Raw genomic sequence first — 57,671 nt, 5'->3', positions numbered from 1 at the left:
ATAGTCCCATTCCGTGTCCCAGCGCGAGACGTAGCCGGAGACGGAACCGTAGCGGTAGGACGGCACCCAGTCGGCGCGCCCGCGCATGCAGGCCAGCAGCTCGTTCCACTTGCAGTCGTTGGCGGCTCCGGCCAGGTTGCGCCGCGCGATGTGGCCGCGCAGCTTGCGCTTGATGTCGTCGCCGCCGGCGTCGGCCTGCGGCAGGCTGGCAGCCGCCACCACGGCCATCAGCGCGCCACCGGCCGCACTTTCGACGCGGCCAGCACGGCGCGCTGGCGGGCCGTGTCGATATCGTCTGCCGTGGCCAGCGCCACGCCCATGCGCCGGCGGGCGAACGATTCCGGCTTGCCGAACAGGCGCAGGTCCGCGCCCGGCACGCTCAAGGCGTCCGCCACGCCTTCGAAGGCGATGCCTTTCGCTTCCAGCTGGCCATAGATGACGGCCGAGGCGGCGGGCGAGCGCAGCGCCACGTTGACGGGCAAGCCGAGGATGGCTTTCGCGTGCAGTTCGAATTCGCTCTGCACCTGGCTGGCCATGGTCACCATGCCCGTATCGTGCGGACGGGGGCTCACTTCCGAGAACCACACCATGTCCTCCTTGACGAACAGCTCCACGCCAAACAGGCCCAGGCCGCCCAGGTTGTCCGTCACCTTGCGGGCGATGTCGCGCGCGCGCTCCAGCGCCAGCGGCGCCATGCGCGCCGGCTGCCACGATTCCACGTAATCGCCCTGCACCTGCACATGGCCGATCGGCTCGCAGAACTGCGTTTCAATCTGTCCCGAGGCGCCCACGGCGCGCACCGTCAGCAGGGTGATTTCGTAATCGAAGTCGATGAAACCCTCGACGATGACGCGCCCCGTGTCGACCCTGCCGCCGCTGGCCGCGTAGGCCCATGCCGTTTCCACGTCGGCGGCGCCATCCAGTTTGGACTGGCCCTTGCCCGACGACGACATGACGGGTTTCACCACGCACGGAAAACCGATTTCCTGGCACGCCAGCTGCAGCTCCTGCAGGCTGCTGGCGAAGCGGTAGGGCGAGGTCGCCACGCCCAGGGTTTCGGCCGCCAGGGTGCGGATGCCTTCGCGGTTCATCGTCAGCACGGCCGCGCGCGCGTTCGGGATGCAGGTGATCTGCCCCGCCGCTTCCAGCGCGGCCAGCGTGTCGGTGGCGATGGCTTCGATTTCCGGCACGATCAGGTCCGGCTTTTCCAGCGCGATCAGGGCGGCCAGCGCCACGCCGTCGTTCATGTCGATCACGTGCGAGCGGTGCGCCACCGGGTGGCCCGGCGCGTTCGGATAGCGGTCGACGGCGATCACTTCCACGCCCAGGCGCTGCAGCGCAATGATGACTTCCTTGCCCAGTTCGCCCGAGCCCAGCAGCATGACCTTGACGGCGGTGGAAGACAGGGGCGTGCCGAAGGTGCGGGGCGCGATGGTGCTGCGGGGGATGGTGCTTGAGGTCATGGCAGAGTCTGTAGGCGGATGGAAAGATGGCTGGGACTATAACAAATGCCGGCCATCTTGGACAGGGCGCGCCGCTGGCGTGCGCCCGCCCCGCCAGCGGGCCGGCCTAGCCCGCGTAGGCCCGCTTGATGTCGTCGATGTTGATCTTTTTCATGCCCATCATGGCTTTCATCACCCGCTGGGCCTTGACGGGGTCGGGGTCGCCCAGCAGCTTGACCATGATGGTGGGCACGATTTGCCACGACACCCCGAACTGGTCCTTGAGCCAGCCGCACTGCTGCGCTTCCTTCGGCCCGCCTTCGGACAGCTGGGTCCAGTAATGGTCGACCTCGTCCTGCGTTTCGCAATTGACCTGGAACGAGATTGCCTCGGAAAACTGGAATAGCGGTCCGCCGTTCAAGCCCGTGAACGTCTGGCCGTCCAGTTCGAACGCCACCGTCAGGACGCTGCCCGGCTCCTGGCCGTGGATTTCCTGGCCCTCCTCGCCGTAGCGCAGGATCTGGCCGATCTTGGAGTTGGGGAAAATTCCCGTATAAAACAGGGCCGCCGCCTCGGCATGACCGTTGAACCATAAACACGGGGTAATCTTCTGGATGCTGTGCATGATGTCTCCCTTGGCAGGTGTGGATCAGACGCCTCACTATAGTCACTTTTGCGGCGCCGTGGCGCGCGGATTGCGCCTGTCATGCGCCGATTGGCGCCCCGCACCGCCCCGCGTCCCGGCAGGCATGGCAACAGTCCCGGCGGCCATGACGCGTGAGCACGGCGGCGCGCAGCGGGCGTTGGCCGGCGTCTTAAGCGTCGAGGCCGTAGAACACGGCGACGAGGATGGCGATGTTATTGCAGGCGCGCGAAAACGCCGTCGTCGTGTAGGCGGCGGCCACGCCCGGGCCGCGGTAGCGCAGGTAGACAAAGCTGAACATGGCGCCCGAACCCAGCGCGACGATGGCGTGCAGCAGGCCGCCGCTGATGCAATGCACGATGCCCCACAGGATGGCGCCGATAAAAATGCTCAGCTGGCGGCTGGCGCCCAGGCGCTTGAGGATTTCCAGCGGCAGCAGCTGGCCCAGGAAGGTTTCCAGGATGGGGGAATAGATGACCACCCAGAATACCAGCATGGGCAGCGACACTTCGCGCTTGAACTTGGCCAGGCCCGTGTGCGCGCCCCAGTATTCGGGCGGCAGCAGCCATTTGGTGATGAACAGGATGACAAAGCACAGCACGCAGGTGAGCAAGCCCCAGCCGAGGCCGGCCAAAGCCTGCTGCAGCACGGGCGGCGCCGGTTTGTCGGCACCGTCCGGACTGGACATATCGTGGCTGCTGCGCACTTGCATGGGGAGTCCTGGCGGTGATCCAGCGCTCATTGTAGCGCGGAACACGGCGCATGGCGCGCCGCGTGACGCTGGGCCCTCAGGCCGCCAGGCGCAGGGGGCCGGTGGCCGGCTGCGCCAGCTTGAAGATGCCCACTTCCTGTTCCAGCTGCGCCGCCTGCTGCTGCAATTCCTGCGCGGCGGCGGCGGCCTGTTCCACCAGGGCCGCGTTTTGCTGGGTCACGCGGTCCATGTCGACGATGGCGCGGTTGACCTGCTCGATGCCGGCGCCCTGCTCCTGCGTGGCGTGGCTGATTTCGGCCATGATGCCCGTGACCCGGCCGATGCCGGCCACCACGTCATGCATGGTGGCGCCCGCCTGCTCGACCAGCAGGGTGCCCGTGCCGACCTTGCTGACGGAATCGTCGATCAGCAGCTTGATTTCGCGCGCGGCGGCGCTGGAGCGCTGCGCCAGGTTGCGCACTTCGGTGGCGACGACGGCAAAGCCACGACCCTGTTCACCCGCGCGCGCCGCTTCCACGGCCGCGTTCAAGGCCAGGATGTTCGTCTGGAAGGCGATGCTGTCGATCACGCCGATGATGTCGACGATCTTGTTCGACGACGCATTGATCAGCCCCATGGTGTGCACCACCTCGGCGACGGCCTTGCCGCCCTGCTCGGAGACGCGCGAGGCTTCGCGCGCCAGGCGGTTGGCTTGCTGCGCGTTCTCGGCATTCTGGCGCACGGTGGAAATCAGCTCTTCCATGGACGAGGCCACTTCTTCCAGCGAACCGGCCTGCTGCTCCGTGCGCTGCGACAGGTCGCGGTTGCCCGAGGCGATTTCCGTCGAGGCCGTGGCGATGCTTTCCGTACCGTGGCGCACCTTGCCGACGATGGCGGCCAGGTTGTCGCGCATGGTCTTGATGGCATACAGCAAGCTGCTGTCGTCGCCCTCGCGCGTGTGCACGTCGATGGCCAGCTCGCCCTGGGCGATGCGCCCGGCGATGGACGCCGCATACGCCGGTTCGCCGCCCAGCTGGCGCAGCAGGCCGCGCGTGATGACGGTGGCGACCGCGATGCACGCCAGCACGCTCAGCGCGGCCAGCACACCGATCCAGCGCAGCGACTGCGCGTGGATGGCGCGCGCAGCCACGCTCGCCTGTTCCGACTCGCGCTGCACGGCTTTCAGTACCGCATCGATATCGGCGACGATCTGCCGCCGCAAGGGGCTGCACTCATCGACGAGGAAGGTGCCGTATTGCTCCATCTGGCCCGCCGCGCGGAACTGGCGTGGCCGCTGCAGCTCCTGCGCCATGGCGGTCAGCCCCTTGCTGACCTTGTCGAACTGCGCGTCGCCGGCGAACTTGGGCGCGAGTCTGGCCAGCGCTTCCAGGTACAGCGCTTTCTGGCTGTCGAGGATGGCCAGCTCTTTCTCGGCGGCCGCCTGGTCATGGAAGATATAGGCATTGCGCGCGGCCAGGCCCGTCTGGTCGAGCGCTTCGCGCGCCACGTACAGCGGTTCGAGTTTTTCCAGCTGGACTTTTTCCTGCGCTTCCATGGCGCCGGAGATGGCGCCGATGCGCAGCAGCGCAAAAGCGGCCAGTACCAGCATCAGCAGCACCAGCATGGCAAAGCCCGCGCTCAAGCGGGCGCCTATCGTCAGACGATTGAATGACTTCATTGTTTTTTTGTTGCCTATAATAAAGTTGAATGTTTGGCCGGTTTCATGGAAACCGGACAATCTGCCAGCCGTCGTCTCTCCGGTCCCGCCGCTAGTGGCGGGATGGGTATCTAACTTGCGTTTTTTGGGCAGTCAGCTTGTATTTCGGGCAATGTAGGCGCGCGCGGGAACCCGGCGCGGCACGTGAGCACACTGAATTATAAGCGAACAACGTTATTTATCATTCCACGCGTCCACTTTTAATGCCTTGATGCAGGTCAACAAGCATGAATTTCAGGCGGCGCCAGGCGCATCGATCACGGCCATGGTGATGCGGGAAATGCAGCACAGCTTGCCCTGCTCGTCGACGATGCGAATTTCCCAGACCTGGCTGGTGCGCCCACGGTGGACCGGCGTGGCGCGGCCCGTGACATGGCCGCCGCGCACGCCGCGCACGTGGTTGGCGTTGATTTCCTGCCCCACGCTCACCTGCTTGCGGCTGTCGAGGCAGGCATTCGCGGCCATGCTGCCCAGGGTTTCGGCCAGCAGCACGGAAGCGCCGCCATGCAGCAGCTTGAAAGGCTGCATGGTGCGGTGGTCAACGGGCATGGTCGCCTCGATCCAGTCCGGGCCGAAGGCCGTGAAGGCGATGCCCAGATGGCGCATCGCCGTGCCCTCGCTGGCGGCATTGAGCATGGCCAGGTCGAGCGGTGCGTGCCAGATATCCATCGTTACTCCTTGAAAGTGGTCAAATGCGGATATTGTAGGGCAGCTGCGCCGTGGATGCCGCTTCATGATTCCTTCACCCAGGTGCAGGATGGCGAGGCCATTAACTGGTTATAATTGCCCCATTCTTAAAAAACGAGGTTGTGTATGAAGTGGGCCTTGCTGGGCATTTTTGTGTTTTCTGTTTTACATATTCATTTCCGGGGCAAGGTGCGCCTGCCGTTCCGCCGCCAGATCTTCGATCATTCCTCGTTCATGGCGCCGCTGAACCTGTTCATGCACACCTTTTCCAAGGTGCCGGCCACGCCATATTTATCCGTCGAGCAATTCCCGGAACTGGCGCCGCTGCAGCAGAACTGGCAGATCATCCGCGATGAAGCGCTGCGCATGCAGGAAATGAAAAAGATCAAGGCGGCCGAAAAGAACAATGACGTGGGCTTCAATTCCTTCTTCAAGTATGGCTGGAAGCGTTTCTACCTGAAATGGTACGACGCCAACCACCCGTCGGCCCAGCAGATGTGCCCGCAAACCTATGCGCTGCTGCAATCGATTCCCTCGATCAAGGCCGCCATGTTTGCGGAATTGCCGCAAGGCGGCAAGCTCAACCCGCACCGCGACCCGTTCGCCGGCTCCCTGCGCTACCACCTGGGCCTGCAGACGCCGAACGATGACCGCTGCTTCATCGACGTCGATGGCGAGCGCCACAGCTGGCGCGATGGCCAGGCCGTGATGTTCGATGAAACGTATATCCACTGGGCACGCAACGATGCCGACAGCGACCGCATCATCCTGTTCTGCGACATCGAGCGCCCGATGCGCTACCGCTGGGCGCAAGGCTTGAACCGCTGGCTGGGCCGCACCCTGATGACGGCAGCCGCCTCGCCCAACGAACTGGGCGACCAGGTGGGCGGCGTGAGCAAGCTGTTCCAGATTTCCTGGACCATGGGCCAGTACCGCCGCCGCTTCAAGGCGTGGAACAAGACGGCGTACCAGATCACCCGCGTGGCGCTGGTGGTCGGCATCATCGCGCTGATCTACTTTATCTAAATCGGCGGCAGCGCCTTGACACCACCGCCTCCGGGCGGTTTTTTTTATCGCGCGATGCCACCGGCCGGGAGAATCTGAAAAAATGAGCGAACGCGACCGCCAGTACGCTATCCAGATCGGCGACGACGCCTGGATCGACTTCATCGATCTTGACGGCCGCTATGACCAGGCGATCGACATCGATGCCTTGCTGGGCGAGCTGTGGCCGCTGATCTGCCGCCTGGAAACGCATTGCGCGGCCGGCTGCTGCGGCATGGATGCCTTCGATTTCACGCAGGCTGGCATCGCCGCGGCGCTGCTGGAGCTTGACCGCGCGCAACTGCATGCGGCCTGCGCGCAGGCCCGCAGTGCCGTGGCAGCGGCCGCCAGCGATGTTTTCATGAGCAACACGATGAATCACATGGCCGACAAACGCGTGTTTCTGCAATTGCTCGCGCATATCGACCGCTGCATCGTCGGCCCTTGACCCGGCCTGCCGGCAAGCCGGCCGCGCCAACTTCGGCGATAATACGGGCTCACACCACTCTTTTCTTTTATTTATGCGCGACATCATTGCCGGATTTCTACGGTTCCAGAAGGAAGTCTTTCCTGAACGCCGGGAGCTGTTCAAGACGCTGGCCACGGGCCAGACGCCCAAGGCCTTGTTCATCTCGTGTTCCGACAGCCGCATGGTGCCGGAACTGGTGACGCAACGGGAACCTGGCGAACTGTTCGTGATTCGCAACGCAGGCAATATCGTGCCCTCGTTCGGTCCGGAACCGGGCGGCGTGAGCGCGTCCGTGGAATTTGCCGTGGCGGCCCTGCAGGTGACGGACATCGTCATTTGTGGCCATTCCGACTGCGGCGCCATGAAAGCCATTGCCACCTGCACCTGCCTCGAGCACATGCCCGCCGTCAAGAGCTGGCTGCGGCACGCGGACGCGGCGCGCATGATCAACGAATCCGTCGAGCACGCCACGGAGCAGGATCGCATCGACGGCATGGTGCGCGCCAACGTCGTCGCGCAACTGAATAACCTCCGCACCCACCCTTCGGTGGCCCTGGCCATCACGCAAAAGCGGCTGACCCTGCATGGCTGGGTGTACGACATCGAAAACGGCTCGCTCGACGCGCTGGACGAAGCGACCGGAGGTTTTGTGCCGCTCGCGGACCATCCGGCATCGAAGCTGTAGGCGCGGCAAGTGCCGGGTCAGGCGCACACTGCGCTTGACCTTGTCCAGGCGGGAAGGTCCAAGGTGGCGGTATTCAAAACCAACCACGGAGTCTCCCGCATGCCCACCATCACCGTACTGCCCCATCCCGAGCTGGCGCCCGACGGCGCCATCATTGACGCGCCGGATAGCATGAGCATCTGCGATGCCTTGCTGGCCAATCGGATTGACATGGAACACGCCTGCGGCCAGGTGGGCGCCTGCTCCACCTGCCACGTCGTCGTGGTGCGCGGGTTCGATTCGCTCAACGCGCTGGGCGACAATGAGGAAGACATGCTCGACCAGGCCTGGGGCTTGCAGCCCCATTCGCGCCTGTCATGCCAGGCCCGCGTGGGCACGCAAGACGTGACGGTGGAACTTCCCCGCTACACCTTGAATCATGCCAAGGAGAACAGCTGATCGCCTGTTTTTACGCCGCCGTGGCGCGCCGCGGTTCCGGCCCCAGCATCGCGAACAGATCCTGGGCCGGGGACACGCCCTGCTGCCGCGCCATGCTGGCCAGCGACCCTGGCGTTGGCGCGGCATCGCCGGGGGCGTGGTTGAAATAATTGAAATCGAGCTTGATTTTATCTTCCAGGCCGCTGGCATATTGCTCGGGATATTGCGCCTGCTCCAGCTTGGGCAAGTCATTGAAATGCGCCAGCACCGACTTGAAGAAATCGGTCATCTTGCCGGTGGTATTGTATTCATGCATGGCTTGCGCCACCACTTGCTGGCGCCACGCCTGTTCGTCATCGCCAGCCTGGTAATACGCGGCGCGTCGTTCATTGACCGTAAACGTGCCGCTCTCATCGTAGGCGATGGTGGCCAATTGATCGCGCGACAGGCCCGCGAACGGATTCTTGCCCCGCCCGTCGATATAGGCCGTCGCCGCGGCGGCGGACTTGGCCGATGCCGCATCATTCGGTTGCGGCTCCTGCTGGGCGGCCGCTGCCTTGTGTGCCGCATCGAGCGGATACAGAATGCGGCTGATGCTGTCATTGACGCGGCTTGCCAGGGCGTCGTGGCCGAGTCCCTGCAGGCTGGCGCTGGTGGCCGTCTCGGCCTTCGACAGGCGCCCGGCCAGCGTGGAAATCACCACATTATCGGACACGGCGCCGGCGCCGGCGGGCGCCTCGATCGCGCTGGCTTTCGCCGCGACGGCCTGCTGTGTTTCAACGACGGACGCCGCTGCGGACAGGCTGTCCCGTCCAGACTGGATTCCTGCTGCGCTAATATTGACCATGGCATGTCCCGGCTGATGAATATTACTATAATACAACTATTTCCCCTGCCTTGCCACGCCGGGACGAGGCGACGCCGCGCCATCGCACGACGACGCCATCCGTCCCGCGGATGTCAATGCAGGAGCAGGCGGCTTATTTCACCGGCTCGAATGTCACCGTCAAGCCATTGCCGGTGGTCTGGATGCGCGTCGGCACGAATTGCACGCCGGCATAGCGCAATTCATCGGGCTTGAAGGTGTAGATCGGCGTTTCATGCATCAGCTGGTCGGCCACCAGGCTGGCCACCTTGGCGAACTGGCGCTGCTGCGACTCGTCCATGCCGTCGATGCCCACCTTGTCCACGCTCGCTTCGCTCAGGTACACGGCGTTGCGCTGCGGATCGAGCACGAGGCGGCCGGACATGGCCAGGCTGCCGCGCCAGGTCTGGCGGATGAACGGCGGCAGGACGCTGGCGTCCACGCTGAGGGCCACTCGTTCACGCTCGGGCTGCAGCGACAGTTGCGGATGCGTCAGCTTGACGTCCAGCACGGACAGCACGCGCTTGTCGATGGGGAAACGGCGCTCCAGGCCTTGCTGCATCTTGGCGAGCGACACATTCACATCGCGCGGGCCGATCAGGGTGGAACACGACGCCAAGGCGGCGCAAGCGATGGCGGCGATGACGGTGCTTTTCAGCAAGGGGCGGATGGCGGTCAAATTCATGGCGGGACTCAAGGAAAAGATGCGCTATCTTACACACGCGCCTGCTTTCACACAAAAAAAACCGGCGCCCACCTTGCAGCGGACGCCGGTTTTCACTGTCGCCTGCTTAACGTACGAACAGGGCGATCAGGATTACGATGGGCAATGGAATACCCAGCAGCAGCAAGAGGATGGAACGCATGGCAGACTCCTTGTCTAGTGGTTATATGGCGGGGATTCAGATGGTGACGTGACGCAGCACGCGCTCATGGTCGCGCTGGCGGCCGCCAAAGGTTGCCGCCAGGCTAGCAACGAAGGCGCCGAGCAGCAAGGCGACGAACATCCACAGGGCCGTGTGGGCGCCGGCCTTGCGCGCCGTTTCGGCCGCTTGCTGCGCGGCAGCCTTGGCGTCGGCGGCGGCCTTGGCGGCGCGGCCATAGACGGCATCGACGCGCGCTTCCGCTTCCGCCTGGGTCAAGCCCGTGCGCTTGGCAACGATCTGGCCCAGGTAGGCGCGGTCATCGGCGGCCAGGCTGCCCGTGGACAGGCTGGTGGCGAAGATCTTGCCGATTTCCATGCGCTGGTCGGCGACCGTCACGCCTGGGTCCGTTACCGCTGGCGCTGGCATGCCGGTGGCGGCAGCGGGCGCTGGCGCCGCGCGCAGCAGCATGTCGGAGAAATAGTCGAGCGGATTGGCGCCGCCGCCCTCGCCTGCCTTGGCGCCCGCCGAATTGCCTGCAACTGCCGCACCGGCCGCCGCGGCCGGGGCAACCGCTGCCGCCACGCCGCTGCCCGCGTCGATGGCGCCGCTCAGCACGGCGCGCGTGCCGCCGGCCAGGATGGCGACCGTGACCAGGGTGGCCACGGCCCAGGCCAGCAAGCCGTGCGCCGTATCGCGGAAATGCACTTCATCCGTATGGATGGAGCTCCATTTCACGCGCAGGCGGCCGGCCATGTAGCCGCCGATGCCGGATGCGGCCAGCTGCATGAAAGCCAGCCAGGCGATGGTCGACACGCCGATGGCCGTGGCGTTGAACGACCACGGCGAGACGGACGACAGGCCCAGGCCCACGCCGAGGATCAGCAGGATGAAGGACAAGGCGGCCGCAGCCGCAGCGCCCGCCAGCACGGCGCCCCAGGAAACGCCCGGATTGTTCAGGTCCGAAACGGACAATTGTGTAGCTTGCATGGAAAACTCCCTTGGTTGGTAATTGGTTTTATACAGTGCTCAGGCGGGCACGCCCGTCAGCTGTTCCTTGCGCGCCGCCATTTCCTGGCCCAGCGCATCGAGGTCGACGGCCGTGTGGCGCACCTTGGGGAACATGTCGTTTTCTTCTTCCTTGACGTGGTGCTCGATCTGCTCGGACAGCACCTTGACCTTGGCGTCGTACAGGTCGTCGGCCGGGTCCATCGCCTCGATCTGCGCGATGAGCTCTTTCGCGCTCGCGTGTTCAACGACGGCCTCATCCATCAAGTCGCCGTCATGGATGGGACGGCGCACGGCCGGATAGAAGATTTCCTCTTCCAGCTGCGTGTGCACGGTGAGTTCCTGGCAGATCTGGTCGGCCAGTTTTTTCTTGGTGGCAAAGGAGCGGTCGCTCAAGCCTTCGTATTGGGCAAACAGGGCCTTGACGGCCTTGTGGTCCTTCATCAATAAACTGATCGCGTTCATGGCGCCTCCTTGTTGTGGATGAGGCTAGGATGCACCGAGGCCACGCCAGCGTATGTGCGACGCCATACACAATCTTGATATTTAGTTATTTGCCTATTTGATGCCGTGATGTCCCATCAAGTCGTACAGGGTGGGCCGGCTCACGCCCAGCAGCTCGGCCGCCCTGGCGATGTTGCCGTCGGCCCGCGCCAGCGCGCGCACCATGACCCGGTATTCGGCCGCGTCGCGCGCCTGGCGCAGGTTCAGCGGTTCATCCGCAGGGGCCGCCTGGGCGCTGGCGGGCAAGCCCAGGTCGTCCGGCAGGATCTGCGGGCCGTCGCTCATGATGACGGCCCGCTTGATGCAGTTTTCCACCTCGCGCACATTGCCCGGCCAGCCATATGCTTCGATCAGCTGCAACGCGCCGGGGCTGAAATGCAGGGCGCCGCGCCCTTCGCTGGCGCAGAATTTATTCTTGAAATGGTGGGCCAGCAAGGCCGCATCGCCGGCCCGTTCGCGCAGCGGCGGGATGCGCAGGACGATTTCGCTGAGGCGGTAAAACAGGTCTTCGCGGAAACGTCCCTGTTCCGCCAGCACTTTCAGATCCTGGTGCGTGGCGCACACGATGCGCACGTCGACGGCGATCTCGCCCCGTCCGCCCACGCGCTCGATGACCCGCTCCTGCAGGAAACGCAGCAGTTTCGCCTGCAGCGCCATCGGCATGTCGCCGATTTCATCGAGGAAGAAGGTGCCGCCGTGGGCCAGTTCGATCTTGCCCAGGGTTTGCCGCGCCGCGCCCGTAAACGCGCCCCGCTCGTAGCCGAACAGCTCGCTTTCCAGCAGGTTTTCCGGGATCGCCGCGCAATTGATGGCGACAAAACGCTGCGCGTGGCGGCTGGACAGCGCGTGCAGGCCGCGCGCAATCAGTTCCTTGCCGCTGCCCGAATCGCCCAGCAGCATCACGCTGGCCGACGACGGCGCCACCTTTTCCACGCTGCGGCACAGCTTCAGCATGCCGGCGTCGCGGCTGACGATGCCGGCCAGCGGCGAGTCCGCCTGCGTCTGCAGCATGCGGCGGTTTTCCTGCTGCATGGCGTGCAAATAAAAGGCGCGCGCGATGACCAGGCCCAGCATGTCGGCGTCGAACGGCTTCTGGTGAAAGTCATACGCGCCCAGGGCGATCGCCTTCAGGGCATGCGCGCGGTCCTGGTTGCCCGAGAGGATGATGATTTTCGTGTCCGGCGCCAGCGCGAGGATTTGCTGCAAGGTGGCCAGGCCTTCGGTGGCGCCATCCGGGTCGGGCGGCAAGCCCAGGTCCATGGTCACGACGGCCGGCTGGTGGCGCCGCACCAGCGCCAGCGCCGCTTCGCGCTCGCCCGCCAGCAAGACTTCATAGGCGTCAAAGCTCCAGTGCAACTGCTTTTGCAGGCCGGGATCGTCTTCGATGACGAGCAGTTTTTGCTTGCCCATGCGTGTCAGCTCCTGTCAGTGAATAGGGCAACGGGGGTGTAGGGTCCGACCTTAGGGAGCGGAATTGGCCTCATTGAGGCGCAGTCCCGCCGACGGGCCTGCCTCCACCGGCACATGCAGCGGCAGGATCACGCGAAACGTCGTGCCCACCTGCGGCGCGCTGCGCACTTCCAGGCTGCCGCCCACTTCGCGGATATATTCGCGGCTTTCGAACACGCCGATGCCCATGCCTGCCGTCTTGGTGCTGTCGAACGGCTTGAACAGCCGTTCGCGGATGAATTGCTCGCTCATGCCCTGCCCCGTGTCGTCGAGTTCGACCACGGCGCTCTGCCGCTCGCGCAACAGGCGCACGGCAACGCTGCCATCGCTGGCGGTGGCCTCGATGGCGTTCTGGATCAAGTGGCCCAGCACCCGCTCCAGCCGCGCGCGGTGGGCCAGCACCGTCAGTTCGGCATCGACGATTTCCAGCCGCGGCGCGGGCGCCAGGCTGGCCTTGGCCGCCACGGCCTGGCGCAGCAAGCCGTCGAGCCGCAGCGGCGCCGGCGTATCGAGCGCCTCGCCCAGCGCGAGCTTTTGCAGCAGGGTCTTCATTTTCTGCACGGAATGGTCCAGGGTGCCCAGCATGTCTTCCTGGAACGCGGGATTGGCGCGGTGCTTTTCCGCATTACTGAGCAACAGTGACAGCTGGAACACGAGGTTTTTCAAATCGTGCACGATGAAGGTGGACATGCGGTTGAACGATTCGAACTGGCGCGACACCATCAGCGAATCGAGCGATTCGCGATGCGCCAGGTAGCTGGCGGCCTGGCTGCCGGCAATTTTCAGCACGTCGCGGATTTCCCAGTTCAGGCCGATAGGCGTGCGCGGCCGTGCCAGCGCCACGAAAGCGAACAGCTGGCCGTGCAGCATCAGGGGCACCAGCAGCCACACGTCCGGCAGCGCCAGCAGCGCGGGCGGCAAGGCCAGGCCGCCGTACTGGCGCGGATGCTGTTCACAGTCGGGCACGTCGATGACCCATAGCCGGGCTTCCAGAAACTGGCACAGGGGGCCGGATGCCGGCGCGCTCCACGCGGGCGGCGGCCAGTTCCAGCTGGCGGCCGGCGCGAATTGCCCCTCGCGCAAGATCCACAGCGCGCCGGCGCGGCTTTCCACCAGTTGCGCCAGGGCCTGTATCGTGCGCTCGCCCAGGGCCGGCCCATCCTCGGACAGGGCGCGGGTAAAGCGCAGCCATTCCTCGCGGTAATCAAAGATGGCGTTATAAAAGTTTTTATTGATATAGACCTTGAGCTTGGCGCGCAGGCTGCCGGAAAACAGCACGCCCGCCAGCAGCAGCGCCGCGCCGCCCAGGTACGCCATCTGCATCAATGCCCCCCAGGTACCGCCGAAATAGCGCAAATAATAGGCGCTGGCCGCCATGGCCAGCAGGTAGATGGCCGAACCCAGCAAGGCGGCCGAGCGGTACAGCATCTGGCGCGACACGGACAGGCCCAGCGCCCAGGCCGGATTGCGCGCCGCCGAGATGGCCAGCAGGGGCGCGCACAGGGCATCGACGATGCCGCGCGCGGCCCAGATGTCATCGTTAATCGTGCGAAACAACAAGGCGTCGCTGTACAGGTAGAAATCGTAGGCGAACAGGCCGCCCACGCCCAGGCAGGCAAACTTGATGCCCCAGCGCTTCAAGGGCGGCGTGTTGCGGTACCACTGTTCCACCAGCAGCATGCCCAGCACGGCCAGCAACAGGCGGCATACACTGGCCGAGGCGCGCCCCGGCGCGGCAGGCAAGCCCAGCTGGTTAGCCACGACAAGCAGCCACTGCGCCAGCACGACCACGGCAATGCCGGCCAGCACGGCGCGCAGGCGCGTGCGCGAGGGATCGATCAGTAGCAGCAAGAACACCAGCCAGGCCACGGTGCGCAGCATTTCCAGCGCATCGCCGGCCAGCGAAATGCGTAGACCCAGCAGCGCCAGCACCACCGTGCCCGTCGCCCAGATGCCCGTCGCCAGGCAGGCGACGAGCAAGGCGCGCGCGTTCTGCCGCGCACGCCAGTTGCTGATCAGTAGCAACGCCAGCACGAAAAAGGCCAGCGAGGCCAGGCCGTGGCTGAGCGCCGCGGCGTCCGCCGCCGCCAGCCAGGCCGACTGCGCCCGCATCATCGGCTGCCCTTGCCAAACAGCACCACCTGCACCGTGTCGAGCAGGATCAGCAAGTCCAGGAACAAGCTGTTATTTTTCACATAATATAAATCGTATTGCAGTTTTTTGACGGCATCGTCGACGGAGGCGCCATATTGATAGCGCACCTGCGCCAGCCCCGTGATGCCAGGTTTGATGCTGTGACGAATGTTGTAGTACGGCACCTGTTCCTTCAGCTGCTCGACAAAATACGCGCGCTCGGGGCGCGGCCCCACGAAACTCATCTCGCCGCGAAACACATTGAGCATTTGCGGCAGCTCGTCGATGCGCAGCTTGCGGATGAGATTGCCCACGCGCGTGATGCGCGCATCGTTGGCCTGGGCCCAGATGGGCGTGCCGTCGCGTTCGGCGTCGCTGCGCATGCTGCGAAATTTCAGCACCTTGAAGGGCACGCCGTCGCGCCCCACCCGCTCTTGCTGGTAAAACACGGGGCCGCCGTCTTCCAGGCGGATGCACAGGGCCGTCACCAGCATCACGGGCAAGGCGGCCAGGCAGATGATGCCGCTGGCGGCCAGGTCGAACAGCCGCTTCGAGGCGGCACGCACAAAGCTCTGGTCGAAGCCGCCGCCATAGATCAGATAGCTGGGCTGTAACGAGTCGATGCGGATCTGGCACGCTTCGCGTTCGAAAAAGGTGGCCGCGTCGATGACTTTCACGCCACCGAGCGCGCATTCGAGCAGTTGCTTGGCGGGAAATGCCCCATTGCGCCGGTCGCTGACGGAGACGACGATTTCATGCGCATCGTGGCGCTGGGCCATGGCCAGCAGCGAGGGGCCGGCCGGCAGCAAGGCCGAAGCCGGCACGCAGCATTGCTCGCCCGCCACGTCGATGCAACCGACCACCGTGAACTGGTGGAAACCGATCTTGCTGGCCGCCAGCTCCATGCATTCGCGCGCCAGGGCCCCGCCGCCCACCAGGATCAGCCGCCCTTCCATCAGCGCCGATTGCGCGGATTTGAAGACGACCAGGCGCGCCAGCAGCACGCCGATGGCGCCCAGTCCGAAGATCAGCACGCTGCCGCGCCCGAACTGCAGCGAGGGAATGAAGCGGATCATCACGCTGAGCACGGCAAAGCCCAGCGCGAACGACGGCAGGATGCGCAGCAAGGTGTTGCGGATGTCTTCGCGCGAGCGGTGCTGGTACATGCCCAGCGCGCTCATGCTGAAGACGATGACGAGGGCGAAGATCGTCGAGGACAGGTACACCTCGCTGTAGCGCACCAGGCGGCTGCCGTCCGCCAGCCACAGCAGGGACGTCAGGGCGGCCGCCAGCAGCAGGATCAGTATTTCCAGCAACAGCAGGATGAATGCTGTTTTCGACACGTAGTGGCTGAAGATGCGGATCATGGTTCCCCCGGCGCAAGAAGCAATGCGTACCAGCGCACCGCGTACAAAGCGGCCTGATACTGGTCTTGCCATCATGGCGGACTGTTCCACGCTGACCTTGATGCGCCACAAGCTACTGCACAGCCTATCTTTCATCGGCAGAATTTATCTCAACACATTACCGATTGATGTGAAATGGACTATAGTATGCTTCCCCTAAACGAGATAAATGTCATGAAATTTGATGTAGCGATTGTCGGCAGTGGCCTGGCGGGTTTATCGGTTGCACTGCATTTAGCTGAGACGCGCACCGTCGCGATCATTTCCAAACGCGAACTGCTCGACGGCGCCAGCAACTGGGCCCAGGGGGGCATCGCGGCCGTGCTCGATTCGGGCGACAGCCACCAGCAGCATATCGAAGACACCCTGATCGCCGGCGGCGGCCTGTGCGACGAGAGCGCCACGCGCTACATCGTCGAGCATGGCCGCGAAGCGATCGAATGGCTGATCGAGCAAGGCGTGCCGTTTACGCGCGATGCCTCGGCCGAGCTGGGTTTTCATTTGACCCGCGAAGGCGGCCACAGCCAGCGCCGCATCATCCACGCGGCCGACGCCACGGGCCATGCCGTGCAAGTGACCCTGGAAGAAAAGGTGCGCGCCCACCCGAACATCACCCTGTTCGAACACCATTGCGCCATTGACCTGATCACCTCGGACAAGCTGGGCATGAAACCGGCGCAGCGCAACGCGCAACCGCATTGCCACGGCCTGTATGTGCAGGATGAGCAAACTGGCAAGGTGCTGACCTTTGCCGCCGAGCACACCGTGCTGGCCACGGGCGGCGCCGGCAAGGTGTATTTGTATACCACCAATCCCGACACGGCCAGCGGCGACGGCATCGCCATGGCCTGGCGCGCCGGCTGCCGCGTGTCAAACATGGAATTCATCCAGTTCCACCCCACCTGTTTATACCACCCGTATGCGAAATCGTTCCTGATCACCGAAGCCATCCGTGGCGAAGGGGGCTTGCTGAAACTGCCGCCTGAAGCGGGCGCGGCTGCCGGCCAGCGCTTCATGCTGGCCCACGACGAGCGGGCCGAGCTGGCGCCGCGCGACGTGGTGGCGCGCGCCATCGACTTCGAGATCAAGAAACGGGGCCTCGACTACGTGCACCTCGATATCAGCCACAAGCCGGCCGAGTTCCTCATCGAACACTTCCCGACGATTTACGCGCGCTGCCTGGAACTGGGCATCGACATCACCAAGCAGCCGATTCCCATCGTGCCCGCCGCCCACTACACGTGCGGCGGCGTGGTGACGGATTTGTCCGGCCGCGCCGACCTGCCGGGCCTGTACGCCGTGGGTGAAACGGCGTGCACGGGCTTGCATGGCGCGAACCGCCTGGCGAGCAATTCCTTGCTCGAATGCATCGTCATCGGCCGCGCCTGCGCGCAGGATATCGAAAGCAAGGAAAAGCTGGGCACGCCGTATCTGCCCGACTGGGATGAAAGCCGCGTCACGGATGCGGACGAGGAAGTGGTGATTTCCCACAACTGGGACGAGCTGCGCCGCTTCATGTGGAATTACGTGGGCATCGTGCGCACGACCAAGCGCCTGGAGCGGGCCCAGCACCGCATCGCCCTGCTGAAGGAAGAAATCGACGAGTACTACCGCAACTTCCGCATCACGCACGACTTACTGGAATTGCGCAACCTCGTCGACGTGGCCTCGATGATCGTCAACAGCGCCCTGTCCCGCCGCGAAAGCCGTGGCCTGCACTTCAGCCGCGATTATCCGGAAACCTTGCCGAAGGCCATCGCCAGCGTGCTGACGCCGCCGCACCGCTAAGCCAGCAGGCCCTTCCACCATGGAACCCCTGCAAGGTCCGGGGTCGTACCCTGAGGGTACGACCCCAGTCTGTGTCTTGGGGGAACGCCATTTGCCGGAGGCGGCCCCGGCGCACGCATCGCGCAATCAGCGAAACGTCATGCACATGTTGAATAAGAGACTTTTTGATGCCATTGCCTGCGCGGTGGACCTGGATGACCCTGCAGAACAACCTTTGGCGCAGCGCTTCATGATTGAGGCTATCGGCGGAGTGACTGCCCAATTGCCAGCGGCTGCCAAGTCAGCGGCAGCGGTGGCGTATCGATACATGACCGGTGCGGCGACGGCTGAGGAAGTCATCGCTGAGCGTGTACGCCTCTGGCGCGCAATCGAAGGGCGGGATCAATCGCACGCGCCGGACGTCTTGAAAATAAGAACGGCCATATGCGTCTTGCATCCCATGGATAGCGGCGCTACTGCCGAAACATTGGAGTATTTTTTTGAATTCTGGCGGCAAGCAGGCTTGCCGCAGTCTGAGCTTGAAGCCGCTGCCCGGAACAGGTATGGAATTTGAGGTGGCTTCAAGCGGACAGAAGCGGCCAGTCAAAAAGTGGATTTCAATGAAGTATAAATTAATACGCTCGATGGCCCACAACTGGTCACACTCGTTCATGAGTGGCATGAACTATTTGGATGGCGGCTTTGTCTTCGAGGATGTGTATCAGATGGCGCGAGAGCGGCGCGGTGAACAAGTAACCATTAATTGGATTCCTGCAACAAGCGAGGAATTGTTCGGATTTCCTCCAAGAGTTAGAAATTGCGTGCTCGCCTATCGGACCGGATTGGCAGAGTATCTAAGGCGTCATAGCATTGATGTTGCAGCACTTATTGAATTCCGTACAGAAGTGTATGTGGCAGAAAATTTCCGAATGTATGTTCGCGCGTATGTTCTCGATAACAGGAAGAAAGAGCACATCGCGTATGTTTGGAATTAGGCGATGCAGTTTGCTCTTCGGCATCAGGCTTCAAAGCATCGGGCCGGTCGGTGATGTGAACGAGCGCAATCGGCCAAAAGCTGACAACGAAAGGCAAGAACATGGCGCGGGTCCGACTGATTGTCTTCGACTTAGATGAAACCTTGGTGCATGCGACTGAGGTTGCCTTACCTTGTGCTCACTCCTTTCGCATTGGCCCATATTTTGTATATGTACGACCGTTTGCATCTGACCTGATCAGGTTCTGTGCGTCGCACTTTGATATGGCAGTCTGGTCTTCATCGAGCGAACGCTATGTCGAGATAGTCACCGAGGAGCTGTTTGGAACTTCCTATCCCGTAGCATTTTCATGGGCGGTATCAAAGTGTGTTCAGAAGGTTGATCCGAAAAGTAACGGTTATGTGTACATAAAAGATCTGCGCAAGGCGTTGAAGCACGGGTATGCCGCAGACGAGATCATCATGATCGATGACAGTCCCGAAAAGCTCCAGCGACAACCCACGCGGCATCTTTGCCTAACTGAGTTCACAGGTGATCCGTGTGATACGGAACTTCTTGGCGTTATCGAACGCGTTAAGGCGATGGCGGAAATGCAGTCAACGACGGCCTGAAGCGAATGTCTGCAATGGGGCGTAAGCAGCCGACCACAAAAGGCCAGTCCGGCACAAACGTCCATGCGCCAAGGTCCCGTCCAGGCTGGCAGCGGTGTTTGACGCCAACAGCACAGTGCTGCGACCGGACGAACCGTGGACGCCAACCAGTGTCATCCCCGTACCTGTACCTGTCTCGCAAAAAAGGCAGGCCACGCATCAGTGATCGAACGGCAACGACGTTCCCTGTTCACGATTCCGGCATCTCAACCTCAATCCCATCCTCCGTGTACGACATCTGGGCCGACGCGCCCGTGCACCCATCCTGCGGCTCGTCCGCCACATAGCGGCATTCGCTTTCCAGGCTGCCATCCGCTTGCCAGTGGCGGGTCCAGCCCTGGCGCTCGCCGTTCACGTATTCGATCAGCTGGCGCGGCTTGCCATCGGCATACCACGAGCGCAAGGCGCCCTCCTCGCGCCCGCCCGCGTTCCACCGTTTGTCCACGAGCAACACGCCGGCGCGGCTGAAGCGCTGTTCGCTGCGCAATACGTAGTGGCCGCTGTGCGTGCGCCTGCTGGCGACCTTGCCGTCCGGATAATATTCGACGCTGTCGCCGGCGGGTTTGCCGTCCACATAGCTTGCCGTGCTGCGTACCTTGCCATCCGGGAAATAGCCGGTGCTGGGGCCCGTCATGATGCCATTCACATACTGGCTGCGGCTTTCCACGGTGCCGTCGGGATAGAACAGCAGCAGCTCGCCGTCCGTCTCGCCCTTGACCCGCGTCATGCGCGTGCGCAGCTTGCCGTTTTCATCGAACGTTTCCACCACACCATCGGCGCGGGCGCCGTTGCGGTAGGTGCGCGACTCGATCAGCTTGCCACTCTGGTGATAAGTCTGCTCTTCGCCCTCCTGCACGCCATTGCGCCAGCTGCCGCGCATGGAAACCTGGCCGTCCGGGTAATAGCGGGTCTGCACGCCTTCCTGCACGCCGCGCCCGTCCTGCTCCACCTGCATTTCCAGCTGACCATGCGGGTAATACATGCTGTAGTTGCCCACCAGCTTGCCGCGCAGGTAATCGGCGGCGTCGACCTGGCCCGTCAGCCGCTTCGGCTCGCCTTCGCGCACGTGATAGATCTCGACTTGCCAGGTGCCCGGCGTCTTGCCTGGCGGCAGCGGAACGACCAGCGCATAGCGCGCATGTTCCTTCACTTCGCCGCGCGACAGATGGTGATTCAAATACAGGCGCGCCTTGCCGTCCGCACACGCTTGCGGCTCGCAGCCGCCCAGCTTGCTGACTTCGGGCATGGCGAGCGCTGCACCGGGTGCCGGACACGATCTGATGCGCATCAGCAAGGGCGTCGCCTCGCGTATCAACGGCGCCAGCTGCTGCTTCATGGCCGCGTATTGCGCTGCGTCCAGGTGCACGGACAAGGCATCCATGCGCACCTGGCGCCCGCCGCAACCGTTGTCACTGGCCAGTGTCAGTACATCGCCGCCGCCCTTGCCGGCCTCGGCCTTGATCGCGCTGACCACTTGCCGCTGTTCGATCTCGGCGTGGACCAGCGCCGGCCACAGCAGCGTTGCAAGCAGCACATGCTTCACAAGGCGCGCCATGCCTGCTCCTTGCGCTGCAGTTCCGGTGCCGGCGGCGCCTCGCCGCAGTCGCCCCGGGTCTTGCCGGCCACATAACGGCATTCGCTTTTCAGGCTGCCATCTTCGCGCCAGCTGCGGCTCCAGCCGTCGCGCCGGTCATTCACATACTCGATCGATTGCTCGGGCTTGCCGCTTTCGTACCACGAGCGCGACGTGCCCTGCTCGCGCCATTGCGCATCCCAGCGCCGTTCCAGCACCAGCACGCCCTGCGGACTGTAGCGCTGCAGGCTCAGCAGCCCGCCCTTGTCGCCGTACCGCTGGCGGCTTTGCACCTTGCCGTCGGGATAGAACTCCAGCGCTTCCCCGACCGGCAAATCGTCGACCTGCGTCATCCTGGCGCGCACGGCGCCATCGGGATAGTAATTCGTGCTCACGCCATTGTACTTGCCGTCCTTCATTTCTGAACGGCTGGAGACTTTTCCATCCGGGAAATACGTGAGCATCTCGCCTTCCATCTTGCCGCCACGCAAAGTGTAGCTGGTGCCGGGCTTGCCATTTTCATCGAAGGTTTGCACGGGCCCGTCCAGGCGCTGGCCGTCGCGGTAGCGGCTCGTCTCGCTCAGCTTGCCCGTCGCGTGATAGCGCTGGTGTTCGCCCTCTGGCATGCCATGGCGCCACTCGCCGCGCAGCTCCAGGGTGCCGTCCGGATAATACTTGCTGCCGACGCCATGCTGCCGCCCTTCCCCATCCTGCGCCACCTGTTTCTCGATCTTGCCATTCGGGTAATACGTGACATAGCCGCCCACCAGTTCGCCGGAAACATAATCGGCGCGGTTGACCTGGCCCGACAGGCGCAGCTTGTGGCCGGCGACGCTATATATTTCGACCTTCCACGTGCCAGGCTGCTTGCCTTTCAGCAAGGGCAACAGCAGCACGTTGGCCGCCTTGTCCTGCTCGATGGGGAAGAAACGTTCATGCAGGTACAGCCGCGCCCGGCCATCGGCGCAATCGGCTGGCGTGCAGGCGGCGATCCGGCGCACGATGGGCACGCTTGCATCCTCGGGGCAGCTTTTCAGGGTGACGCGCATGGGCGTCTTGCTGCGGATGTGCCGGGACAGTTCAGCCTTCAGCGCCTCGTACGGCGCCTCGTCCAGATTGACCGAGCGGGCATCCATGCGGATCTGCTTGCCGCCGCAAGCCGTCGTGCCGGCAATCGTGAACACATCGCCGCCCTCGCTATCGGGTTCGACTGCCATGCTGGCCAGCACCTGGCGCTGCACGATGTCCGCCTGCGCCATGCCCGGGGTCAGCAAGCAAGCGCCAAGCAGCGCGCATAGGGTCTTGATTTTCATATTATTCCTTTAATTTTCCGTCGTGGCGGCCACGCCGGCCGGCACGAAGCTGACCCGGCCGTTGCGGTAGCGCACCAGCACCACCACCTTGGCATCGCGCAATTGACCGTGCTGCACGGCCGGCAAGTAGGTCCAGCGCTTCACGCTGTCGAGCAGCACCTTGTTGAGCATCGGCTCCATCGGCGACTCGGCCGCCGCATGGCTGAGCGTGCCGTCGGCCGCGATAGTCAGGGTCAGGCGGTTTTCACCCGTTGCATGCTGTTCGTCCAGCACGCCGTAAGTCACGGTCGTCATCGTCTCGCGCTGCACGCCGCCGACCTGGTCGCGCAGCGGTGGCATGGCCTTGAGCCTGGCCGCCAGCAGCGCGCCATCGGCCAGCGCCTTGTCCCAGCGCTTCTGGTAATCCCAGCCCTGAACCAGGCGCAGCATCCTGGCGTTCAGGTCCATGCGCTGCATCGTGCGAGCGACGCCATTGTCGGCCGGTTCGCCCGGCTCCGCCGGCACGGCGTTCTCCACCGCATAACGGTAGGCCGTCAGCTGCGCCAGCGCCACCATGTTGACGGCATCGCGCTCGTCGCCGCCGCGCAGCAGGGCCGTCGCCGCGATGCCCAGCCAGGCCGTGCCATCGGTCGGGCGTGCCCACAAGGCTTGCTCGAAGTACTGGCGCGCCGCCTGCGGTTCGTTCAGGCTCAGGTGCATGCGGCCCATGGCCGCCGCCACCAGATGGTCGCGCGGGTTCGCTTGCAGCAAGTCAAGGTAGTTAGCCACCAGCGCCGGCTCATAGCCAGGCACCCAGCCCAGGCCTTCCAGCAACGAGGCGCGCAGCTGCGCCCGGACGGGGTCGCCGCCGTAGACAGGCGATTTTTGCTCTCCGGCACGGTACAACAGTTGCAAGCCCCGCGTGACGGCGTCATCGTCGCCCTTGCTGACCGCTTGCGACAGGCTGCGCACGGCCTTGCGCGCATCGGACGGCTGGAAACCGGCCGCCTTGCGGGGGCGCCAGTTGAATACTTCCAGGCCGGCCGCCTGCTCGGCTTGCGCCTGCGCGGCCTTGGCCTTGTCCTTGGCTTCATCGGGCGACGAGGTCCAGGCCGTAAAGCCGATCAGGAACAATACGATCAGCAGCACCACCACAGCCCAGCCCTTGCCCGTGATGCCGCCGCTGCCCGCCACGGGGATGAAGACGGGCGCCTGCCCCGGTACCGTATGGTGCGCGCCGCGCCCGCTGCGCTGCGGCGGCAACGATGGTTGTTGCCGTTGCATCTGCTGCGCCTGCATCGACGCTTGCGCGGCCGAGGCGATGACCTTGTCGCGCGCGCAGGCCGCGCAACCGTGGCCCGCAAAATGCTGGTGCTCGGGATTCACTGCGCACACTGTCAACTTGCCGCCGCTGCGCTGCGCATAGCCGCGCAGCAGCTGCGCCCAGTCGGCCGCCGAGGGCCGCTGTGGTGCGGGCGACGGGGAAAACGCGCGGTCGAACATGGCGCGCAGTTCGGGCGGCATCAGCGCATGCCCGCTGGTGGCGTTCGGCGCCATGTTCTTGTGGCGCTTGACGCCATACGCGTAATAGCCGTCGCGGATGCGCCCGGGAATCTCGGTGGGCGCCTGCGCATTGCCGGGCCGCCCGCTGTACGGGTGGATGCCAAAGTTCAGCAACTGGAAGATGACGACAGCCAGGGCGAAGCGGTCTTGCGCCAGCTCCGTGCCAGCCGGCATGCCCTTGCGCTGGAATTCCGGCGCCAGGTAGTCGGCCGTGAATTGCTCCGCAGGAAAACGCTCCGCATGGCCCTGGATGCTGAAACCGTCGCAATCGAGCATGGCGATGTACAGCGAATCGCGGTAAAAGCGCAGGTTTACGGGTTTTAAGTCGACCACGTAATGCTGCTGCTGGTGCAAGGCATCGATGACGGCGGCCAGGTTGGCGGCCAGGGTCAGCTTGGGACCGAGTCCCGTGGGCAAGCCCGCCGCGCGCGCTTGCCGCTCCTGCAGGATCTGTTCCAGCTCGGCCGTCTGCGCCATGTCCAGCAGAGGCATGACGAAACCGGCAAAACCGCCCTGGCCGTCGAACACGGCCGCCTGCGGCCAGGCGATCTGCACGTAGCGCTTGCCGTTTTCCAATTGGTCGGGCAACTCGGGCGTGAGCTCCAGCATGGCTTCCAGCTTGCGCCGGTTGGCGGCCCGGTCCAGGTGCGGGTGATACAGCTTGGCGACCTGCGCGGGCGCGCCGGGCAGCAGATACACGCTGCCCGCGCCGCCGCTCTTGATCAGCTTGCCCAAGATCAAACTGCGGACCTTGTCCAGCCAGATCTTGCCGCCCGGACTCAGACCGGGCGTGACTCCCTGCTTCCGGCTCATGCGCGCATGGCCAGCAGCAGGGTCTTGTCGTCGCCCGTGATCTGGTGCGTGCGCGGGTCGGCCAGGGTGGACGCCAGCGCTTCATTGCCCAGCTCGCTGCTCTCGACCGTGCGCAGATAGCCTTGCACGGCATCCATGAATGGCGCATACAGGGCTGCATTGTTCTTGCTCATGGCAAAGGGCATGCAGCCGTCCGACATCAGCACGACGCCGCGCACGGCTGGCGGAATCGCCAGCAGGCGCAGCTGTTCGCGCCAGCGTGCACCGCTGAGGAAATAGGTTTCGTTGGCGTATTCGCCGTTGGCGGGCAGCGAGATCAGTTCGCCGCCCTCAAGCAGCTGCGCCACGCCCAGGCCATCGCCCAGGTGGAAGAAGAATCCCCCGTCCGGCCCCAGGACCACGCCCACTACGGTGCTGGCGTAGTCGTCCAGGGTGGCGTTGGCGGCGCGCGCGATGTCGTCGAGCGCGGCGCGGATCTGCGCCAGGGTAGCCGCCAGCGCGCCGTCGTGCAGATCCTGCACGACGGCGCCCTGCTCCAGCCGTCCGGCCAGCGCTTGCACGGTTTGCGCTGCGATAAACTGCGCGCCCTGCTCGCTGAAGCGGGCCGAACCGGCGCCGTCGCAGACGATGGCCACCAAAACGTCGTTCACGACGGCGTGCGCGTGCGCATCCTGGCAAGCGATATCTTTATCCAGGTGCGCCTTGCCCGTGACGGAGGCGCCGAACACGCGCCATGGATGCTGTACGGCAGTCATGGATCAGCGCGCTTTCACGTATTCACAACGGACCAGCCGTCCGTCGACGCCAGCTGCGCCTGCGCGCCTGGGCGCGATTGCGACACCACTTGCATGCTGGCGCTCAGCCACAGGAACAGTTCGCGGAACTGCAAGCCTTTCAGCTGCTTCACGCCCCGTTCGCCCCGGCTGGAAAACTGCCCCAGGGTAGCGATATTCGCGTGGTCGCCCACGCCGATGGGGAAGATCGCCACTTTATTGGCCTGTTCGGCCGCGCGCGCCTGCTCGGCGCCGTGCTGCCAGCGGTCCGTCGGCTCGCCGTCCGACATCAGGAACAGCCACGGCCGCGTGTAGGCCACGCCCGCCTGGCGGAAGCGCTGCTTTTCCTGCTCGATCTCGGCCAGGGCCAGCTCGACGGCGGCGCCGGTCGGCGTGGTGCCGTTCGCTTCCAACCGGGGCGCCGTGAAATCCATGGCGTCGCACCAGTTGCTGGCGACCACGGCTTCATCGTGCGCCCCATATTGAATCACCAGGATGCGCACGCGCTTGGCGGCGATCACGTCGGACTTGAGTTCCTGTTCCAGCAAGGCCAGGCCTTCGTTCAGCAAGGAAATGGGTTCGCCATCCATGCTGCCGGAGCAATCGAGCACGAGCACCAGCGGCGTGCGTTGTTCGGTATTGTCGACCAGGGCGACGTCGGGAATCATTATTGAACTCATGGGCAATCGGTAAATGTGAAATCGGACATAGTGCGAATCTTACATCATGGGCCGGCATTGCTCGCGCGAGATTGCGTTGCGGCAATATTCTTGAACGCAGCGTTGCTGCGGTCGACTTTGCCTGAGGCAGGAATCTGTCCTAACTTGGTCTACGCACGGAAGGCCGTGGCGCCATTCCACGCACCAGCTCCCTGCAAATATCCATCCCCGTCTCATTCGGATGAATGATGCGCCGCGCCGCGCCCTTGCCTAGACTGGCTCCAGCCTCACGCCCCGCCCGACCGGGCCGCGCGCCAGGGGCACGCAACCATCGAGGGAGAACATCATGAGAACCATCATCCTGGGCACGCTGCTGGGCCTGGCCGCCACCGGCATGGCGGCGCACGCGCAAACCCTGCCGCCAGACAGCACCGTGGAAGTGCCGGGCCACGCGCTGCGCATCGAGGTGCCGGCGCAGCCGCGCCACATGCTGCGTGAAGACTTCCAGCAATTCGCGGGCGCCTACGACCTGTCGAATGGCGACACCCTGCAGCTGCGCCGCGCCGGCAGCATCATGTATGCGCGCATCGGCAAGCAGCCCGAGCACCGCATCGTCGCCACCGGCCGCAATGCCTTTGTCGCGCTGGACCGCCAGCTGAAAGTGCGCATCGACCATCACGCCGATGGCAGCGTGGGCGGCGAACTGGTGATGGTGGTGCCGGCGCGCCGGCTGGCGGACGGCGGCACGCAGGGCGAGCACCTGGCCACGCTGGCGTTTCCGGGCCGCTGATGGCAGAGATCAGGGGCAAGCTGGCACCATGGGCAATCCGCTGACAGCGCGGCAGGAGGCATTGATCGCCCGCCTGTATGACGCGGCGCTCGACGATGCGCTGTGGCCGCGGCTGTGCCGCGACCTGGCCGATGCGTTCGGCGGCGCCAGCGACGCCATCGTGATCCTGGAAAACGACAGCGGCGCGCAGTTGCTGAGTCCCACGCGCAACTTCGACCACGCCGCCGTCGACGCCTATGAGGCATATTACTGGCAGCACGACGTCTGGGCCGAATGGGCATTTCGGCTGGGCATGGACCAGATCCACGCCAGCGACCAGCATATCCCGCCCGGCACATTGGAACGCACGGAATTCTATGCCGATTTCTGCCGTCCGCATGACTTGTACCACGTGATCGGCACGGCCTTTTCCGTCGCGCCCGGCGAAGTGGCGCTGCTGGGCGTGCACCGCCAGCGCGCGCAGGGGCCGTTTGCGGACAGCCCGCTGGTGCAGGCGCAATTGCAGGCCCTGCTGCCGCATTTGCAGCGCGCCCTGCGCATCCGCGCCCGCCTGGCCCGCAGCGGCATGCAGGAGCGCACCACGCGCGCGGCGCTCGATTCGCTCGACACGGCCGTGCTGCTGGTGGACGGCCGGCTCGACGTGGTCTACGCCAACGCCAGCGCGCTGGCCCTGTTCGGTGCGGGCCTGGAGCGCAGCCTGCATGGTCCCGCTGGCGGCAGTCCCCGCTGGTGCGCGCTGCCGCAACTGGCGCAAGCCGTGCGGCAAGCCATCGGCGCTGGCCACGGCAAACGGATCGCCGCGCCCGTGGCCAGCGCCCTGCGCCTGCCGCGCCCGGGCGCGCCCGACCTGTGCCTGACGGTGGCGCCCTTCCGTCCGCCGCAAGGCCAGTCCGGCCAGCGCCCGTGCGCCCTGGTGCTGGCGCGCGACCCGCAGGCGCCAGCCGTCGCCATCCCCGCGCTGCAACAGCTGTTTGACCTGACGCAAGCCGAAGCGCTGGTCGCCCAGGCGCTGGCGCAAGGCGCCGCCATCGACCGCATCGCCGCCGATACGGGCGTCTCCATCAACACCGTCAGGACGCATCTGCACCACATCTACGACAAGACCGGCACGGCGCGCCAGGGCGAACTGATCGCCAAGATCCACCAGGGTGCCAGCCCATGCACCCGGAAGGAGAGTCCGCCATGAAAAACGCCGCACGCCGTTCGGCGCCTTCGAGCGCAAGCCCGAGGTCCGAGCTGGCCAGCATGCGGCCGGAACAGATGGCGGCACGGCCGATCGCGGCGCGCAGTCGTGCTGCGTGGAAAAATGTCTGCATGCTATGATCGCCGCCTTCGCCGCGATGACGCCGCAGCCACTCCATGGAGCAGCATGACTCAGACTAAAAAGATGCCCATCCGCCTGGCGCAGTACCTGGGGCGCGGCTTGCGCCTGCTGGCCTGGCCCCTGCTGGCCCTGGTCAGCGCCGCCTGCACCAGCACCACGCGCCATCCGGCCAGCGAGCCCACGCAAGTCATCCTGCGCTTTACCTATGACGATGGCAAGCCGATGCGGCACGACAATTACCTGGCCCAGGCGCGCCAAGAAACGTATATCAAGTACTGCAGCAAGATAGGCAGCACCACTGTCTGCGACGTCGGCTCGGATGCCCTGTTCATGGGCGGCGACGCCCCGCTGGACGCCAACGGCGAAGTGCGCGTCACCCTGCACTCGACCGGTCCCATCGGCAACCATCCGACCAGTCTTTGCATCAAGGGCAAAGGCTACGTCTTTGATTCCGGCGACTGGAAACGCGGTCCCTTCAGCCCAGGCCAGGTGATCGAGATCCGCTACAGGATCAGCGAAGTGGACATGGCGTGCCCCTGGTCGTCAAGCACGCCGCCGTGGTGGGACAAGAGTTAAGCCAGCCGGGGCCGGCTGGCCCGGTTTTACTGCAGCTCGAACTCCGTCGGGGTCAAGCCCAGCTCGCGCGCGATCTTGCTGGCCACGCGCTGCTCGTTGGCGTCGAAATTGCCGTCCGATGAAGCGACGGCGATAATCATGCGCACCAGCAGGCGCGACGCCTCCACATTCGACTTCATCCTGCCCAGCGCCTGGTAGGCCTTGGCTTCGCCGATATCCTTGTCGAATTCCAGCTGACCGACATATTCCTGGAAAGCCTTGATCACGTCCGTGGTGGTAAATACGGACAGCGCGTCATTGCTTTCAATAAACTTCACCATCTTCTGCTTCTCTTCCGCACTGACGCTGCCGTCGGCCATGGCGATCAGGGCCGAGCCCGCCATCGCGGCGTTCAGGAAATCCTTGTTCTTGTACTTCAAGGCCTCGGTTTTCAGTTCGCTGGCTTTGGTCTTCAGTTTGGACAGAAAAGAATCGAAACTCATGGTGTACCTCCGGGTTGGTGTGGGTGCGGCAGCGCTACGCTGCCACTCCTACCCAACTGAGGGCGCATGCCTGAATTGCAAGCGGCGGGAACAAGCCTTGCCTCTGATGAAAGCATGGCAAAACCCAGAGCAAGGGCCGGGGTCAGACCCTAAGGGTCTGACCCCAGTTTCTGCCTTGGGGCGAAAGACAGCCGACTGCCTACAAACACACAAAACACCACGAAACCCAATTAACACGAAAATTAACTTCTTTGCAGTTGAAAAATAAGTAACTTCATGGCAGCATGGAATTACATTTTCTTTAATGCAAGGTTGTGATGGACAAGCAATTGTTGTTGATTTGCGCACTGACGTTCATCATCCACCTCATCGGCACCCTCGCCTACTCCGTGCGCATCGCCGGCATCCGCACGCGGCGCATCGCCGTATCGCTGGCCCTATTCAGCATTCTGATGCTGCTGTCGCGCACGTCGAATTCCTTCCTCGGCCCCTTCCTCGCCAAGCGCGTGGAAACGGGCATCGACCAGCATGTCGCCGCCAGCACGCTATTGATAGACTTCCGCTGGCTGCTGTTCTCCGCCAGCCTGGCGACGATATTGGGCGCCATCCTGATCCCCACCTTCCAGCGCGCCTTCTGCCGCGCCGTCGAGCACTTCCAGGTTCACAGGTCGGTACCGAAACTGCTGCTGCACGCCGTCTTCAAGGGCGGCTTGTCCTACCTCAAGACTTCCGCCAGCCTGCCCAAGCCCGCCAACGTCATGGGCCTGCGCGAAAAATCCGGCGTATCTATTTCAATGACGGCCATGAACGTCATCGCCACGGCCCTGTGGACGGTGGGCGTCTTTGCGGCGTTGTACGCGGGCGTGCTCGACCCCAGCGTGCGCGTGACCTCCAGCACGCTGTCATCAATCATCAACGGCGGCGCCACCATCATGATGGCCGTCTTCATCGACCCGCACATGTCGGGCATGACGGATGACGTCATCGAAGGCAAGATCGAAGAATCGCAGTTCAGGCGAGCGGTGGTGTGGCTGGTGGGAAGCAGATTGGTGGGCACGCTGATTGCGCAGTTTTTGCTGGTGCCGTCGGCGGTGGTGATTGTGGGGGTGGCGAAGTATCTTTAAAACTGAAACGTATAAATTCTCGTAGTTCAATAAGATATATAAAGAGAGAGAGTCATGGCAGAAGATAAAAACCGGTCTAAACTAACAAGAATGGAAGTTCGAAATATTGGGTGCATCAACAATGAAGGTATCGAAATAGCACTTGATAAAGTCGTTTGCCTGGTAGGAAAAAACAATGCCGGAAAATCAACAATTTTGCGATCCTACGAGTTAGCCAAAGGGACTATTAACTTTGATGAAAAAAGAGACAGAAATTTACTATCCAGCGAAGAACAAATTTCAGAAATAATTTTAGATGTCCATATTCCAGATGGAATTGCAAATATAGATGCAGCGTGGAAAATCGACGTTGATGGCCTTAGAATTGTAAGAAGTCGATGGCAGTGGCTAGCACCCAACTATGACAAAATAAGGACAACATGGAACCCAAAAGGTGGGGATAATGAAGAAGGCGATTGGGATTCAGAAAAAAAGGCTGCTGGACTAGATAATGTTTTTTCAGCTCGCCTGCCTCGCCCTCTACGTATAGGCTCACTAGATGACGCAGAAAAAACAGAAGAAATGCTTTTAACCTTAGCACTCACCCCTCTCATTGCTAGTTTGGAAGCGGAGCGCATGAATTCACAATCAGAACTTTCAAAGGCGATAACTAGCGTCACTGAAAAAATAAATGGCTTAAGTTCCAATCACGAAAAAACATTTAATTCTATTGCTGAACAAGTTACGCACGGATTCAAAGGCGTATTCCCTTCACTTGGCGTTCATTTAAACATAGGCGCAGCGCCATTTACACCAAAGATTGAAGATCTAGTAAAAAAAGGGTCTGGATTACTCATTGAAGACGGGGAAATTTCAACCTCGTTAAATCAACAAGGTACTGGTGCACGACGGGCCCTATTTTGGTCAATGCTACAAGTACACAACGAAATGACTCGACTTAAAGAAATTCGTGATGAATTCAAAAAGAAGTTGGAGAAAGATTTAGCGGAAAAGAAAAAGAAACCCAAAAAAGAGACCGTTGAAATTTTGGCGGAATATGCTGAAAAACTGGGTGCAGCAGAAGCGCTACTTGCAGCGCACAACGCAGGGGCTCCTATTCCCGAAAATCCAGAGGACCCATCCCTTCCTGGTTATCTCCTCTTAATTGACGAACCTGAAAACGCGCTTCATCCAATGGCAGCTAGAGCCGCACAAAGACACCTATATAAGCTAGGTGCGAGTCCGGACTGGCAAGTAATGATGACAACCCATTCTCCATATTTCATAAATCCATTTGAAGATCACACAACAGTTGTTCGATTGGAACGTGCCGGAGAAGATGGGAAGCCAATAAGCCCGAAAACCTATCGATCAGATCACATCGAATTTAAAGAAGATGAAAAACAGCGACTGCAAGCACTTCAACATATTGATCCAAGTTTTGCGGAAATATTTTTTGGTTCTTATCCGGTTTTAGTCGAAGGCGATACAGAACACGCGGCATTCATGTCATCAATAATTGAGAAAAATCATGATTTAATGGACAAAATAACAATCATAAGGGCGCGAGGAAAGGCAATTTTAATTCCCTTAATAAAAGTACTTAAACACTTTAAAATCGGCTTTGGGATAGTACATGACTGTGATCCACCATATAGAAAAGATGGTGCAAAAAATGGAATGTGGACAGAAAACAAAAAAATTAGTGACGCAGTTACAGGTGCTCGAGAATCTGGGATTGCAGTTAGGCATAGGGTAAGCATTCCAGACTTTGAGCGTTACCTTGGCGGCGATGAAGAGTCAAAAGATAAACCACTTAACGCTTACAACTTCACAAAAAACGATGCAAATGCCGGTTCAAAAGTTGAAAAACTCTTATATGATTTAATTAGTAGCGAACAACATAATCCTTTTGACAAGGATAAAATACAAGAAGATGAAGACTATCTTATGACACTACATAGGGAAGTTTTGAGGTGGGCGAAAGAGAATGGCATGGACAAGAACACTAGATTCTGTGGAGTGGATCTCTAGATTTCATAAAGTATAAAAAAAGCCGCTGTCTCCCGACAGCGGCTTTCTCATTCCTACCCCAGCAGCAGCGCCTTGAACCAAGACGCCGAGCCGCAAGTAACGCAACTAATTACCCCACAAACTTCCGTGCATTCCTGAACATGCGCATCCACGGCGAATCCTCGCCCCATGCTTCAGGGTGGTACGACTGCTGGACTGACCGGAACACGCGCTCCGCGTGCGGCATTAACACTGTAAAGCGGCCGTCCGGCGTGGTGACGGAGGTGATGCCTTCCGGCGAGCCGTTCGGGTTGTATGGATACGCTTCGGTGGCGGAGCCCTTGTTGTCCACAAAACGCATGGCTTTGGTGACCTGGGTGATGTCGCCCGTTTGCGAGAAGTCGGCGTAGCCTTCGCCGTGGGCGATGGCGATGCCGGCTTGGGTGCCGGCCATGCCGTTGAAGAAGATCGATGGGGAGTCCATCACTTCGACCATGGCAAAGCGGCCTTCGAATTTCTCCGACTTGTTGCGCGTGAACTTCGGCCAGGCGTGGGCGCCGGGGATGATGGATTTCAAATTGCTCATCATCTGGCAGCCGTTGCAGATACCGAGGCCGAAGCTGTCCGTGCGGTTGAAGAAGCGCGCGAACTGTTCCGCCAGGCTGGCGTTGAACAGGATCGTCTTCGCCCAGCCTTCGCCCGCGCCCAGCACGTCGCCGTACGAGAAGCCGCCCACGGCGATGACGCCCTGGAAGTCGTCCAGCTTGACTCTGCCGGCGATCAGGTCGCTCATGTGCACATCGACGGCTGCAAAGCCTGCCTGGTGCATCACGTAGGCCGTCTCGATGTGCGAGTTGACGCCCTGCTCGCGCAGGATGGCGACGCGCGGACGCACGCCGGTGGCGATGAATGGCGCGGCGATGTTCTCGTTCTGGTCGAAGGTGACGATTGGCGACATGCCCGGGTCCTGCACGTCCAGCAGGCGGTCGTATTCGGCGTCCGCGCAGGCAGGATTGTCGCGCAGGCGGGCGATGCGCCAGCTCGTTTCGCTCCACAGGCGGTGCAGGTCCGCGCGCGGCTGGGTGTAAATGAGCTTGGCGTCGCGCGTGAATTCGATCACGTCACGGTCGTTCAATTTGCCGATGATATGGCTGCAGGCGCCCAGATTAAACGTGCGCAGCACGTCCATGACGAGCGATTTTTCTTCCGCGCGCACCTGGATCACGGCGCCCAGCTCTTCGCTGAACAGGGCGCGCAGGGTCAGTTCGTTGCGGCGTTCCGCCACCTGACCGGCCCAGTTCTTGGCGTCGCCCCAGTCGCTGGAATGCTCGCCTTCCATGGTCAGCATGTCGAGGTTGACGGACATGCCCGTGTGGCCGGCGAAGGCCATTTCCGTCAGGGTGGCGTACAGGCCGCCGTCCGAACGGTCATGGTAGGCCAGCAGCTTGTCGTCGCTGTTCAGTTTTTGGATGGCGGCGAAGAAGCCTTTCAGGTCTTCCGCGCTGTCGACGTCCGGCGTTTCATTGCCCAACTGCTGCAACACTTGCGCCAGCGCCGAGGCGCCCAGGCGGTTCTTGCCGCGACCGAGGTCGATCAGGATCAGGGACGTGTCGCCCTGGTCCGTTTTCAGCTGCGGCGTGAGCGACTTGCGCACGTCCGTCACTGGCGCGAACGAGGAGACGATCAGCGACACTGGCGACGTGACGGATTTCGCCGCGCCTGTGCCCTCGTCTTTCCACGTCGTGCGCATCGACAGCGAATCCTTGCCGACGGGGATGCTGATGCCCAGCGCCGGGCACAGCTCCATGCCCACGGCTTTCACCGTGTCGTACAGGGCGGCGTCCTGGCCAGGCTGGCCGCAAGCGGCCATCCAGTTGGCGGACAGTTTGATATCGCTGATATCGCTGATGGCGGCGGCGGCGATGTTGGTGACGGCTTCGCCCACGGCCATGCGGCCCGAGGCTGCCGCGTCGATGACGGCCAGCGGCGTGCGTTCGCCCATGGCCATCGCTTCGCCCAGATACCCCTCGAAGCTCATGGTGGTGACGGCGCAATCGGCCACTGGCACTTGCCATGGTCCCACCATCTGGTCGCGCACGGTCATGCCGCCCACGCTGCGGTCGCCGATGGTGATCAGGAACGATTTGTCGGCCACGGTCGGCAGCAGCAGCACTTTTTGCGCCACGTCCACCAGGTCCATGCCGGTGAGATCAATGGCAGGGAAATCGTTGGCCACGTGGACCACGTCGCGCTGCATCTTCGGCGGCTTGCCCAGCAAGACGTCCATCGGCATGTCGACCGGCTCGTTGCCCAGTTCCGGATCGATCAATTTCAGTTGACGCTCTTCGGTGGCCACGCCCACGGCGGCGAACAGGCAGCGTTCGCGTTCGCACATGGCTTTGAACAAGGGCAGGCTTTCCGGCGCGATGGCCAGGACGTAGCGTTCCTGCGACTCATTGCTCCAGATTTCCTTCGGCGCCATGCCCGATTCTTCCAGCGGGATCTTGCGCAGGTCGAAAATCGCGCCGCGCTTGGCGTCGTTGGTGATTTCCGGGAAGGCGTTCGACAAGCCGCCCGCACCCACGTCGTGGATGGAGATGATCGGATTGTCCGCGCCCATTTGCCAGCAGGCGTTGATGACTTCCTGGGCGCGGCGTTCCATTTCCGGATTGCCGCGCTGGACGGAGTCGAAGTCCAGGTCGGCCGTGTTGCTGCCGGTCGTCATCGACGAAGCGGCGCTGCCGCCCATGCCGATGCGCATGCCCGGGCCACCCAGCTGCACCAGCAGGCTGCCGACGGGGATGTCGTTCTTGTGCGTGTGCTGCGCCGAGATATTGCCGATGCCGCCCGCGATCATGATGGGCTTGTGGTAGCCGAAGACGGCATCTTTGTCGGTGCCCACGTTCTGTTCATACGTGCGGAAGTAGCCGCCCAATACGGGACGGCCGAATTCGTTCGAGAACGCGGCACCGCCCAACGGGCCTTCGATCATGATCTGCAACGGCGAAGCGATGCGCTCCGGCTTGCCGTATTGATCCGCGTCAGTACGCGACGCCAATGGCGCCGTCACGGAAGCGGCCGTTTCCCAGCTGCGCACGGCGTCCGGCAGCGACAAATTCGATACCGTGAAACCCGTCAAGCCGGCCTTCGGCTTGGCGCCGCGGCCCGTCGCGCCTTCGTCGCGGATCTCGCCGCCCGCGCCCGTGGAGGCGCCGGGGAATGGAGAGATGGCCGTCGGGTGGTTATGCGTTTCCACCTTCATCAGGGTGTGCGTCAGTTCGGTCGATGCCGCGTATTCGTGGTTCGCACCGCGCGGGTAGAAGCGCGACACGGTGGCGCCTTCCATGATGGACGAATTGTCGCTGTAGGCGACGACGGTGCCCTTCGGCTGCAGTTCATGCGTATTCTTGATCATGCCGAACAGCGATTTGGGCTGCGCCACGCCGTCGATGGTCCAGTCCGCGTTGAAGATCTTGTGGCGGCAATGCTCGCTGTTCGCCTGCGCGAACATCATCAGTTCCACGTCCGTCGGGTTGCGGCCGGCCTTGGTGAAGGCGGCGTCCAGGTAGTCGATTTCGTCTTCCGACATGGCCAGGCCCAGCTCGACGTTCGCCGTTTCCAGCGCGCGCTTGCCCTGCCCCAGCAAGTCGATCGATTCCAGCGGACGCGCTTCCAGCGTGCGGAACAGGTCCTTGGCGTCGTCGGCGCTGCGCAGCACGGATTCCGTCATGCGGTCGTGCAGCAGGTCGGCCACGGCCTGTACCTGCTCGTCCGTCAGTTTGCCGGCGCCGATGGCGCTGCCCAGGATGCCCGATTTCAGGTTGATGCGGAAGGCGATGCCGCGTTCGACGCGCTTGATGTGCGCCATGCCGCAGTTGTGCGCGATGTCGGTGGCTTTGGAGGCCCACGGCGAAATCGTGCCGAAACGGGGGATGACGAAGAATTCTTCGGCAGCGCCTTCCGTATTGTCCGCCTGGGCCGGCTCGCCGTACGTCAGCAAGGCGCCCAGGCGCGTACTGTCGTCGGCCGTGAGGGGCGCGCTGGCATCGATGAAATGGACATAGCGTGCTTGTACGGCAACGATCGCAGGCGAGACGGCTTGCAGTTGGCTTAACAGACGGTGGCTACGGAAATGGGACAGGGCATTGGAACCCGGCAGTATCAACATGATTGGAAGGTGGTTGATGCAGCGTGGCTGCGGGTTAAAGGTAGGTATGACAATATCTTTCGTACGGCAAATTTCCTTTGCGCGCATTATACCCGTTTTACCCCTGCTTTATTACCGGAACTTATGGCTTGACGGGCATTTTGCCCCGTCAAGCGGCAGTTTTTTGCCAACTTGCAACAACACGCGCCAGGCACACACCAGATCGGCGTCAGGCGACCACGTAGCGGTTCTTGCCCTGGCGCTTGGCCAGGTACAGCGCTTCGTCGGCCAGGCGGTAGCTGTGGCCCAGCTCCTTGCCCCGGTCCAGTTCCGCCACGCCCACGCTGATCGAGACGAACTGCACGGCCAAAAAGGCCTGGCTGACGGCGTCGACCAGGGCGCCGGCAAACGCGCGCGCGTCTTCGCGGCTGCCCGCGTAGACGATGCCGAATTCCTCGCCGCCCAGGCGGCCGCACAAATGGCCTTGCGCCTTGTCGGCGATGATGGCGGCCGTGCGCACCAGTACCTCGTCACCGGCATCGTGGCCCTGCTGGTCGTTGATGATCTTGAAATCGTCGATATCGATCATGAGGAAGTGCAGCATGCCGCCATGCGGCGCGCCATGCATCTGCTGCGCGCGCTGCGTGAACATGCGGCGGTTGTTCAGGCCCGTCAGGCTGTCCTGGAAGGCCAGGCGCATCAATTCCTGCTTGGCGTGGTAGTTGCGCAGACGCAATAAGCTGAAGCTGACATTCAGCGCCAGCCCGAACAGCACGCTGACGGCGATCATCAGCGGCGCCCACGATGCGTCGGGCAAGCCCGCGTTGACGGGATACAGGCCGTGGCCCACGTTCCACCACACGCCCGCCACCACGGCCAGGTAGCTGAGGCCGCCATTGAAGATGGAGGCAATCGCCAGGGTCATGAAGACGCCCACCGGCAAGACCCAGAAGCTGGCGTGGCCAATCGCATCGGCCATGGTGCGCAAGCCGAAGGTCAGGGTCAGGACGGCGCAGGCGCCCGTGATGGTGAGCACCGGCAAGGTGGTGCAGCGGTAGCGCACGACCAGGCTGGCCAGCATGCCCAGCAGCGCCAGCACGGCAGGCGTGAGGTCGGGGTGAAACGGCGCCGGCATCAGCAGCCAGGTCAGGCTGTAGGCGACGATGCCCAGCAGCTGCGTGACCATGCCGACGCGGTGCAGTTCCGCGAAATACGTGTGCTGCTGCTCGCTGTTGCCGCCGAACGCGAGGGGCACGGCGACGCGACGCAGGGAAGAGAAATCAGGAAAACGCATGACGGGATTCGACGCCAGAGTGAGATAAAGCGCCCGGTACAGCCTTGCGCAAGCCTGGCCGCCAGCTAGCGCGGCAATCAACATTAGTTGTAATTAGGATACTATCATGCAAGTGAACTATCTGCTTGGAAATGCACGTGCGGCGGCGGATGTGCCGGGCTACGCCGCCGTGAAATACAACGCCGCCGTGCCCCGCGCTCGATAGCTTGCATTTTGCTGGCAGTGTCGGGCGGCTTTGCAGTATGCTGATAAAAAACAATTTTTTCAGGCGCGCACTGCCTTGCCGCCACAAATAAGAAGAGTTCCCGCAAATGACCCGAACAGATGAACGAGAGCTGAACAATGCCAGAACATAGCGACTTATCTGTCCTGATCGTCGACCCGAACCCCAGCATGCGGGGCAATCTGCACAATATGCTGAACCAGGCGGCCATCACCAAGGTGGAATATGCCGTCAATTCCGGCACGGCCATCCGCCTGCTGACGAAAAAACCGTTCGACATCATCCTGTGCGAATACGATCTTGGTAGTGGCACGGACGGCCAGGATGGCCAGCAGCTGCTGGAAGACCTGCGCCACCATAAGCTGATCGGCCTGTGGACCATCTTCATCATGCTGACCTCCGAAGCCATCCACAGCAAGGTGATCAGCGCGGCCGAGCTGACCCCGTCCGACTACATACTAAAACCGTTCACCGTCGATGTGCTGAGCGGGCGCATCGAGCGCGCCATCGAGCGCCGCGCCCTCTTCCTGCCCACCTACCAGCTGATCGACAAGGGCGACCTGCGCGAAGCCGTGAAAAGCTGCCGCGCGGCCGAACTGCAGCATCCGCGGCTGGCGGCCGACTTCGCCCGCCTGCGCGCCGAACTGCACATCACGCTGGGCGAATGGCGCGAGGCGGAGCAGATCTATGCCGATACCCTGGCCACGCGGCCCATGGCCTGGGCCCACCTGGGGCTGGCGCGCACCCTGTTCGAGCAGCAGCGCCACGAAGAGGCGCAGGACGCGCTGATGGAACTGGTGGAAAGCTATCCCCGCTTCATGGCCGCCTACGACCTGCTGGCGCAGAACCATGAAGCGATGGGCCAGCAACTGCAGGCGAAGAAGATTCTCGAAGACGCGGTGGCCATTTCGCCGCACATGGTGCGCCGCCTGCGCCACCTGGGCGGCATCGCGTTTGACACGGGCGACATCGGCGCGGCCGAACGGGCCTACAAGCAGGTCGTGACGAAAGCGAAGTACTCTGAATTCCGCGACCCGGAAGACCACGTCAACCTGGTGAAAACGCTGGTAAAAAAAGGCGACGCGCCGCAAGCGAGCGGCGTGCTGCGCGACATGGAGCGCTCGCTGCGCGGCGGCGCCAACGTGGAGGCGTGCCGCGCCATCTCGGCCGCCATGCTGCATGAATTGTCGGGCAACGACGTCGCCGCCGCCAGCGAACTGCAGCTGGCCGCCGCCGCCCTCGACAACGCGCGCGGCTTGTCGACGCAACTGAAGGTGGGCCTGGTGCAGAGCTGCCTGAAAAACAACCTGGAGCAGGCCGCGTCCGACGTCATGCTGAAACTCGTCAACGAGGCGGACAGCGACGTGACGATGGAAGAAGCCGTGGACGTGTTTGAAAAAGCCGGGCGCCACGACCTGGCGCAGGGCATGGGCCAGCAGATCAGCAACCAGGTGCAGGAACTGATGCAGGATGCGGCCAGCAAGTCGGAAAGCGGAGAGCTCAAGGGAGCCGTCTTCGTGCTGCGCCAGGCCCTGCGCAAGACGCCGGGCAACCTGCCCGTGCTGTTCGCCTCCGTCGACGCCATCCTGCGCCAGCTCAACATGCTGGGCTGGGAAGCGCCGCTGGCCGAACAGGCGCAGCATCAGATGCAGGTGATCCGCAAGATCGACCCCAAGCATCCGAAGCTGGAGTCGCTCAAGCAGCAGTATGCGGCCACGCAGCACAAGTATGGTATTGCGACCTGAACGGCAACCTCGCTCAGACTGCTCCGGAACCAAGCCAGGCCCTTGCATCCGGCTCGGGCTTCGACGGCATAGCGCTCTTTTTCGAGGGCGACGGGACTGCGCCGGCATCGATTGACCACGCAGGCGCACGCTGCGCCGCAACAGCAACTTGCCGCCCGCCGCCGGACAACTCTGCAAGCCGTGGCGTGCGCGGCGACAGTCACCGTGCCGATGGATGTGCACCAGCTGTTGACAGACTGCGAGCAGGTACGGATTGCGAAAGAAGCGGGCGAGGCGCCTGGCACGCGCGCCTTGCCATGCGCACCCGATCCGGCGTCGGATTGCCGCCATCCCAGGCCGGGCGGCTGCGTATTCAACCGGCCGTTGCTTCATTATTGATGGAGAACATGTATGCATGATGAACAAGGAACGCCAGGCATCGGCGCATCGGCCGCGCGCGGTTTGCCGCCATCCGGCACGTCGCTGATCTATGCGCTTGGCAGGATCGGCTATGATTTCGGCACCCAGGCCCGCATGGATGCCTTTGTCCAGCGGATGGGGCCCGATCAAAGCCCGTTCAATCCCGGCCAATTGCTCAATTTCCTCGCAAAACGCGAAGTCGAAACGCGCATGTTGATCTGGACCTTGAATATCGAGCAGACGCCGCTGTACGCGATTGAACCAGGCGAGCCGTTCGCGCAAGACATTTATGCGCAGCTGGCCGCTGCACTGGAAGGCCAGCTGAAGGAGGAAGGCGACACCGCTTACATCGAGCGTGTCTCGCTCCCCGGCTATTTGACGGGGAAAACGGTGCGGCTGTATTCGGGCCAGGTGGTGCCTGTCGTGTCGGCGCTGGCGCGCGGGCTGTATTGCTGGGACGTCAACAAGGTGATAGAGGACGCAGTCAATGCGGCGGGCGCCAACCATCCGCCGGAACAGGTGCATAAAATGCGCATCGGCCTGCGCGAATTCCTGCACCGGATGGGCTACCACTTCCGCAACCTGGGCCTGTCGCCGTCCGAGCGGGCCATGAATTTCGCCGCCACCACCGCCGCCGCGCAGATGGCCACGGCCCTCGCACAACACCTGATTGCCGACAGTGGCAGCGGCTCCCGACAGTTGGCCAACATCGCCGTCGAGAAAAGCCCCATATGCCGCCCGGGTTCCGATTACTGGGACGTAAGGCTGGCCTTCTTTGATCCCGCAAGCAGCCGCCATGTCATGCGCATCGTCCGCTACACCATAGACGTCAGCGATGTCATGCCGGTCACGGTAGGCGAGCCGAAGTCGTGGGAGGCAGACAGCTTCTGACATCCAGCCTGGTTCAGTCGGCCAACAGTTCCGCGCGCGAGAACAACGCGGCATGTCGGATCAGGCATAGTGAAGCAAACTTGCGCTGACAGCCGCTGTCAGATGATTGACCGTCTACGCACATCAACCTGACCAGGGAGACGCCATGAAAAAACAGATCATCCTCAACCTGCCCGTGAAGGACCTGGACAAATCCAGGGCCTTCTTTTCCGCCCTCGGCTTTACCTTCGATGCCCGCTTCAGCGGAGAGAACGCGGCCTTCATGAATATCGTCGACGGCACCATCCAGGCCATGCTGACGACCGAAGCCTTCTTCCAGTCCCTGATCGACAAGCCGGTCGCGAATGCCAGGCAAGCCAATGAAGTCGTCATTTGCCTCAGTTGCGACAGCCGGGAAGAGGTGGACAGCCTGATCGCCAAGGCCGTTGCCGCCGGCGGCCGCACGCCGCATCCGCCCGAAGACCATGGCTTCATGTATGACCAGGGCTTCGAGGATATCGATGGCCACCTGTGGAACCTGGTGTGGACGGCACCGGAAGCCTGAAGGACTGAGCAAGCGCCCCTGCTTCTCCAGCCGACCATGGCGTCGGATGACGCGCTGGCGCGCCGATCCGGCCTACGCGCTGCGCGCCACCCGCGCCACCACCAGCTCGATCAATTCCGCGATCAGGGGCCGGAACGTGGCCGCGTTGCCGCCCTGCCCCAGCATCACGGTGCGCGTGGTCAGGTGCGAGAAGACGGCGTCGAAGAGGATTTGCGGCAGGTTGGAAAACGAGGTGTCGGCGGCGATGCGGCCGTGGGCGCGCTGCTGTTCCAGCAGGCGCAGGATCAATGCATGCCACACTTGCGGGCCGTGTTCGTACCAGGTCTGGCCCACGGCCGGCACGGCGGCGGCGCCCGTGACGACGAGGCGATAAAAGTCCACGTGGCGGGGGCTGGTGACGACGGACACCAGTTCATCGAGGATCAGCTGCAGGCCCTGCTCCAGCCCCGCTTGCGACGTATCGAGCTGGCGCAGGTCGATGATGAAATCGGCGCACAGGTACTCGACCACGGCCACCAGCAGCTCCTGCTTGCTGCCAAAGTAGCGGTAGGCCGTGGCCTTGGAGCCGCCCGCCTCGGCCACGATGGCGTCCATGCTGACGCCATCGTAGCCGGAGGCGAGGAAGAGGTCCGCGGCCGCCACCAGCAGCTTGCGCCGCCGCTCCTCGCTTCGAGTACTGGGAGAAGCTGGAACGGTGCGCAACTGGGACATGAAACGGGCTCTTACTGTGTCTTGGGAAGCGCGTATGCTATCACGTAATCCCCGCGGTCCGGACTCTGGCGCGCGCCGCCCGCGACCACCACCACGTACTGGCGGCCCGACTTGGGCGACACATACGTCATCGGCGTGCCTTGCGAGCCGACGGGCATGCGCGCCTTCCAGATTTCCTTGCCGGTGGCGATATCCATGGCGCGCAGATAGTAATCCTGCGTGCCCGCATAGAAAACCAGGCCGGACGCCGTGCTGACGCCGCCGCCCAGGGTCGGCATGCCCAGCGGGATCGGCAGGCTGGCGCGCACGCCGTTGATGACGGCATCCTGCACCGTGCCGGCCGGGCGCTCCCAGACCTTTTTCTGCGTTTTCAAGTCGATGGCGGCAAACACGCCCCACGGCGGACTTTGACACGGGATGCCCAGCGGCGAATTGAAGGCCTTGTGGTCGATGACGAACGGCGTGCCATCCATCGGATAAGTGCTGCCCACGCCGTGGCCCGACGTCAGCTTGGCCACGTCCACCGTTTCGCGCGGCACCAGCTTGACCACTTGCGGCATGCGGATATCGTTGACGAACATATAGCCGTTGCTTTCATCGACGGCCGCGCCGCCCCAGTTGAAGCCGCCGTAGTAGCCCGGGTAGATCAGGGTTTCACGGGTGGCAGGCGCCGTGAACTCGCCCTGGTAATTGAGCTTGCGGAAGCTGATGCGGCACGCCAGCTGGTCGAAGAAGGTTGCGCCCCACATGTCGCGCTCCGTCAGCGTCTGCGCGCCGAGGGCCGGCATGCCGGTGGAATATGGCTGCGTTCTTGACACCCAGTCGCCGGCCGCGTGCTCTTGCGGCACGGGCTTTTCCACCACATCGGCGATCGGTTTGCCCGTGCGGCGGTCCAGCATGAAGATCTGGCCACGCTTGGTCAGCTGCACCAGCGCGGGCGTCTTGCCGCCCTTGCCGTCCGGGACGTCGTACAGGGCCGGCTGGGCCGCCACGTCGTAGTCCCAGATGTCGTGATGGACGGTCTGGAAGGTCCAGCGTTCGCGGCCCGTGGCCATGTCGAGGGCGACGATGGCCGACGAATATTTTTCCGTCAGCGGCGGACGCTTGCCGCCCCAGAAGTCGGGCTGCTCGTTCCCCAGTGGCAGATACACGAGGCCCAGTTCATTGTCGACGGCAGGCGTGGACCACATGTTCGGCGTGCTGCGCGTGTAGGTCTGGCCTTGCGGCGGCAGCTTGGTGATGGCCGGGTTGCCCAGGTCCCAGGCCCAGACCAGCTCGCCCGTGTCGGCGCTGTAGGCGCGCACGACGCCGGACGGCTCGTCGATGGAGCGGCCGTCAAAGACCCAGCCGCCAAGGATGATGAGATTGCGCGCGATGGTCGGCGCCGAGGTGTAGGCGTAGTACGGCACGTTGGCGCGCACCTTGCCCAGGCCCGTCATCAGGTCGACGGAGCCCTTGTCGCCGAAATCTTCGCACAGCTTGCCCGTTTGCGCGTCGATCTCGATCAGGCGCGCATCCATGGTCACTTGCACGATGCGCTTGGCGCACGCGCCCGCCTGCGGCGCGCCGGCCGCCTGCATGCCCTCGAAACGGAACGGTTTATCCACCGTGGCTGGCTCGTAGTAGCCCACGCCGCGGCAGCGGTTCCAGGTCTTGGTGTTGGCTGGCCGGGAATCGTAGCTCCAGCGTTCCTTGCCCGTGTCCGCGTCGAGCGCGATGACCTTGCTCGTCGGCGTGCACGTGTAGATGGTGTCGCCGATCTGCAGCGGCGTGTTTTGCGATTCGGACGCGCCCTCGGCCAGCTCGCCCGTGCGGTAGCTCCAGGCCACCTGCAGCTTGTCGACGTTCTGCTTGTCGATCTGCGTGAATGGCGCGAAGCGCGTGCCTGCCGGCCCATTCGCATAGTGCGCCCAGTTGGCGCTGCCGTCGTTGGTCAGCGCGACGGCATCCTGCTGCGGTGTAACTGCCGCTTCCGTCACGCCGTGCGGCTTGAACATGGCAGCGAAACCGCCCACCAGCAGCACGGCGAACAAGGCCGCGAAGCCGCGCGACTGGCCGCTGTGAGCGCGGCCCGCCAGCCATGGATGCACGAGGGCGGCCACCAGGCCGATGACGAGCAACGGCGCCAGGCGCGGCACCATGGGCCAGAAGGCAAAGCCGATTTCCCACACGGCCCACAGCATGGTGGCGACGATCAGCACGGCGACGATGGCGCTGGCCAGCGGTTTGCGGCGCAGATACAGCACGCCGGCGACAATCAGGCCGAGACCGGCCAGCAGGTAATACCAGGAACCACCGAGGGTGATGAGCTCAATGCCGCCGGCCGCCAGGGCCAGGCCGGAAAGCCCGAGAAAAACGCCAAAAACGGCCAGCGCCATGCGCTTGCCCCTGGAGCCGGGCGGGATCGCCGCCGCTCCATACTGTGTTGAAGTGTCCATTTTTTATCCATGACGCCTCCCCTGCCCAGGCCAACACGCCGGGGATGGCTGATTTTTTAAATCTACGTAGTGAAACTGTACCGTACGGTTTCATTTTATGCCGATTTTTGACGCAAGGAAAGAAAAATTGATGTCGGAGCTTGATTTTGGGCGCAGATGGGGGATCGGGGATGCTTGCAGGATGATTGTTGGATGATGCGCTTGCGCGCTTGTCCGACCTGCGGCGAGTGCTGCGTTTGTCGGATTACGCTGCGCCAATCCGACCTACGGGACCACATGGGCAAAACGCCACCCCGGGAAACTGCGGGGGTCGGACCCCGAGGGTCCGACCCCAGTTCCTCGACGCCGGCATGCCGGTTTTGACCTGGAACATGCGCCGCCGGAACGCCCGAAAAACGCCCAGAGCCAGGCGCCCCGCCGAAGACAGTACGAATAGTACGGCGAGGCGGAGCAACAACGCCCTGGGCGTTTTCTCGGGCGTTACAAAGAGGCCATGTCGATGACGAAACGGTAGCGCACATCGCTCTTGACGACGCGCTCGAACGCCTCGTTGATATCCTGGATGCGGATGATCTCGATGTCGGAGACGATATTGTGCTTGCCGCAGAAATCCAGCATTTCCTGGGTTTCCTTGATAGAGCCGATCATGGAGCCGGACAGGCTGCGGCGCGCGCCGACCAGGCCGAAGGCGCTCACGGGCGGCACGGCGCCGTCCGGGATGCCGACGATGACCATGTTGCCGTCCACTTTCAGCAGGTTGATGTACTGGTTCCAGTCGATGGCCGCGCCCACGGTGCAGATGATCAGATCAAAGGTGCCGGCCAGCTTGGTGAACGTTTCCGCGTCGTTGGTGGCGTAGTAGTGGCTGGCGCCCAGGCGCAGGCCGTCTTCGCGCTTCGACAGGGTCTGGCTCAGCACCGTCACTTCGGCGCCCATGGCGTGGGCGATTTTCACGCCCATGTGGCCCAGGCCACCCATGCCCAGGATCGCCACCTGCTTGCCGGGACCGGCTTTCCAGTGGTTCAGCGGCGAATACAGCGTGATGCCGGCGCACAGCAGCGGCGCGGCGGCGTCCAGCGGCAGGTTGTCGGGGATTGACAGCACATAGCCTTCCTTGACGACGATGCTGTCCGAGTAGCCGCCCTGCGTGGCCGTCTTGCCGTCCGCTTCCAGGCCGTTGTAGGTCTGGATCAGGCCTGGCATGTACTGTTCCAGGTCGACGTTGCGCGTTTTGCAGGTGGTGCACGAATCGACGAAGCAGCCCACGCCCACGTGGTCGCCCACCTTGAACTTGGTGACGTCGGCACCGACAGCCGTGACGACGCCGGCGATTTCATGGCCGGGCACCATCGGGAAGGCGGAGCCGCCCCATTCATCGCGTGCCTGGTGGATGTCGGAATGGCATACGCCGCAGTATTTGATCGAGATGGCCACGTCGTCGGCGCGCGGGGCGCGGCGCTCGAACGAGAATGGCTGCAGTGCGGAAGTCGGGCCCAGTGCGGCATAGCCTTTGGCGATGGTGGTCATGAAGACTCCTATGAAGATTTAACGGGAAGATGTGACGAAAAAACGCGTGCCATGCAAGCGATGGCGCCAGTGTGCGCCAAATGCGCCGCGCCCGTTACCGCGATCCTGCAAGACCTTTGCACGATCCTCCAAATCTGCGTAAGATCATCCCCTGCCCGTCTTCGCCTGATGCATACTCGCCGCCATGTCTACACCACTCCTCCCCCAAGATGAAATCGCCGCCCTGATCAGCCGCCACGCGCCGCGCAACGGCGATTACGCGACGGCCATCGGCAACCTGACCTTCCACCGCCAGTCGTCGACGACGGAATCGCTGTTCCACGCGGCGCGCCCCAGCGTGGCGCTGATTGCGCAAGGGGGCAAGCAAGTCACCCTGGGCAGCGACACCTTTCACTACAGCCGCATGCAGTATCTGCTGACGTCCGTTGACCTGCCGGTGCAGGTGCGCGTGGTGGAAGCGAGCGTCGAGGCGCCGCACCTGTGCGTGGTGCTGGGCATCGACATCGCCGACGTGGCCGCGCTGCTCGACAGCGAAAGCGCCGGCGCCGGCGGCAGCGCGGCGCAGCAGAAGCTGATCCCCGCCACGCGCGGCATCTCCGTCAGCGACGTCTCGCCCGAGCTGCTCGACGCCATGCTGCGCCTCGTGCGCCTGCTCGACAAGCCGGAGGACATCGCCACCCTGGCGCCGCTGATCCGCCGCGAACTGACGTACCGCCTGCTCAATGGCCCCGTCGGCGCGCGCCTGCGCCACATGGCGCTGGCCAGCAGCCAGTCGCACCAGGTGAAGCAGGCCATCGACTGGATCAAGGTGCATTACGCGCAGCCGCTGCGCATCGAACACCTGGCCGGCATGGCGAACATGAGCATGTCGTCGCTGCACCACCACTTCAAGGCGATTACGGCCATGACGCCGATGCAGTACCAGAAGCTGCTGCGGCTGCAGGAAGCGCGTCGATTGATGCTGGTCGAGCGGATCGACGCGGGAACGGCCGGCTACCGCGTCGGCTACGCCAGCGAATCGCAGTTCAGCCGCGAATACAGCCGCCAGTTCGGCCGCGCGCCCATGCGCGACGTGGGGCAGGTGCGCGCCCAGCTCAGTGGCACGACCGCCTACGCGACATCCTGATTTGCCCGAGTTGCCTGTACCGCGCGGCGTGCATTAGAATCTGGCCTCCCCACACTGGACGCTGCATGCGCATGGCCCGATGACCGATACCTGCTCCCCCGGCAGACGCCAGTTGCTGCGCCATCTGCCTGGCTTGCTGGCCGCCGCCATCCTGCCTGTCCGCGCCCATGACGGCCCCGCCAGCGCGCATGCGCCCATCGCGCCCGCCAGCCGCGACACCCTGACCGTCGTCGGCCCGTGGGAGCTGACCGGCCTGGAGCCGTCGCGCGGCGGCTACCTGTTTACCCGCATGGAAGTGGCGCAAACCTTGTTCGATGCGGACGACCAGGGCCGCTTGCTGCCGTCCCTGGCCAGCGACTGGGAAGTGTCGCAGGATGGCCTGGAATGGCGCTTCTTCATCGCCCAGGGCAAGCTGTTCCACGACGGCACGCCGCTGACGGCCGGCACCGTGCTCGTTTCGCTGCAGCGCGCGCTGGCCGCGCCCGGCGTGCTGCGCCTGGCCCGCATCCGCGCCATGACGGCCGCGCGCGGCGCCATCGTCGTGACCCTGGCGCAGCCGTATGCGCCGCTGCCCTACCTGTTCACGCATTCCGGCACGCAGGTGCTGGCGCCGTCGTCGTATGGCGCGGATGGCCGGGTGCTGCGCGTCATCGGCAGCGGCCCGTATCGCATCACGGCCATCTCGCTGCCGCAGCAGTTCGACGTGGCGTATTTCGACGGCTGGCGCGGCGCGGCGCCCGCCGTGCGCCGGGCGCGCTATATCAGCGTCTCGCGCGCGGAAACGCGGACCTTGATGGTGCAAAGCGGCCAGGCCGACCTGGCCTTTTCGCTGGACCCGCCCGGCATCCGCCGCCTGCTGCGCCAGCCCGCCGTGCGGCTGGCTGCCGCGCCGCTGCCGCGCACCACCTTCCTGAAACTGAACGCCGGCCATCCGCTGCTGGCCGACGTGCGCGTGCGCCGCGCCATCAGCCTGGCCCTGGACCGCGACGGCATCGCCCGCGCCCTGCTGCGCGACGCCGACCTGGCCGCCACGCAGCTGTTCCCGCCGGCGATGGCGCTGTGGCACCAGCCCGGCCTGGCATCGCTGCGCAGCGATCCGGCGCAGGCCCGCGCGCTGCTGCGCCAGGCCGGCTACCTGCCGGGCGCCGATGGCATCCTGCTGCGCGGCGGCCAGCGCCTGGCCTTGACCCTGACCACCTTCGTCGACCGCCCCGAACTGCCGCTGATCGCCACGGCGGTGCAGGAAGAACTGCGCCAGATCGGCATCGCCATCAAGGTCGTGGTGGGCAATTCCAGCGACATCCCCGCCGGCCACCGCAGCGGCGCGCTGCAAATCGGCCTGGTGGCGCGCAATTTCGGCAACCTGCCCGATCCGACAGCCACCTTGGCCGATGATTACGGCGACCACGGCGGCGACTGGGGCGCGATGGGCTGGCATGGCTCCGCCGTCAGCGCGGCCCTGGCGCAACTGTCCGGTGGCGGCGTGGCGGCCGGCAGCGCGCAAGCGGCCCGGCTGCGCGCGGTCATCGCGGCAGAACTGCAGCAAGGCTTGCCCGTGATTCCCGTCGTCTGGTACCGCCAGACGGTGGCCATGTCACGCCGCGTCGAGGGCGTGAGCATCGACCCGTTCGAGCGCAGCTACCGCATCTCCGGCATCCAATGGAAGACTCCCGCATGAAGATCCTGCTCAAAGCCGTGCTGCAGGCAGTGCTGGTGGCGCTGCTGGTCGGCACGCTGTGCTTTTTCATGACGCGCATGCTGCCCGGCGATATCGCCTACCGCATCGCGGCCGGCCGTTATGGCTATGACATGGTCGATGCCGCCGCCGCGCAAGCCGTGCGCGTCGAGCTGGGGCTGGACCGCGCGCCGCTGGCCGCCCTGGCCGACTGGTGGGGGCGGCTGCTGCGCCTGGACCTGGGCATCTCGCTGGTGACGGCGCAGCCCGTCATCGATGAAATCGGCCTGCAACTGGGCCAGACCCTGCGCCTGTCGCTGTTCGCCGTCATGCTGTCCCTGCCGCTGGGTCCCTTGCCCGGCATGCTGGCCGGCCTGCGCCCCGGCGGCTGGTTCGACAAGGTCAACCTGGCGCTGTCCGTGCTGCTGCGCGCCCTGCCGCCGTTTGTCCTGGCCCTGCTGCTGGTGCTGGCCTTTGCCGTGCAGCTGCAGGCGCTGCCCGCCGCCGGCCACGCCGACCACGGCAGCCTGATGCTGCCCGCGCTGACCCTGGCCCTGGGCCTGGCCGCCGTGTCGTCCCGCGTGGCGCGCGATGCCATGGCCGACGTGCGCGCCTCGGCGTACTACGCCTTCGCCCTGACCAAGGGACTCTCCGCCAGCGTCGCCTTGCTGCGCCATGGCGCGCGCAATGTGGCCGCGCCCGTCGTCGCCTACACGGCGGTGCAGCTGGTGTACCTGGTCGAAGGCGTGGTGCTGGTGGAAACCATCTTTGCCTGGCCCGGCATCGGCCACGCGCTGGTGCATGCCATCTTCGCCCGCGACGTGCCGATGATCCAGGGCACGGCGCTGGTCCTGGGGCTGCTGTTCGTGCTGTTCAACTGCCTCGTCGACCTAGCCTGCGCCGCGCTCGACCCGCGCGCGAGGCAGGCGTGAAAGCATTGTCTCGCACGCAGCGCGCCGGCTGGCTGCTCCTGCTGCTGGTCGCCGCCTTTGCGCTGCTGGGACCCTCGCTGGTGGGCATCGACCCGGCCAGCCAGACCTTGTCTCGCTTTCTGGAGGCGCCGAGCCTGGCGCACCCGCTGGGCCTTGATCACCTGGGCCGCAGCATGCTGGCGCGCCTCGCGCACGGCGCGCAGCTGTCCTTGTCCATGGCCGTGCTCAGCGTCCTGAGCGCCGCCCTTCCCGGCACCCTGCTCGGTGTATTGGCGGCCTGGCGCGGCGGCTGGCCCGATCGCGTGCTGGGCGCGCTGGCCGACGCCGTGCTGGCCCTGCCCGGCCTGCTGCTGGTACTGCTGCTGGCGGCCTTCGCGCCCGGCCAGTTCTGGCCCCTGTACCTGGGCATATCGCTGGCCCTGTGGGTCGAATACTTCCGCGTCACGCGCAGCGCGGCCGCCATCCTGCTGGCCGGTCCGCAGGTGGAAGCGGCGCGCCTGCTGGGCTTTGCTCCTGCCTACATCATGCGCCGCCACCTGGCGCCCGTGCTGCTGCCGCGCCTGGCCACCCTGATGCGCTTCGGCCTTGGCGGCGCCGTGCTGGCCATGGCGGCCCTGGGGTTCATTGGCGTGGGCCTGCAGCCGCCCACGGCGGAACTGGGCGTGATGATGATCGAACTGCTGCCGTATTACAGCGAAGCGCCATGGCTGGTGGGCGCCCCCGTGGCGCTGCTGTTTTTCACCATGCTGGGCCTGATGCTGGCCGGGCGCGCAAGGAAGCTGCCATGAGCGACTCTGCCTGCCTGGAACTGGACGGCCTGGCCGTCGTCGACACGGCCAGCGGCATGCGGCTGGTGCAAGGTGCCAGCCTGCGCGTGGCGTCCGGTGGCGCCTTGAGCCTGCTGGGCGAAAGCGGCTCGGGCAAGTCCCTGCTGGCGCACGCCATCATGGGCACCCTGGCCAGCGGCCTGCGCGCCGAAGGATGCATGCGCATCGGCACGCACGTCCTTGACGCGGCCGACCAGCAAGCCAGGCAAGCGCTGTGGGGCCGTGAAGTGGCGCTGCTGCCGCAGGAACCGTGGCTGGCGCTCGACCCCACCATGCGCGTGCGCCAGCAGGTGGCGGAAACGCACGAGCTGGTGGCAGGCTTGCCGAAAAAAGAGGCGGCCGATGCGGCCCTGCGCGACCTGGCGCGGCTGGGCGTGCGGCACGCGGCGTCCCTGTATCCGCACCAGATCTCGGGCGGCATGGCGCAGCGCGTGGCCTTTTTAGCCACCCATGCGGCCGGCGCGCGCCTGCTGATTGTCGATGAACCGACCAAAGGCCTCGACAGCGGCCGGCGCGCCGACATATTGGCCATGCTGCGCGCCGCGCAGGCCGGCGGCATGGCCGTGCTGTGCATCACGCACGACGTCTGGCTGGCGCGCGCTCTGGGCGGCCAGGTCGCCGTGATGCTGGACGGTGCCATCGTCGAGCAGGGAGCGGCGCATGCCGTGCTGGCCCGCCCCGCGCACGCCTGCACGCGCGCGCTGCTGGCGGCCGATCCGGCCAGCTGGCCGGCGCGAACGCACGCCAGCGCGGCAGGCGCCATCGTTGCCAGGGTCGACAGCGTCGCCAAGGCCTTTGGCCCCCGCACGCTGTTTGCCGGCGTCAGCGCGGATATCCGCCAGGGAGAAATCGTCGCCATCACGGGCGAGAGCGGCGCCGGCAAGACCACCTTCGGCAATCTGCTGCTGGGACTGGTGGGCCCCGATGCGGGCACGGTGACGCGCGGTGCCGGCTTGCCGCGCACCGCCTTCCAGAAGCTGTACCAGGACCCGGCGGCGGCCTTCGCCCCCACCGTCACCATTGAAACGGCGCTGCGCGACGTGGTGAAATTGCATGGTCTGGCCTGGGACAGCGTGGCGCCGCTGCTGGCACGCCTGCGCCTGGGCGCGCATTTGCTGGCGCGCCTGCCGTCGCAGGTGTCGGGCGGCGAACTGCAGCGCTTTGCGCTGGCGCGCGTGCTGCTCTTGAAGCCGGCCCTGATCTTCGCCGACGAGCCGACCTCGCGCCTCGACCCCGTCACGCAGCAGGAAACCTTGTCCCTGCTGCTGGACGCGGCCGGCGCCAGCGGCTGCGCCGTGCTGCTGGTCACGCACGACGCGGAGATTGCGCGCGCCGTGGCGCAGCGGCAGATCCGCCTGCAAGCCTGAGCCTATCCGGCGCCGGCGCCGCCACCAAAACCGCCGCCGCCCGGCGTCTCGATGACGAAGACGTCGCCCGGCTGCATCTGCGCCTTGCCGATATGCGGCAGGTGCTCGACCCTTCCATCGGCCCGTTCGACACGGTTGCGCCCCAGCGCACCGGGCGCGCCGCCGTCCATGCCGAATGGCGGCACGATCCGGTTGTTCGACAGGATGGCCGCCGTCATCGGCTCCAGGAAGCGCATCCTGCGCACGCCGCCATTGCCGCCATGCCAGCGCCCCACCCCGCCCGAATCGGCGCGAATGCTGTAGCTGTCCAGGCGCACGGGAAAGCGCCACTCGAGGATTTCCGGATCCGTCAGGCGCGAATTGGTCATATTCGTCTGCACCACGTCCGTGCCATCGAAACCGGGACCGGCGCCTGAGCCGCCCGAAATCGTCTCGTAGTACTGGTACTTTTCGCTGCCGAACGTGAAGTTGTTCATCGTGCCCTGCGACGCGGCCATGGCGCCCAGCGCACCGTACAGGGCGTTGGTGATGCAGGTCGACGTTTCCACGTTGCCCGAGACGACGGACGCCGGATACCGCGGATTGAGCATGGAGCCGGGCGGAATGATGACGGTCAAAGGCTTCAGGCAGCCCGCGTTCAGCGGAATCTCGTCGTCGACCAGGGTGCGGAACACATACAGCACGGCCGCCATGCAGACGGCGGATGGCGCATTGAAGTTGTTCGGCAATTGGGCGGACGTCCCCGTGAAATCGATGGTGGCGCTGCGCCGCGCCACGTCGACCCGGATCGCCACCTGGATGCGCGCGCCGTTGTCCAGTTCCAGGGTGTAGCTGCCATCTTTCAGGGTCGTGATGACCCGGCGCACGGCTTCCTCGGCATTGTCCTGCACGTGGCCCATGTACGCCTGCACGACGTCGAGGCCGAAATGCGCGACCATGTTATGCAGTTCATCCGCGCCCTTCCGGTTGGCCGCCACCTGGGCGCGCAGGTCGGCCAGGTTCTGCCGCGGATTGCGGGCGGGATAGCGGCAGCCCGCCAGCAGGGCCAGGGTTTCCTCTTCCGCCAGCCGCCCCGTGGCGCCGTCGACCAGCTTGAAATTATCGATCAGGACGCCCTCTTCCTCGATATGCGCAGAGTCGGGCGGCATCGAGCCGGGCGTGGTGCCGCCGATGTCCGCATGGTGGCCGCGCGAGCCCACGTAGAACAGGATGCTCCTGCCATCCGCATCGAAGACGGGCGAGATCACCGTCACGTCGGGCAGGTGCGTGCCGCCGTGGTACGGGTCGTTGAGCATATACACGTCGCCGGGCCGCATGGCGCCCGCATTACGCGTCATGACGGTGCGGATGCTCTCGCCCATGGAACCGAGGTGCACGGGCATGTGCGGCGCGTTGGCGATCAGCTGGCCCTGCGCGTCGAAGATGGCGCAGCTGAAATCGAGGCGCTCCTTGATGTTGACGGAATGGGCCGTGTTTTGCAGGCGCAGTCCCATCTGCTCGGCGATCGACATGAACAGGTTATTAAAGATTTCCAGCATCACGGGGTCGGCCTGCGTCGCTGTTGGCAAACCCTTGGCGACGCGCGCGGGCAAGGCCACGACGCGGCGCAAGACCAGATGGCCGTGCGGCGTGACTTGCGCGCGCCAGCCCGGCTCGACGACGGTGGTGGCATTGGCGTCGCTGACGATGGCCGGGCCGTCGATGGCGTCGCCGGGACGCAAGCCGTCCGCCGCATACAGGCCGCTGGGCCGCCACGCTCCCGCGCAGTACATGTCCACCGTTTGCACGGGCGCCAGCACGCCGATGCGCGCCGCATATGCCGGAGCGTGCGCCTGCGGTGCATCGGAAGCGCCGATGGCTTCCACGGAGATCGCTTCGACGATCAGCGCGCGCGCCGGCATCAGGAAGGAAAAACGCTTTTTATACGCCGTTTCGAACTGCGCCTGCATGCCGCTGACGCTGTCGAACAGCACGACGAGGGCGGAATCCGTGCCCTCGTAGCGCAGGTGCACGCGCTTCACCAGCGCGATGCGCTCCCGCGTCACGCCCTGGCGCAGCAAATCGCCCTGCGCCAGTTCACCCAGGGCCGCGAAATCGCTTGCCAAGTCCTTGTCCAATGCCGCCTCGATGGCCTTTTCCCGCATCGCGCTCTGGTCGGCCAGGCCCATGCCGTAGGCCGACATCACGCCGGCCAGGGTATGGATGAAGACCGTGCGCATGCCCAGCGCGTCGGCCACCAGGCAGGCGTGCTGGCCGCCCGCGCCGCCAAAGCTGGTGAGCGTATAGTCGGTGACGTCGTGGCCGCGCTGCACGGAAATCTGCTTGATGGCGTTGGCCATGTTGCCCACGGCGATGGCGATATAGCCTTCGGCCACCTGCTCCGCGGTGCTGCCCACCGTGCGCGCCAGCGCCTCGAACTGGGCGCGCACCGTGGCCGCGTCCAGCGCTTCATTGGCGTCGGGACCGAAGACGCGGGGGAAGAACGCCGGCTGCAGCTTGCCCAGCATGACGTTGCAGTCGGTGACGGCCAGCGGGCCGCCGCGCCGGTAGCTGGCGGGGCCGGGATTGGCGCCCGCGCTGTCCGGCCCCACCTTGTAGCGGGCGCCGTCGAAATGCAGGATGGAGCCGCCGCCCGCCGCCACCGTGTGGATGCTCATCATGGGGGCGCGCATGCGCACGCCGGCGATCTGCGTCTCGAACACGCGTTCGAACTCGCCCGCGTAGTGCGACACGTCCGTCGAGGTGCCGCCCATGTCGAAGCCGATGACCTTGTCGAAGCCGGCCAGCGCGCTGGCGCGCACCATGCCGACGATGCCGCCGGCGGGACCGGACAGGATGCTGTCCTTGCCCTGGAAGGCGCGCGCATCCGTCAAGCCGCCGTTCGACTGCATGAATTGCAGGTGCACGCCGGGTAGTTCGACCGCCAGCTGGTCGACGTAGCGGCGCAGGATCGGCGACAGATAGGCGTCGACCACGGTGGTGTCGCCGCGCGCCACCAGCTTCATCATGGGGCTGACTTCGTGCGACACGGACACCTGCGTAAAACCGGCGGCGCGCGCCAGCTGCGCCACCCGCGCCTCGTGCGCAGGATGGCGGTAGCCGTGCATGCAGACGATGGCGATCGAGCGCAAGCCGCGCGCATGCGCCTGTTCCAACGCCGTGCGCGCGGCCGCCTCGTCGAGCGGCGTGACCACGTCGCCGTGCGCGCCCATGCGTTCATCGAGCTCGATCACGTCGCCGTACAGCAGTTCGGGCAGCACGATCTGGCGCGCGAACAGCAGCGGACGGTTCTGGTAGGCGATGCGCAAGGCGTCGCGGAAGCCGCGCGTGATGGCCAGCACCGTGGCTTCGCCCTTGCGTTCGAGCAGCGCATTGGTGGCCACCGTCGTGCCCATCTTGATGGCGCCCAGCAGCTCCACCGGCAGCGGCGCGTCGGGCGCAAGGCCCATCAGCTGGCGCATGCCGGCCAGGGCCGCGTCGCGGTACTGGCCCGGGTTCTCGGACAGCAGCTTGTGCGTGGCCAGGCTGCCGTCGGGACGGCGCGCCACGATGTCCGTAAAAGTGCCGCCACGGTCGATCCAGAATTGCCAATCCATCGCCTTGCCCCCAGTCTTAAGTGAGATGGCTATTGTAGCCGCCAAACAGGGGCGCGTTTCAGGCGTGCGCGCCTTGCCTTCCGCGCCGATCGGCCTTATGTTGAACGCATACCGACAAATGGAAGACACACATGCCACTGACCGACTCCGCCCATCCGCTGTACGCCATCGCCGAACTGCGCGCCATCGAACAGGCAGCGCTGCAAAACTTGCCGCAAGGCTTGCTGATGCAGCGCGCGGGCCAGGCCGCCGCCAGCACCGCGCTGAAACTGCTGCACCGCCAGGAAGACGGCGACAGCGCGGGCCACAGCCGCGTGCTGGTGCTCGCCGGTCCCGGCGACAATGGCGGTGACGCGCTGGAAGCGGCCATGCACCTGGCCGGCAGCGGCATCGAAGTGCTGGTGTGGCTGGCGCCCGAGGCGCGCGCCACCTCGCCCGAGCGTGAACTGGCATTGAGCCGCGCTCGCAACAGCGCCGCGCGCTTCATCGACGCCGGTACCAGCATGGCGTCGGCGGCCGTCGGCGCGGCGCCATGGGACCTGGTCATCGATGGCCTGTTCGGCATCGGCGCTTCGCGTCCGCTCGACGGCGAATGCCGCGACGTGGTCCAGCTCGTGAACAATCTCGATTGCCCCGTGCTGGCGCTCGACGTGCCCAGCGGCCTGCACGCGGACACGGGCGCCATCGATGGCGTGGCCATCCGCGCCGCGCACACGCTCACCTTCATCGGCGACAAGCCTGGCTTGCACACGGCGAATGGCCGCGATCATGCGGGCGAAGTGGAAGTGGCGGCGCTGGCCATCGATCCCGCCCTGCTGCCTGCGGCGAAGGCGCAGCTGAACGGCCTGCACCTGTTCGCCCGCCAGCTGCAGCCGCGCCGGCAAAACACGCACAAGGGCAGCTACGGCAGCGTGGCCATCATCGGCGGCGCGCAAGGCATGGCCGGCGCGCCCATCCTGTCGGCCCGCACGGCCCTGCATGCGGGCGCCGGCCGCGTCTTCGTCGCCTTTCCCGATGCGCCGCCCGCGTTCGACAGCGGCCAGCCGGAACTGATGTGCCGCCGCGCGCGCGACGTGGATCTCTCGGGCCTGCACTTTGCCGCGCTGGTGGCGGGACCGGGCTTGGGCGACGACGTCGATACGGTGGAACTGCTGCAGCGCACCTTCGAGAGCGACAGCCCCCTGCTGCTGGACGCGGACGCGCTGAACCTGATGGCGGCCGAACCGGAACTGCAGTCGGCGCTGGCCGTGCGTACGGGCGCGGGCGCGACGATCCTGACGCCGCATCCGCTGGAAGCGGCCCGCCTGCTCGACATGACGGTGGCCGAAGTCCAGGCCGACCGCCTGGGCGCGGCGCGCCAGCTGGCGGCGCAGCTGGGCGTCATCGTGGTACTCAAGGGTTCGGGCACGGTGGTCGCCGCGCAGGATGGCCAGGTGGTCGTCAACAACACGGGTGGTCCCGCGCTGGCGACGGCGGGCACGGGCGACGTGCTGGCGGGCCTGTGCGGCAGCCTGCTGGCGCAGGGCTGGCCCGAGTGGGAAGCGGCCATCGGCGCCGTCTGGCTGCATGGCGCGGCCGCCGATGCGCTGGTGGCGTCGGGCAACGGCCCCATCGGCCTGACGGCGGGGGAATTGATCCCCGCGATACGCCGCTTGATCAATGCCTTGTCGGCATAGTTAAAACGCTATACCAGCCGCCCTGCGGCAATCGTGATCGTGCGTCCGCAACGGGCCGCGATCGAACTGTCGTGCGTGACGAGCACCAGGGTCGAACCGCGCTCGCGGTTCAGCTCGAACATCAGCTGGATCACGGCTTCGCCCGTGGCCGCGTCCA

48 protein-coding genes (2 of these 48 cut by a window edge) are annotated in these 57,671 nt (G+C 64.3%); 22 read left to right on the top strand and 26 right to left on the bottom strand.

Annotated elements, in window-relative coordinates:
- From BM193_RS16375 to BM193_RS16350, 6 genes are all read right to left on the bottom strand, one after another.
- A protein-coding gene (locus tag BM193_RS16375; protein WP_092797521.1) for a DUF6678 family protein crosses the window boundary here: on the bottom strand, positions 1-228 show its 5' portion. 219 nt of this gene lie to the left of the window's left edge; only the first 228 of its 447 coding nucleotides appear in the window; its start codon is at positions 226-228; its stop codon lies off the left edge, out of view.
- Complete coding sequence (purT, locus tag BM193_RS16370; protein WP_092797520.1) at positions 228-1,463, bottom strand: formate-dependent phosphoribosylglycinamide formyltransferase; 1,236 nt, start codon at positions 1,461-1,463, stop codon at positions 228-230. The genes BM193_RS16375 and purT overlap by 1 nt, the downstream gene beginning before the upstream one ends.
- Before the next feature lie 106 nt (positions 1,464-1,569).
- Positions 1,570-2,070: a VOC family protein gene (locus tag BM193_RS16365; RefSeq protein WP_217638468.1), complete on the bottom strand. Its 501-nt coding sequence runs from the start codon at positions 2,068-2,070 to the stop codon at positions 1,570-1,572.
- Positions 2,071-2,257: 187 nt separating this feature from the next.
- On the bottom strand, positions 2,258-2,797 hold the full coding sequence (locus tag BM193_RS16360; protein ID WP_092797518.1) for a CPBP family glutamic-type intramembrane protease: 540 nt from the start codon (positions 2,795-2,797) through the stop codon (positions 2,258-2,260).
- A gap of 76 nt (positions 2,798-2,873) precedes the next feature.
- Positions 2,874-4,454, bottom strand: a complete 1,581-nt coding sequence (locus tag BM193_RS16355) for a methyl-accepting chemotaxis protein (protein WP_092797517.1) — start codon at positions 4,452-4,454, stop codon at positions 2,874-2,876.
- Between the two features lie 273 nt (positions 4,455-4,727).
- Entirely contained in the window at positions 4,728-5,162 is a 435-nt protein-coding gene (locus BM193_RS16350; protein ID WP_092797516.1) for a hotdog fold thioesterase, read from the bottom strand.
- A 144-nt stretch (positions 5,163-5,306) separates the two neighbouring features.
- Here BM193_RS16350 and lpxO point away from each other — a divergent pair, with 144 nt between their 5' ends.
- The 4 genes from lpxO (at position 5,307) to fdx (ending at position 7,816) form a co-directional block, all read left to right on the top strand.
- A complete protein-coding gene (gene lpxO, locus BM193_RS16345) occupies positions 5,307-6,206 on the top strand; it encodes a lipid A hydroxylase LpxO (protein WP_092797515.1) in 900 nt (299 codons plus the stop codon).
- A gap of 82 nt (positions 6,207-6,288) precedes the next feature.
- Complete coding sequence (locus BM193_RS16340) at positions 6,289-6,672, top strand: DUF6331 family protein (protein ID WP_092797514.1); 384 nt, start codon at positions 6,289-6,291, stop codon at positions 6,670-6,672.
- A 73-nt stretch (positions 6,673-6,745) separates the two neighbouring features.
- Positions 6,746-7,378 (top strand): carbonic anhydrase, encoded by a 633-nt coding sequence (locus BM193_RS16335; protein ID WP_092797513.1) that lies wholly within the window; start codon positions 6,746-6,748, stop codon positions 7,376-7,378.
- Between the two features lie 99 nt (positions 7,379-7,477).
- Entirely contained in the window at positions 7,478-7,816 is a 339-nt protein-coding gene (gene fdx, locus BM193_RS16330; protein WP_092797512.1) for an ISC system 2Fe-2S type ferredoxin, read from the top strand.
- Between the two features lie 10 nt (positions 7,817-7,826).
- Here the strand turns inward: fdx and BM193_RS16325 are convergent, their stop codons facing one another.
- From BM193_RS16325 to BM193_RS16290, 7 genes are all read right to left on the bottom strand, one after another.
- Positions 7,827-8,642 (bottom strand): hypothetical protein, encoded by an 816-nt coding sequence (locus BM193_RS16325; protein WP_092797511.1) that lies wholly within the window; start codon positions 8,640-8,642, stop codon positions 7,827-7,829.
- Between the two features lie 133 nt (positions 8,643-8,775).
- Positions 8,776-9,345 carry a DUF1439 domain-containing protein gene (locus BM193_RS16320; RefSeq protein WP_092797510.1) on the bottom strand — a complete coding sequence of 190 codons (570 nt, stop codon included), beginning with the start codon at positions 9,343-9,345 and terminating at the stop codon, positions 8,776-8,778.
- A gap of 217 nt (positions 9,346-9,562) precedes the next feature.
- Positions 9,563-10,513 (bottom strand): hypothetical protein, encoded by a 951-nt coding sequence (locus tag BM193_RS16310; RefSeq protein ID WP_092797508.1) that lies wholly within the window; start codon positions 10,511-10,513, stop codon positions 9,563-9,565.
- A gap of 39 nt (positions 10,514-10,552) precedes the next feature.
- Positions 10,553-10,996: a hemerythrin domain-containing protein gene (locus tag BM193_RS16305; protein WP_092797507.1), complete on the bottom strand. Its 444-nt coding sequence runs from the start codon at positions 10,994-10,996 to the stop codon at positions 10,553-10,555.
- Positions 10,997-11,089: 93 nt separating this feature from the next.
- On the bottom strand, positions 11,090-12,445 hold the full coding sequence (prsR, locus tag BM193_RS16300; protein ID WP_092797506.1) for a PEP-CTERM-box response regulator transcription factor: 1,356 nt from the start codon (positions 12,443-12,445) through the stop codon (positions 11,090-11,092).
- A 51-nt stretch (positions 12,446-12,496) separates the two neighbouring features.
- Positions 12,497-14,599 (bottom strand): XrtA/PEP-CTERM system histidine kinase PrsK, encoded by a 2,103-nt coding sequence (prsK, locus tag BM193_RS16295; protein WP_092797505.1) that lies wholly within the window; start codon positions 14,597-14,599, stop codon positions 12,497-12,499.
- Positions 14,596-15,984 (bottom strand): TIGR03013 family XrtA/PEP-CTERM system glycosyltransferase, encoded by a 1,389-nt coding sequence (locus tag BM193_RS16290; protein WP_092797504.1) that lies wholly within the window; start codon positions 15,982-15,984, stop codon positions 14,596-14,598. The genes prsK and BM193_RS16290 overlap by 4 nt, the downstream gene beginning before the upstream one ends.
- Before the next feature lie 213 nt (positions 15,985-16,197).
- Between BM193_RS16290 and nadB the strand changes: the two genes are divergently transcribed.
- The 4 genes from nadB to BM193_RS16275 all read left to right on the top strand — a co-directional run bounded on the left by nadB (position 16,198) and on the right by BM193_RS16275 (position 19,396).
- Positions 16,198-17,811 (top strand): L-aspartate oxidase, encoded by a 1,614-nt coding sequence (gene nadB / locus BM193_RS16285; protein ID WP_092797503.1) that lies wholly within the window; start codon positions 16,198-16,200, stop codon positions 17,809-17,811.
- 139 nt (positions 17,812-17,950) lie between these two features.
- Positions 17,951-18,364: a hypothetical protein gene (locus BM193_RS16280; protein WP_092797502.1), complete on the top strand. Its 414-nt coding sequence runs from the start codon at positions 17,951-17,953 to the stop codon at positions 18,362-18,364.
- Positions 18,354-18,785, top strand: coding sequence for a hypothetical protein (locus BM193_RS28440; protein ID WP_139229969.1), 432 nt, complete (start codon positions 18,354-18,356; stop codon positions 18,783-18,785). Before BM193_RS16280 ends, BM193_RS28440 begins: the two co-directional genes overlap by 11 nt.
- Positions 18,786-18,886: 101 nt before the next feature.
- The gene (locus BM193_RS16275; protein WP_092797501.1) at positions 18,887-19,396 is read left to right on the top strand and encodes an HAD family hydrolase; all 510 of its coding nucleotides are present in this window, start codon (positions 18,887-18,889) and stop codon (positions 19,394-19,396) included.
- 229 nt (positions 19,397-19,625) lie between these two features.
- Here BM193_RS16275 and BM193_RS16270 read toward each other — a convergent pair whose 3' ends face one another.
- The 5 genes from BM193_RS16270 to BM193_RS16250 are packed head-to-tail and all read right to left on the bottom strand — an operon-like array spanning position 19,626 to position 26,129.
- Entirely contained in the window at positions 19,626-20,990 is a 1,365-nt protein-coding gene (locus tag BM193_RS16270) for a toxin-antitoxin system YwqK family antitoxin (RefSeq protein ID WP_092797500.1), read from the bottom strand.
- Positions 20,975-22,321, bottom strand: a complete 1,347-nt coding sequence (locus BM193_RS16265) for a toxin-antitoxin system YwqK family antitoxin (RefSeq protein WP_092797499.1) — start codon at positions 22,319-22,321, stop codon at positions 20,975-20,977. The genes BM193_RS16270 and BM193_RS16265 overlap by 16 nt, the downstream gene beginning before the upstream one ends.
- Before the next feature lie 9 nt (positions 22,322-22,330).
- Complete coding sequence (locus BM193_RS16260; protein ID WP_092797498.1) at positions 22,331-24,676, bottom strand: hypothetical protein; 2,346 nt, start codon at positions 24,674-24,676, stop codon at positions 22,331-22,333.
- On the bottom strand, positions 24,673-25,431 hold the full coding sequence (locus tag BM193_RS16255; RefSeq protein ID WP_092797497.1) for a PP2C family serine/threonine-protein phosphatase: 759 nt from the start codon (positions 25,429-25,431) through the stop codon (positions 24,673-24,675). Before BM193_RS16255 ends, BM193_RS16260 begins: the two co-directional genes overlap by 4 nt.
- Before the next feature lie 14 nt (positions 25,432-25,445).
- Positions 25,446-26,129: a vWA domain-containing protein gene (locus BM193_RS16250; RefSeq protein ID WP_092797496.1), complete on the bottom strand. Its 684-nt coding sequence runs from the start codon at positions 26,127-26,129 to the stop codon at positions 25,446-25,448.
- A 325-nt stretch (positions 26,130-26,454) separates the two neighbouring features.
- Here BM193_RS16250 and BM193_RS16245 point away from each other — a divergent pair, with 325 nt between their 5' ends.
- From BM193_RS16245 to BM193_RS16235, 3 genes are all read left to right on the top strand, one after another.
- Entirely contained in the window at positions 26,455-26,898 is a 444-nt protein-coding gene (locus BM193_RS16245) for a hypothetical protein (RefSeq protein ID WP_092797495.1), read from the top strand.
- 28 nt (positions 26,899-26,926) lie between these two features.
- Positions 26,927-28,084, top strand: coding sequence for a helix-turn-helix transcriptional regulator (locus BM193_RS16240; protein WP_092797494.1), 1,158 nt, complete (start codon positions 26,927-26,929; stop codon positions 28,082-28,084).
- A 183-nt stretch (positions 28,085-28,267) separates the two neighbouring features.
- Positions 28,268-28,798, top strand: coding sequence for a hypothetical protein (locus tag BM193_RS16235; protein ID WP_139176099.1), 531 nt, complete (start codon positions 28,268-28,270; stop codon positions 28,796-28,798).
- 26 nt (positions 28,799-28,824) lie between these two features.
- Here the strand turns inward: BM193_RS16235 and BM193_RS16230 are convergent, their stop codons facing one another.
- The gene (locus BM193_RS16230) at positions 28,825-29,280 is read right to left on the bottom strand and encodes a tellurite resistance TerB family protein (RefSeq protein WP_092797492.1); all 456 of its coding nucleotides are present in this window, start codon (positions 29,278-29,280) and stop codon (positions 28,825-28,827) included.
- A 317-nt stretch (positions 29,281-29,597) separates the two neighbouring features.
- On the opposite strand from BM193_RS16230, the gene BM193_RS16225 reads away from it, so the two are divergent.
- Together BM193_RS16225 and BM193_RS16220 are read left to right on the top strand one after the other, a co-directional pair.
- The gene (locus BM193_RS16225) at positions 29,598-30,404 is read left to right on the top strand and encodes a lipid II flippase Amj family protein (RefSeq protein WP_092797491.1); all 807 of its coding nucleotides are present in this window, start codon (positions 29,598-29,600) and stop codon (positions 30,402-30,404) included.
- A gap of 54 nt (positions 30,405-30,458) precedes the next feature.
- Positions 30,459-32,417 (top strand): ATP-dependent nuclease, encoded by a 1,959-nt coding sequence (locus BM193_RS16220; protein WP_092797490.1) that lies wholly within the window; start codon positions 30,459-30,461, stop codon positions 32,415-32,417.
- A 109-nt stretch (positions 32,418-32,526) separates the two neighbouring features.
- Here BM193_RS16220 and purL read toward each other — a convergent pair whose 3' ends face one another.
- Positions 32,527-36,564: a phosphoribosylformylglycinamidine synthase gene (purL, locus tag BM193_RS16215; RefSeq protein WP_092797489.1), complete on the bottom strand. Its 4,038-nt coding sequence runs from the start codon at positions 36,562-36,564 to the stop codon at positions 32,527-32,529.
- Between the two features lie 208 nt (positions 36,565-36,772).
- Positions 36,773-37,837: a GGDEF domain-containing protein gene (locus tag BM193_RS16210; RefSeq protein ID WP_175533313.1), complete on the bottom strand. Its 1,065-nt coding sequence runs from the start codon at positions 37,835-37,837 to the stop codon at positions 36,773-36,775.
- 342 nt (positions 37,838-38,179) lie between these two features.
- On the opposite strand from BM193_RS16210, the gene BM193_RS16205 reads away from it, so the two are divergent.
- The 3 genes from BM193_RS16205 to BM193_RS16195 all read left to right on the top strand — a co-directional run bounded on the left by BM193_RS16205 (position 38,180) and on the right by BM193_RS16195 (position 41,639).
- On the top strand, positions 38,180-39,805 hold the full coding sequence (locus BM193_RS16205; protein WP_092797487.1) for a tetratricopeptide repeat-containing response regulator: 1,626 nt from the start codon (positions 38,180-38,182) through the stop codon (positions 39,803-39,805).
- Positions 39,806-40,195: 390 nt separating this feature from the next.
- Positions 40,196-41,095, top strand: coding sequence for a cyanobactin maturation protease PatG family protein (locus BM193_RS16200; RefSeq protein WP_092797486.1), 900 nt, complete (start codon positions 40,196-40,198; stop codon positions 41,093-41,095).
- A 145-nt stretch (positions 41,096-41,240) separates the two neighbouring features.
- Complete coding sequence (locus tag BM193_RS16195; RefSeq protein WP_092797485.1) at positions 41,241-41,639, top strand: VOC family protein; 399 nt, start codon at positions 41,241-41,243, stop codon at positions 41,637-41,639.
- A gap of 72 nt (positions 41,640-41,711) precedes the next feature.
- Here the strand turns inward: BM193_RS16195 and BM193_RS16190 are convergent, their stop codons facing one another.
- The 3 genes from BM193_RS16190 to BM193_RS16180 form a co-directional block, all read right to left on the bottom strand.
- Complete coding sequence (locus BM193_RS16190) at positions 41,712-42,350, bottom strand: TetR/AcrR family transcriptional regulator (RefSeq protein ID WP_092797484.1); 639 nt, start codon at positions 42,348-42,350, stop codon at positions 41,712-41,714.
- Positions 42,351-42,361: 11 nt separating this feature from the next.
- Entirely contained in the window at positions 42,362-44,788 is a 2,427-nt protein-coding gene (locus BM193_RS16185) for a membrane-bound PQQ-dependent dehydrogenase, glucose/quinate/shikimate family (RefSeq protein WP_254786271.1), read from the bottom strand.
- A gap of 480 nt (positions 44,789-45,268) precedes the next feature.
- On the bottom strand, positions 45,269-46,315 hold the full coding sequence (locus tag BM193_RS16180) for an NAD(P)-dependent alcohol dehydrogenase (protein ID WP_092797482.1): 1,047 nt from the start codon (positions 46,313-46,315) through the stop codon (positions 45,269-45,271).
- A 184-nt stretch (positions 46,316-46,499) separates the two neighbouring features.
- Between BM193_RS16180 and BM193_RS16175 the strand changes: the two genes are divergently transcribed.
- The 5 genes from BM193_RS16175 (at position 46,500) to BM193_RS16155 (ending at position 52,242) form a co-directional block, all read left to right on the top strand.
- On the top strand, positions 46,500-47,441 hold the full coding sequence (locus tag BM193_RS16175; protein ID WP_092797481.1) for an AraC family transcriptional regulator: 942 nt from the start codon (positions 46,500-46,502) through the stop codon (positions 47,439-47,441).
- Positions 47,442-47,520: 79 nt separating this feature from the next.
- Positions 47,521-49,119 carry an ABC transporter substrate-binding protein gene (locus BM193_RS16170; protein ID WP_092797480.1) on the top strand — a complete coding sequence of 533 codons (1,599 nt, stop codon included), beginning with the start codon at positions 47,521-47,523 and terminating at the stop codon, positions 49,117-49,119.
- The gene (locus BM193_RS16165) at positions 49,116-50,048 is read left to right on the top strand and encodes an ABC transporter permease (RefSeq protein ID WP_254786268.1); all 933 of its coding nucleotides are present in this window, start codon (positions 49,116-49,118) and stop codon (positions 50,046-50,048) included. Before BM193_RS16170 ends, BM193_RS16165 begins: the two co-directional genes overlap by 4 nt.
- Positions 50,045-50,836, top strand: a complete 792-nt coding sequence (locus BM193_RS16160) for an ABC transporter permease (protein ID WP_254786267.1) — start codon at positions 50,045-50,047, stop codon at positions 50,834-50,836. The genes BM193_RS16165 and BM193_RS16160 overlap by 4 nt, the downstream gene beginning before the upstream one ends.
- On the top strand, positions 50,833-52,242 hold the full coding sequence (locus BM193_RS16155) for an ABC transporter ATP-binding protein (protein WP_092797477.1): 1,410 nt from the start codon (positions 50,833-50,835) through the stop codon (positions 52,240-52,242). The genes BM193_RS16160 and BM193_RS16155 overlap by 4 nt, the downstream gene beginning before the upstream one ends.
- A 2-nt stretch (positions 52,243-52,244) precedes the next feature.
- On the opposite strand, the gene BM193_RS16150 is transcribed toward BM193_RS16155, so the two are convergent.
- Positions 52,245-55,838 (bottom strand): hydantoinase B/oxoprolinase family protein, encoded by a 3,594-nt coding sequence (locus BM193_RS16150; RefSeq protein ID WP_092797476.1) that lies wholly within the window; start codon positions 55,836-55,838, stop codon positions 52,245-52,247.
- Between the two features lie 131 nt (positions 55,839-55,969).
- Between BM193_RS16150 and BM193_RS16145 the strand changes: the two genes are divergently transcribed.
- Entirely contained in the window at positions 55,970-57,514 is a 1,545-nt protein-coding gene (locus tag BM193_RS16145; protein WP_092797475.1) for an NAD(P)H-hydrate dehydratase, read from the top strand.
- Positions 57,515-57,522: 8 nt separating this feature from the next.
- On the opposite strand, the gene BM193_RS16140 is transcribed toward BM193_RS16145, so the two are convergent.
- Positions 57,523-57,671, bottom strand: partial view of an ABC transporter ATP-binding protein gene (locus BM193_RS16140; protein WP_254786287.1) — the 3' portion only. The gene runs 499 nt beyond the window's last position; the window shows 149 of its 648 coding nt (coding positions 500-648); its start codon lies off the right edge, out of view — the gene reads right to left on this strand; the stop codon is at positions 57,523-57,525.

The sequence above is a fragment of the Janthinobacterium sp. 344 genome (assembly GCF_900112025.1).
In the GTDB taxonomy this organism is placed as follows: Bacteria; Pseudomonadota; Gammaproteobacteria; order Burkholderiales; family Burkholderiaceae_D; genus Janthinobacterium.
Note: the sequence above shows the minus strand (reverse complement) of the source record. Positions and strands in the feature narration are given on the sequence as shown.

What these genes read in the sequence shown, in the direction of transcription:
- BM193_RS16235 (WP_139176099.1), top strand. Translation starts at nt 28,268, where the DNA reads ATGACTCAGACTAAAAAGATGCCCATCCGCCTGGCGCAGTACCTGGGG.
- BM193_RS16250 (WP_092797496.1), bottom strand. Translation starts at nt 26,129, where the DNA reads ATGAGTTCAATAATGATTCCCGACGTCGCCCTGGTCGACAATACCGAA.
- prsK (WP_092797505.1), bottom strand. Translation starts at nt 14,599, where the DNA reads ATGATGCGGGCGCAGTCGGCCTGGCTGGCGGCGGCGGACGCCGCGGCG.
- fdx (WP_092797512.1), top strand. Translation starts at nt 7,478, where the DNA reads ATGCCCACCATCACCGTACTGCCCCATCCCGAGCTGGCGCCCGACGGC.
- BM193_RS16290 (WP_092797504.1), bottom strand. Translation starts at nt 15,984, where the DNA reads ATGATCCGCATCTTCAGCCACTACGTGTCGAAAACAGCATTCATCCTG.
- BM193_RS16265 (WP_092797499.1), bottom strand. Translation starts at nt 22,321, where the DNA reads ATGAAAATCAAGACCCTATGCGCGCTGCTTGGCGCTTGCTTGCTGACC.
- BM193_RS16170 (WP_092797480.1), top strand. Translation starts at nt 47,521, where the DNA reads ATGACCGATACCTGCTCCCCCGGCAGACGCCAGTTGCTGCGCCATCTG.
- BM193_RS16150 (WP_092797476.1), bottom strand. Translation starts at nt 55,838, where the DNA reads ATGGATTGGCAATTCTGGATCGACCGTGGCGGCACTTTTACGGACATC.
- BM193_RS16255 (WP_092797497.1), bottom strand. Translation starts at nt 25,431, where the DNA reads ATGACTGCCGTACAGCATCCATGGCGCGTGTTCGGCGCCTCCGTCACG.
- BM193_RS16225 (WP_092797491.1), top strand. Translation starts at nt 29,598, where the DNA reads ATGGACAAGCAATTGTTGTTGATTTGCGCACTGACGTTCATCATCCAC.
- BM193_RS16165 (WP_254786268.1), top strand. Translation starts at nt 49,116, where the DNA reads ATGAAGATCCTGCTCAAAGCCGTGCTGCAGGCAGTGCTGGTGGCGCTG.
- BM193_RS16305 (WP_092797507.1), bottom strand. Translation starts at nt 10,996, where the DNA reads ATGAACGCGATCAGTTTATTGATGAAGGACCACAAGGCCGTCAAGGCC.
- BM193_RS16155 (WP_092797477.1), top strand. Translation starts at nt 50,833, where the DNA reads ATGAGCGACTCTGCCTGCCTGGAACTGGACGGCCTGGCCGTCGTCGAC.
- BM193_RS28440 (WP_139229969.1), top strand. Translation starts at nt 18,354, where the DNA reads ATGGAATTTGAGGTGGCTTCAAGCGGACAGAAGCGGCCAGTCAAAAAG.
- BM193_RS16145 (WP_092797475.1), top strand. Translation starts at nt 55,970, where the DNA reads ATGCCACTGACCGACTCCGCCCATCCGCTGTACGCCATCGCCGAACTG.
- BM193_RS16220 (WP_092797490.1), top strand. Translation starts at nt 30,459, where the DNA reads ATGGCAGAAGATAAAAACCGGTCTAAACTAACAAGAATGGAAGTTCGA.
- BM193_RS16275 (WP_092797501.1), top strand. Translation starts at nt 18,887, where the DNA reads ATGGCGCGGGTCCGACTGATTGTCTTCGACTTAGATGAAACCTTGGTG.
- prsR (WP_092797506.1), bottom strand. Translation starts at nt 12,445, where the DNA reads ATGGGCAAGCAAAAACTGCTCGTCATCGAAGACGATCCCGGCCTGCAA.
- BM193_RS16320 (WP_092797510.1), bottom strand. Translation starts at nt 9,345, where the DNA reads ATGAATTTGACCGCCATCCGCCCCTTGCTGAAAAGCACCGTCATCGCC.
- BM193_RS16180 (WP_092797482.1), bottom strand. Translation starts at nt 46,315, where the DNA reads ATGACCACCATCGCCAAAGGCTATGCCGCACTGGGCCCGACTTCCGCA.
- BM193_RS16245 (WP_092797495.1), top strand. Translation starts at nt 26,455, where the DNA reads ATGAGAACCATCATCCTGGGCACGCTGCTGGGCCTGGCCGCCACCGGC.
- nadB (WP_092797503.1), top strand. Translation starts at nt 16,198, where the DNA reads ATGAAATTTGATGTAGCGATTGTCGGCAGTGGCCTGGCGGGTTTATCG.
- BM193_RS16325 (WP_092797511.1), bottom strand. Translation starts at nt 8,642, where the DNA reads ATGGTCAATATTAGCGCAGCAGGAATCCAGTCTGGACGGGACAGCCTG.
- BM193_RS16310 (WP_092797508.1), bottom strand. Translation starts at nt 10,513, where the DNA reads ATGCAAGCTACACAATTGTCCGTTTCGGACCTGAACAATCCGGGCGTT.
- BM193_RS16260 (WP_092797498.1), bottom strand. Translation starts at nt 24,676, where the DNA reads ATGAGCCGGAAGCAGGGAGTCACGCCCGGTCTGAGTCCGGGCGGCAAG.
- BM193_RS16190 (WP_092797484.1), bottom strand. Translation starts at nt 42,350, where the DNA reads ATGTCCCAGTTGCGCACCGTTCCAGCTTCTCCCAGTACTCGAAGCGAG.
- BM193_RS16230 (WP_092797492.1), bottom strand. Translation starts at nt 29,280, where the DNA reads ATGAGTTTCGATTCTTTTCTGTCCAAACTGAAGACCAAAGCCAGCGAA.
- BM193_RS16340 (WP_092797514.1), top strand. Translation starts at nt 6,289, where the DNA reads ATGAGCGAACGCGACCGCCAGTACGCTATCCAGATCGGCGACGACGCC.
- BM193_RS16200 (WP_092797486.1), top strand. Translation starts at nt 40,196, where the DNA reads ATGCATGATGAACAAGGAACGCCAGGCATCGGCGCATCGGCCGCGCGC.
- BM193_RS16175 (WP_092797481.1), top strand. Translation starts at nt 46,500, where the DNA reads ATGTCTACACCACTCCTCCCCCAAGATGAAATCGCCGCCCTGATCAGC.
- BM193_RS16350 (WP_092797516.1), bottom strand. Translation starts at nt 5,162, where the DNA reads ATGGATATCTGGCACGCACCGCTCGACCTGGCCATGCTCAATGCCGCC.
- BM193_RS16195 (WP_092797485.1), top strand. Translation starts at nt 41,241, where the DNA reads ATGAAAAAACAGATCATCCTCAACCTGCCCGTGAAGGACCTGGACAAA.
- purL (WP_092797489.1), bottom strand. Translation starts at nt 36,564, where the DNA reads ATGTTGATACTGCCGGGTTCCAATGCCCTGTCCCATTTCCGTAGCCAC.
- lpxO (WP_092797515.1), top strand. Translation starts at nt 5,307, where the DNA reads ATGAAGTGGGCCTTGCTGGGCATTTTTGTGTTTTCTGTTTTACATATT.
- BM193_RS16280 (WP_092797502.1), top strand. Translation starts at nt 17,951, where the DNA reads ATGCACATGTTGAATAAGAGACTTTTTGATGCCATTGCCTGCGCGGTG.
- BM193_RS16240 (WP_092797494.1), top strand. Translation starts at nt 26,927, where the DNA reads ATGGGCAATCCGCTGACAGCGCGGCAGGAGGCATTGATCGCCCGCCTG.
- BM193_RS16210 (WP_175533313.1), bottom strand. Translation starts at nt 37,837, where the DNA reads ATGCGTTTTCCTGATTTCTCTTCCCTGCGTCGCGTCGCCGTGCCCCTC.
- BM193_RS16270 (WP_092797500.1), bottom strand. Translation starts at nt 20,990, where the DNA reads ATGGCGCGCCTTGTGAAGCATGTGCTGCTTGCAACGCTGCTGTGGCCG.
- BM193_RS16205 (WP_092797487.1), top strand. Translation starts at nt 38,180, where the DNA reads ATGCCAGAACATAGCGACTTATCTGTCCTGATCGTCGACCCGAACCCC.
- purT (WP_092797520.1), bottom strand. Translation starts at nt 1,463, where the DNA reads ATGACCTCAAGCACCATCCCCCGCAGCACCATCGCGCCCCGCACCTTC.
- BM193_RS16335 (WP_092797513.1), top strand. Translation starts at nt 6,746, where the DNA reads ATGCGCGACATCATTGCCGGATTTCTACGGTTCCAGAAGGAAGTCTTT.
- BM193_RS16185 (WP_254786271.1), bottom strand. Translation starts at nt 44,788, where the DNA reads ATGGACACTTCAACACAGTATGGAGCGGCGGCGATCCCGCCCGGCTCC.
- BM193_RS16360 (WP_092797518.1), bottom strand. Translation starts at nt 2,797, where the DNA reads ATGCAAGTGCGCAGCAGCCACGATATGTCCAGTCCGGACGGTGCCGAC.
- BM193_RS16355 (WP_092797517.1), bottom strand. Translation starts at nt 4,454, where the DNA reads ATGAAGTCATTCAATCGTCTGACGATAGGCGCCCGCTTGAGCGCGGGC.